This is a genomic window from Bacillus sp. MT94 (assembly GCF_058792475.1).
In genome coordinates this window covers 374609-432279 of the sequence record NZ_JBXAEZ010000004.1, presented here as the reverse complement: position 1 = coordinate 432279, position 57671 = coordinate 374609, and the positions used below count along the sequence as shown (strand labels likewise).

The 57671-nt window shown below is 38.3% G+C and carries 61 protein-coding genes (2 of these 61 running past the window's edge); 54 read left to right on the top strand and 7 right to left on the bottom strand.

All coding sequences use genetic code 11. The annotated features are described in order from the left end of the window. The 3 genes from AC1Q51_RS17390 to cls form a co-directional block, all read right to left on the bottom strand. On the bottom strand, window positions 1-841 hold the beginning of the coding sequence (locus AC1Q51_RS17390; protein WP_090978291.1) for a DUF4084 domain-containing protein. It extends 1838 nt beyond the left edge of the window; 841 of the gene's 2679 nt are visible here — the first part of the coding sequence; the start codon lies at window positions 839-841; the stop codon falls past the left edge of the window. Window positions 842-964: 123 nt separating this feature from the next. Beyond that, window positions 965-1918, bottom strand: a complete 954-nt coding sequence (gene uvsE, locus AC1Q51_RS17385; RefSeq protein ID WP_100910598.1) for a UV DNA damage repair endonuclease UvsE — start codon at window positions 1916-1918, stop codon at window positions 965-967. 32 nt (window positions 1919-1950) lie between these two features. Then, a complete protein-coding gene (gene cls, locus AC1Q51_RS17380; protein WP_492331619.1) occupies window positions 1951-3144 on the bottom strand; it encodes a cardiolipin synthase in 1194 nt (397 codons plus the stop codon). A 448-nt stretch (window positions 3145-3592) separates the two neighbouring features. Here cls and AC1Q51_RS17375 point away from each other — a divergent pair, with 448 nt between their 5' ends. From AC1Q51_RS17375 to pyrG, 8 genes are all read left to right on the top strand, one after another. After that, window positions 3593-5704: a (Fe-S)-binding protein gene (locus AC1Q51_RS17375; RefSeq protein ID WP_001086772.1), complete on the top strand. Its 2112-nt coding sequence runs from the start codon at window positions 3593-3595 to the stop codon at window positions 5702-5704. Between the two features lie 9 nt (window positions 5705-5713). Beyond that, window positions 5714-6997: an acetyl-CoA C-acetyltransferase gene (locus AC1Q51_RS17370; RefSeq protein WP_110496632.1), complete on the top strand. Its 1284-nt coding sequence runs from the start codon at window positions 5714-5716 to the stop codon at window positions 6995-6997. Between the two features lie 49 nt (window positions 6998-7046). Beyond that, window positions 7047-7898, top strand: coding sequence for a 3-hydroxybutyryl-CoA dehydrogenase (locus AC1Q51_RS17365; protein ID WP_097924462.1), 852 nt, complete (start codon window positions 7047-7049; stop codon window positions 7896-7898). Between the two features lie 73 nt (window positions 7899-7971). Continuing rightward, window positions 7972-9102 (top strand): acyl-CoA dehydrogenase, encoded by a 1131-nt coding sequence (locus tag AC1Q51_RS17360; protein WP_090978285.1) that lies wholly within the window; start codon window positions 7972-7974, stop codon window positions 9100-9102. 21 nt (window positions 9103-9123) lie between these two features. After that, complete coding sequence (gene acdA, locus AC1Q51_RS17355; RefSeq protein ID WP_000545543.1) at window positions 9124-10263, top strand: acyl-CoA dehydrogenase AcdA; 1140 nt, start codon at window positions 9124-9126, stop codon at window positions 10261-10263. Between the two features lie 66 nt (window positions 10264-10329). Next, window positions 10330-10959: a TetR/AcrR family transcriptional regulator gene (locus tag AC1Q51_RS17350; RefSeq protein ID WP_000238599.1), complete on the top strand. Its 630-nt coding sequence runs from the start codon at window positions 10330-10332 to the stop codon at window positions 10957-10959. Window positions 10960-11115: 156 nt separating this feature from the next. Next, on the top strand, window positions 11116-11652 hold the full coding sequence (gene rpoE, locus AC1Q51_RS17345) for a DNA-directed RNA polymerase subunit delta (protein WP_069356559.1): 537 nt from the start codon (window positions 11116-11118) through the stop codon (window positions 11650-11652). Window positions 11653-11909: 257 nt separating this feature from the next. Next, window positions 11910-13517, top strand: a complete 1608-nt coding sequence (gene pyrG / locus AC1Q51_RS17340) for a CTP synthase (RefSeq protein ID WP_000170461.1) — start codon at window positions 11910-11912, stop codon at window positions 13515-13517. A gap of 31 nt (window positions 13518-13548) precedes the next feature. Here the strand turns inward: pyrG and AC1Q51_RS17335 are convergent, their stop codons facing one another. Next, window positions 13549-14073, bottom strand: a complete 525-nt coding sequence (locus AC1Q51_RS17335; RefSeq protein ID WP_098329417.1) for a DUF2529 domain-containing protein — start codon at window positions 14071-14073, stop codon at window positions 13549-13551. A 201-nt stretch (window positions 14074-14274) separates the two neighbouring features. On the opposite strand from AC1Q51_RS17335, the gene spo0F reads away from it, so the two are divergent. The 14 genes from spo0F to AC1Q51_RS17265 all read left to right on the top strand — a co-directional run bounded on the left by spo0F (window position 14275) and on the right by AC1Q51_RS17265 (window position 27375). Continuing rightward, the gene (gene spo0F, locus AC1Q51_RS17330) at window positions 14275-14643 is read left to right on the top strand and encodes a sporulation initiation phosphotransferase Spo0F (protein ID WP_000398594.1); all 369 of its coding nucleotides are present in this window, start codon (window positions 14275-14277) and stop codon (window positions 14641-14643) included. 210 nt (window positions 14644-14853) lie between these two features. Continuing rightward, a complete protein-coding gene (locus AC1Q51_RS17325; RefSeq protein ID WP_001131856.1) occupies window positions 14854-15711 on the top strand; it encodes a class II fructose-bisphosphate aldolase in 858 nt (285 codons plus the stop codon). 332 nt (window positions 15712-16043) lie between these two features. Then, entirely contained in the window at window positions 16044-17333 is a 1290-nt protein-coding gene (murA, locus tag AC1Q51_RS17320; RefSeq protein WP_000413248.1) for a UDP-N-acetylglucosamine 1-carboxyvinyltransferase, read from the top strand. 116 nt (window positions 17334-17449) lie between these two features. Continuing rightward, window positions 17450-18415 (top strand): class II fructose-bisphosphatase, encoded by a 966-nt coding sequence (gene glpX, locus AC1Q51_RS17315; protein ID WP_000442336.1) that lies wholly within the window; start codon window positions 17450-17452, stop codon window positions 18413-18415. Between the two features lie 394 nt (window positions 18416-18809). Next, window positions 18810-20081: a transcription termination factor Rho gene (gene rho / locus AC1Q51_RS17310; RefSeq protein ID WP_001053903.1), complete on the top strand. Its 1272-nt coding sequence runs from the start codon at window positions 18810-18812 to the stop codon at window positions 20079-20081. A gap of 399 nt (window positions 20082-20480) precedes the next feature. Further along, window positions 20481-20726 (top strand): type B 50S ribosomal protein L31, encoded by a 246-nt coding sequence (locus tag AC1Q51_RS17305; protein WP_000643435.1) that lies wholly within the window; start codon window positions 20481-20483, stop codon window positions 20724-20726. A gap of 108 nt (window positions 20727-20834) precedes the next feature. After that, window positions 20835-21422: a thymidine kinase gene (locus AC1Q51_RS17300; RefSeq protein ID WP_000280851.1), complete on the top strand. Its 588-nt coding sequence runs from the start codon at window positions 20835-20837 to the stop codon at window positions 21420-21422. A gap of 266 nt (window positions 21423-21688) precedes the next feature. Then, window positions 21689-22756, top strand: coding sequence for a peptide chain release factor 1 (prfA, locus tag AC1Q51_RS17295; protein ID WP_000887066.1), 1068 nt, complete (start codon window positions 21689-21691; stop codon window positions 22754-22756). Next, window positions 22756-23607 (top strand): peptide chain release factor N(5)-glutamine methyltransferase, encoded by an 852-nt coding sequence (gene prmC / locus AC1Q51_RS17290; protein WP_001267022.1) that lies wholly within the window; start codon window positions 22756-22758, stop codon window positions 23605-23607. Before prfA ends, prmC begins: the two co-directional genes overlap by 1 nt. A gap of 112 nt (window positions 23608-23719) precedes the next feature. After that, window positions 23720-24583 (top strand): stage II sporulation protein R, encoded by an 864-nt coding sequence (gene spoIIR, locus AC1Q51_RS17285; RefSeq protein ID WP_000745068.1) that lies wholly within the window; start codon window positions 23720-23722, stop codon window positions 24581-24583. A gap of 49 nt (window positions 24584-24632) precedes the next feature. After that, window positions 24633-25091, top strand: coding sequence for a GNAT family N-acetyltransferase (locus tag AC1Q51_RS17280; protein WP_000758437.1), 459 nt, complete (start codon window positions 24633-24635; stop codon window positions 25089-25091). 108 nt (window positions 25092-25199) lie between these two features. Next, window positions 25200-26240, top strand: coding sequence for an L-threonylcarbamoyladenylate synthase (locus AC1Q51_RS17275; protein ID WP_000557351.1), 1041 nt, complete (start codon window positions 25200-25202; stop codon window positions 26238-26240). A gap of 77 nt (window positions 26241-26317) precedes the next feature. Continuing rightward, window positions 26318-26866: a manganese efflux pump MntP gene (locus AC1Q51_RS17270; RefSeq protein ID WP_000142475.1), complete on the top strand. Its 549-nt coding sequence runs from the start codon at window positions 26318-26320 to the stop codon at window positions 26864-26866. Window positions 26867-27096: 230 nt separating this feature from the next. Continuing rightward, window positions 27097-27375 (top strand): DUF3935 domain-containing protein, encoded by a 279-nt coding sequence (locus tag AC1Q51_RS17265; RefSeq protein ID WP_023523563.1) that lies wholly within the window; start codon window positions 27097-27099, stop codon window positions 27373-27375. A 201-nt stretch (window positions 27376-27576) separates the two neighbouring features. Here AC1Q51_RS17265 and AC1Q51_RS17260 read toward each other — a convergent pair whose 3' ends face one another. Both AC1Q51_RS17260 and AC1Q51_RS17255 read right to left on the bottom strand, forming a co-directional pair. Next, window positions 27577-28188, bottom strand: a complete 612-nt coding sequence (locus AC1Q51_RS17260) for a flavin reductase family protein (RefSeq protein ID WP_000949046.1) — start codon at window positions 28186-28188, stop codon at window positions 27577-27579. Between the two features lie 158 nt (window positions 28189-28346). Beyond that, the gene (locus AC1Q51_RS17255; RefSeq protein ID WP_000968616.1) at window positions 28347-28733 is read right to left on the bottom strand and encodes a DoxX family protein; all 387 of its coding nucleotides are present in this window, start codon (window positions 28731-28733) and stop codon (window positions 28347-28349) included. Window positions 28734-29120: 387 nt separating this feature from the next. Here AC1Q51_RS17255 and AC1Q51_RS17250 point away from each other — a divergent pair, with 387 nt between their 5' ends. The 19 genes from AC1Q51_RS17250 to AC1Q51_RS17160 all read left to right on the top strand — a co-directional run bounded on the left by AC1Q51_RS17250 (window position 29121) and on the right by AC1Q51_RS17160 (window position 43487). Continuing rightward, the gene (locus tag AC1Q51_RS17250; RefSeq protein ID WP_492331618.1) at window positions 29121-29618 is read left to right on the top strand and encodes a PTS sugar transporter subunit IIA; all 498 of its coding nucleotides are present in this window, start codon (window positions 29121-29123) and stop codon (window positions 29616-29618) included. Window positions 29619-29860: 242 nt separating this feature from the next. Further along, a complete protein-coding gene (locus AC1Q51_RS17245) occupies window positions 29861-30301 on the top strand; it encodes a low molecular weight protein arginine phosphatase (RefSeq protein WP_000832375.1) in 441 nt (146 codons plus the stop codon). Between the two features lie 96 nt (window positions 30302-30397). After that, window positions 30398-30841, top strand: a complete 444-nt coding sequence (gene rpiB, locus AC1Q51_RS17240; RefSeq protein ID WP_000869539.1) for a ribose 5-phosphate isomerase B — start codon at window positions 30398-30400, stop codon at window positions 30839-30841. A 66-nt stretch (window positions 30842-30907) separates the two neighbouring features. Continuing rightward, window positions 30908-31480, top strand: a complete 573-nt coding sequence (locus AC1Q51_RS17235) for a TIGR01440 family protein (RefSeq protein ID WP_000136377.1) — start codon at window positions 30908-30910, stop codon at window positions 31478-31480. A gap of 253 nt (window positions 31481-31733) precedes the next feature. Beyond that, window positions 31734-32975 carry a serine hydroxymethyltransferase gene (gene glyA / locus AC1Q51_RS17230; RefSeq protein WP_000349806.1) on the top strand — a complete coding sequence of 414 codons (1242 nt, stop codon included), beginning with the start codon at window positions 31734-31736 and terminating at the stop codon, window positions 32973-32975. Between the two features lie 272 nt (window positions 32976-33247). Continuing rightward, complete coding sequence (gene upp, locus AC1Q51_RS17225; RefSeq protein WP_000517539.1) at window positions 33248-33877, top strand: uracil phosphoribosyltransferase; 630 nt, start codon at window positions 33248-33250, stop codon at window positions 33875-33877. Between the two features lie 387 nt (window positions 33878-34264). Further along, complete coding sequence (locus tag AC1Q51_RS17220) at window positions 34265-34378, top strand: DUF4024 domain-containing protein (RefSeq protein ID WP_000232962.1); 114 nt, start codon at window positions 34265-34267, stop codon at window positions 34376-34378. A 26-nt stretch (window positions 34379-34404) separates the two neighbouring features. Then, the gene (locus AC1Q51_RS17215) at window positions 34405-34629 is read left to right on the top strand and encodes an AtpZ/AtpI family protein (RefSeq protein ID WP_001171223.1); all 225 of its coding nucleotides are present in this window, start codon (window positions 34405-34407) and stop codon (window positions 34627-34629) included. After that, entirely contained in the window at window positions 34629-35021 is a 393-nt protein-coding gene (locus AC1Q51_RS17210; RefSeq protein ID WP_000567600.1) for an ATP synthase subunit I, read from the top strand. The genes AC1Q51_RS17215 and AC1Q51_RS17210 overlap by 1 nt, the downstream gene beginning before the upstream one ends. 7 nt (window positions 35022-35028) lie before the next feature. Continuing rightward, on the top strand, window positions 35029-35748 hold the full coding sequence (gene atpB, locus AC1Q51_RS17205) for a F0F1 ATP synthase subunit A (RefSeq protein ID WP_000399870.1): 720 nt from the start codon (window positions 35029-35031) through the stop codon (window positions 35746-35748). Between the two features lie 56 nt (window positions 35749-35804). Then, window positions 35805-36023, top strand: a complete 219-nt coding sequence (gene atpE / locus AC1Q51_RS17200) for a F0F1 ATP synthase subunit C (protein WP_000052064.1) — start codon at window positions 35805-35807, stop codon at window positions 36021-36023. 129 nt (window positions 36024-36152) lie between these two features. After that, the gene (gene atpF / locus AC1Q51_RS17195; RefSeq protein WP_001142615.1) at window positions 36153-36659 is read left to right on the top strand and encodes a F0F1 ATP synthase subunit B; all 507 of its coding nucleotides are present in this window, start codon (window positions 36153-36155) and stop codon (window positions 36657-36659) included. After that, a complete protein-coding gene (gene atpH, locus AC1Q51_RS17190) occupies window positions 36656-37198 on the top strand; it encodes a F0F1 ATP synthase subunit delta (protein WP_000064682.1) in 543 nt (180 codons plus the stop codon). Before atpF ends, atpH begins: the two co-directional genes overlap by 4 nt. Window positions 37199-37209: 11 nt before the next feature. Beyond that, the gene (gene atpA, locus AC1Q51_RS17185) at window positions 37210-38718 is read left to right on the top strand and encodes a F0F1 ATP synthase subunit alpha (RefSeq protein ID WP_000027521.1); all 1509 of its coding nucleotides are present in this window, start codon (window positions 37210-37212) and stop codon (window positions 38716-38718) included. A 266-nt stretch (window positions 38719-38984) separates the two neighbouring features. Further along, entirely contained in the window at window positions 38985-39845 is an 861-nt protein-coding gene (atpG, locus tag AC1Q51_RS17180; RefSeq protein WP_000157703.1) for a F0F1 ATP synthase subunit gamma, read from the top strand. Between the two features lie 194 nt (window positions 39846-40039). After that, entirely contained in the window at window positions 40040-41446 is a 1407-nt protein-coding gene (gene atpD, locus AC1Q51_RS17175; protein WP_001032596.1) for a F0F1 ATP synthase subunit beta, read from the top strand. A gap of 20 nt (window positions 41447-41466) precedes the next feature. Then, on the top strand, window positions 41467-41868 hold the full coding sequence (gene atpC, locus AC1Q51_RS17170; protein WP_000847215.1) for a F0F1 ATP synthase subunit epsilon: 402 nt from the start codon (window positions 41467-41469) through the stop codon (window positions 41866-41868). A 139-nt stretch (window positions 41869-42007) separates the two neighbouring features. Further along, the gene (locus AC1Q51_RS17165) at window positions 42008-42793 is read left to right on the top strand and encodes a DUF975 family protein (protein WP_098235716.1); all 786 of its coding nucleotides are present in this window, start codon (window positions 42008-42010) and stop codon (window positions 42791-42793) included. 49 nt (window positions 42794-42842) lie between these two features. Continuing rightward, entirely contained in the window at window positions 42843-43487 is a 645-nt protein-coding gene (locus tag AC1Q51_RS17160; RefSeq protein WP_023523558.1) for a DUF975 family protein, read from the top strand. A 23-nt stretch (window positions 43488-43510) separates the two neighbouring features. Here AC1Q51_RS17160 and AC1Q51_RS17155 read toward each other — a convergent pair whose 3' ends face one another. After that, on the bottom strand, window positions 43511-46240 hold the full coding sequence (locus tag AC1Q51_RS17155) for a putative bifunctional diguanylate cyclase/phosphodiesterase (RefSeq protein WP_098235715.1): 2730 nt from the start codon (window positions 46238-46240) through the stop codon (window positions 43511-43513). Window positions 46241-46494: 254 nt separating this feature from the next. Between AC1Q51_RS17155 and nuoA the strand changes: the two genes are divergently transcribed. From nuoA to AC1Q51_RS17090, 13 genes are all read left to right on the top strand, one after another. Further along, window positions 46495-46863 carry an NADH-quinone oxidoreductase subunit NuoA gene (gene nuoA, locus AC1Q51_RS17150; RefSeq protein WP_000179273.1) on the top strand — a complete coding sequence of 123 codons (369 nt, stop codon included), beginning with the start codon at window positions 46495-46497 and terminating at the stop codon, window positions 46861-46863. Next, window positions 46854-47372, top strand: a complete 519-nt coding sequence (gene nuoB / locus AC1Q51_RS17145; protein ID WP_000236331.1) for an NADH-quinone oxidoreductase subunit NuoB — start codon at window positions 46854-46856, stop codon at window positions 47370-47372. Before nuoA ends, nuoB begins: the two co-directional genes overlap by 10 nt. Further along, the gene (locus AC1Q51_RS17140) at window positions 47369-48724 is read left to right on the top strand and encodes an NADH-quinone oxidoreductase subunit C (protein WP_492331617.1); all 1356 of its coding nucleotides are present in this window, start codon (window positions 47369-47371) and stop codon (window positions 48722-48724) included. Before nuoB ends, AC1Q51_RS17140 begins: the two co-directional genes overlap by 4 nt. 2 nt (window positions 48725-48726) lie before the next feature. Next, window positions 48727-49827, top strand: coding sequence for an NADH-quinone oxidoreductase subunit NuoD (gene nuoD / locus AC1Q51_RS17135; protein ID WP_492331616.1), 1101 nt, complete (start codon window positions 48727-48729; stop codon window positions 49825-49827). Then, complete coding sequence (gene nuoH, locus AC1Q51_RS17130) at window positions 49827-50828, top strand: NADH-quinone oxidoreductase subunit NuoH (protein WP_000573426.1); 1002 nt, start codon at window positions 49827-49829, stop codon at window positions 50826-50828. The genes nuoD and nuoH overlap by 1 nt, the downstream gene beginning before the upstream one ends. Window positions 50829-50853: 25 nt before the next feature. Then, window positions 50854-51273, top strand: a complete 420-nt coding sequence (gene nuoI / locus AC1Q51_RS17125; RefSeq protein WP_000677191.1) for an NADH-quinone oxidoreductase subunit NuoI — start codon at window positions 50854-50856, stop codon at window positions 51271-51273. Next, window positions 51270-51794, top strand: a complete 525-nt coding sequence (locus AC1Q51_RS17120; RefSeq protein WP_001012812.1) for an NADH-quinone oxidoreductase subunit J — start codon at window positions 51270-51272, stop codon at window positions 51792-51794. The genes nuoI and AC1Q51_RS17120 overlap by 4 nt, the downstream gene beginning before the upstream one ends. After that, the gene (gene nuoK, locus AC1Q51_RS17115; RefSeq protein WP_000100079.1) at window positions 51787-52101 is read left to right on the top strand and encodes an NADH-quinone oxidoreductase subunit NuoK; all 315 of its coding nucleotides are present in this window, start codon (window positions 51787-51789) and stop codon (window positions 52099-52101) included. The genes AC1Q51_RS17120 and nuoK overlap by 8 nt, the downstream gene beginning before the upstream one ends. A gap of 30 nt (window positions 52102-52131) precedes the next feature. Then, window positions 52132-53994 (top strand): NADH-quinone oxidoreductase subunit L, encoded by a 1863-nt coding sequence (gene nuoL / locus AC1Q51_RS17110; protein WP_090978526.1) that lies wholly within the window; start codon window positions 52132-52134, stop codon window positions 53992-53994. Next, window positions 53991-55493 carry an NADH-quinone oxidoreductase subunit M gene (locus AC1Q51_RS17105; protein WP_098235713.1) on the top strand — a complete coding sequence of 501 codons (1503 nt, stop codon included), beginning with the start codon at window positions 53991-53993 and terminating at the stop codon, window positions 55491-55493. Before nuoL ends, AC1Q51_RS17105 begins: the two co-directional genes overlap by 4 nt. 7 nt (window positions 55494-55500) lie before the next feature. Next, window positions 55501-57015 (top strand): NADH-quinone oxidoreductase subunit NuoN, encoded by a 1515-nt coding sequence (gene nuoN / locus AC1Q51_RS17100; protein WP_340137504.1) that lies wholly within the window; start codon window positions 55501-55503, stop codon window positions 57013-57015. A gap of 202 nt (window positions 57016-57217) precedes the next feature. Beyond that, the gene (locus AC1Q51_RS17095; protein ID WP_000057889.1) at window positions 57218-57454 is read left to right on the top strand and encodes a DUF1146 family protein; all 237 of its coding nucleotides are present in this window, start codon (window positions 57218-57220) and stop codon (window positions 57452-57454) included. A gap of 51 nt (window positions 57455-57505) precedes the next feature. Beyond that, window positions 57506-57671 carry the 5' portion of a YwmB family TATA-box binding protein gene (locus AC1Q51_RS17090; RefSeq protein ID WP_000767913.1) on the top strand. Its footprint extends 539 nt past the window's final position, so the window shows 166 of its 705 coding nt (coding positions 1-166); its start codon is at window positions 57506-57508; its stop codon lies off the right edge, out of view.

Sequence of the window (57671 nt, the reverse complement as noted above, 5' to 3'; positions counted from 1 at the left end):
TGATAATAAAAGAAAAAGTAATAATTATACTAAAATAAGGTAGTATAAAACGTACATAATCGAATCGATAATATTTTGCTTTCGTTTCATGCTGCATTGGTTTATCTAAAATATATAGTATGGAAGAAAGTCCAATTAATAAAATAGAAGCAGTGTGTATTAAATAATTAATTTCAGCAGAAGTTTTCATCCCAAAATTCAATTGAAATAGATGAATATAACCGTATACGAGTATAATAGTGAAACCAATAATTAATGCGATTCTACTAGAAGAATATTGTTCTCTTCTATATAGGCTAATAACGGCGTAAATTACTAATGATTGTGCAATGAAATACCCAATTAAAATCCAAGTATCCTTTGTTAACATGCGGAAACTTGAAAGATCTAAGATAAAAGTTAAGGTGAAATAAATGTTCATAATAATAATAAAGATGCTATCGAATGAAAATTGCGAAAGCCCCTTAATAGAGTAATTCTTTATAAACTTTATAGCAAATCCAACAAAGAGCAAAATATATTGTATGATAAAAAAAGGCAATGCTTTATATGAAAATATAGATTGATCATGTATGGAAAGTGAACTAAGAAATAGGGTTATCTCCATAACTAATCCACATAGGCAAGTACATAGTAATAAAATCCAAAATAGTTTATCACTGCGTTTCATTTTCTTAATAGCTTTATATAAACAGTGGCAAGAAAAAAGTGCAGCGAAACAGAATAAGAAAAGAATCCCAATTTCCTTTATATGCGACTCATTTGGAATAAAGAGTATCCAAAGAGCAAATATAGATATGTATATTATGACAAATTGTACATACTTTTTTTGACTAATCATATTATGACTCCGTTTCAATAAAGTTGAATCTCGGGGGAATGCTAATTTAAATAATAGCATATAAAATAGGATGTTTTTTACTATAAAAATTACTTTTTTGAAAAAATGGTGCAAAGTTACAATTTACCACTGTAACTTTGCACCACTTATTCTTTTAATTCCTCTTATAGCAGAAAGTTCATCTATTAATTGGAATAGTGCTAAGTCTTTTTGTTTACTTTCAATCATAATATCGAAATTATGATTGTTTTTTTTTGCAACGTGTAAGAAGGGTTTGATAAACTCTAAATCGATATATTCAGCATGAGCCCTAAATTCTTTTTCCGATCTCGGAGAGGAAATGTGAACTTTAGGAGAGATATTTGTATGTGACCAAGTTTCAAAAATTGCAGGAAGCAACTCTTCTAGTGGTTCCTCGCAAAGATTGGCCATATGATGATGATAATCAAATACAAATGGGATATTTTCTTTTTGGCAAATTGATAAAGTTTCAGAAGTTGTATATGTTTTATCATCGTTTTCAAGAGTCATTTGTTTTTTTATATGTGCAGGAAGTTTTTTTATGTTTTCATGGAAGCGCTCAATTGCCTTTTCTTTATTTCCATAGGCTCCACCTACATGAATATTAATGTAAGAGGAATCTGCAATGCCTATAGCATCTAATACTTTATAATGATAAGTCATATCCGTAATAGCGTTAGTAGTAATATGTGGCTTGTCGCTTGTAAATAGCGTAAATTGATTTGGATGAAAACTTATTCGTAAATTGTGTTCTTTAATTAAAGCTCCTATTTTACGCCAAAGTGGTGTGAATACCCCAATATAGTCAAACTCGACTTCGGGATGTGTTGCAAGTGGGACGATTGAAGACGATAGGCGATATAGTGGGATTTCATGCGCTATATTGTAATGTAGGATACGTATTGTGTGCTCTAAATTTTGCCTTATAACATGGTACAGTTTGTCTTCTCGCTCTTGCTTGCTGAGTTTCTTAAAGCTTGTAAACGTCATTGTTTTGGCAGGAGAACAGTCCCAGAGTGCCATTGCATGTGAGACATATCCAAACCGCATAATCATATAAGATACACCTCTTTTATTCATTGTCTTTCCTATAAAAAGAAAGCAAGCATTGTTCCAATCCATTCCTTTCCTCTATCGATAAGAGAAGTTGGGTTTACATCGCTATAGGAAAGTATGGATGCATTCTTTAGGTCTTTATGGAATTTATTTTTTACTGTTTGAACGAAATGTTTACTATATAACAGGCAGTTTATTTCATGGTTAATATATAAACTTCTCATATCAAAGTTTGCTGTTCCGATATCACAAATATCATCATCCACTATAATAATTTTGGCGTGAAAAAAACCTTGTTGAAATGCATAAATATTGCAACCAGCCTGTATTAATTTTCGGCAGTACGGGAATTTTGCTTCTCGAACGAGAGGGTGATCAGCTTTTTCTGGAACAAGAATTGTGATTTGAACCCCTCTTTCTCTTGCTTTTAATAAGGCATTCATAATTTTTTTTCCAGGAATGAAATATGGTGTACCGATACAGATTTCTTTTTTTGCTCCGTTAATTAAATGTAAAAAAGTATGCTGTAAATAAGCACCATCAGTCGGAATAAATTGATGCAGTATGGTACCTGGGTTTTGTTTTGGAAAATAAAGAGAAGCATCCAATAAATTCTGTTTCGTATCATCAAACCAGTCATGCAAAAATTGCTTTTGTAAATCTTGAACCCCTTCTCCTGTAAGACGTAAATGATAGTCTCGCCATAATCCTAAATATTCATTATGCCCCAGATACTCTTCGCCGATATTAAATCCCCCGATATAGCCAGTTTTCCCATCAATCACTGTAATTTTTCTATGGTTTCTTTGATTAGCAGAAAAGAAAGGCAGAGGAAATTTTACCTTATGACAAAATGAAAAAGATACACCGTGTTTTCGCAGGGAGCGAATAGCTTCGTTTGATAAATAATGGCTGCCAAATCGATCAAGTAAAAGTCGTACTTCAATTCCTTCCTGAGCCTTATCAATCAACAACTTTAAAAATTCGCGACTGATTTTATCATTTTTTACAATGAAAAATAAAATATGAATATGGTGCTGTGCTTGTTTTATATCAGTAAATAAAGCGTCATATAAATCTTTCCCGTATGTATAAAGGTGAAAATCACTTTGACGTAAAGGGAAAGTGCGAGAGCTTACCCGTTTTAAATGAAGAAATCTCCCGTATGAAAGATCAATTATAATCCAAAGAGCAACGGATATTAACAAAAGAGATAAGTAGAGCATCAGTGAATTCCCTCCTTCGCATTCTTTTCACCTTCAGTGTGTTACAAATGATACGGGTAGCACGGCTGTTATTATAAATTTCATCAGATGATAGTATGTTGCACTGATTAAAGTTTCACTTTACCCCGCTTTAACGGGCAGTAAGCTTCTCACCTCAAAAACTGATGAATAAGTAGAAGTTAGTTTGGAAATCAACTGCCCGTAAAATCCCGATTGGTTCAACTAATAATCAGTGGGGGATGAACCACCCCTACTGATTAAAGTTTCACTTTATAGTTTCACCGAAATAAACAGCTTTATGAAAAAATGTGTTGTTCTATAACAAAAAACTGTTGACTGAATGCTCACTCATTATATAATGGGGATAGGGGATATAATTCAGAAAATTATATATTTTTGAAGATTCAAAAAAAGAAAGAGGGCTTACAAAGAGAGGGGTAGCATAAAAATGAATAGCTTACTGATCATTAATTGGCTGGCTGCCATTGCTGTTATTGCTTATGCAGGATATTTGTTTGTATATCTTATACGGACGAGAATGGCCTACATACAATTAGGAAAAAAAATTGAATTTGACCGTCGTTTTAAAGAGCGTTGGGATCTCCTTAAGGTCAATGTTTTCGGTCAGAAAAAGCTGCTGAAAGATAAGAAAAGCGGCATCATTCACGTTATGTTCTTTTACGGATTTATTCTTGTCCAATTTGGAGCAATTGACTTCGTTTGGAAAGGACTCGCACCAGGATCACATCTTCCACTTGGACCACTATACCCTGCATTTACATTCTTCCAGGAAATTGTCACACTTGTTATTTTAATTGCAGTATTTTGGGCTTTTCATAGACGTTATGTAGAAAAGCTTGTTCGTTTAAAACGTAACTTCAAATCAGGTCTTGTTCTTATCTTTATCGGTGGCTTAATGATTTCTGTGCTACTTGGTAACGGTATGGGACTTATATGGCATGGCGAGGAGCTTTCATGGAGTGAACCAATCGCTTCTGCAATCGCTTACGTTTTTAGCGGGATAAATGAAACCGTAGCCATTTCAGTGTTCTATTTTTCTTGGTGGGTGCATTTACTAATTTTGTTAACGTTTTTAGTCTATGTTCCACAATCAAAACATGCGCATTTAATTGCGGGACCAGCTAATGTATTCTTCGGTCGTCTTTCAAACCCAGGGAAGCTTGAAAAGATTGATTTTGAAGATGAAACGCAAGAAACATTTGGTGTTGGTAAAATTGAAGACTTTAGACAAAATCAACTTATTGACTTATACGCTTGTGTAGAGTGTGGTCGTTGTACAAATATGTGTCCGGCAACAGGAACAGGAAAAATGTTATCGCCGATGGACTTAATTTTAAAACTTCGTGATCATTTAACTGATAAAGGAGCTGCGGTAACATCAAAAGCACCGTGGGTTCCAGTAGTTGCCTTTAATAATACACAAGGAAATCAGTTAGCGATGATGGCAGCTGGAAAAGGACAACAAGAATCAGCGGCTACAACTCTCGCTTACGATCCGAGTTTAATCGGAGATGTTATTACAGAAGAAGAGATTTGGGCATGTACAACGTGTCGTAACTGTGAAGATCAATGTCCAGTTATGAATGAGCATGTTGACAAAATTATTGATTTACGTCGATATCTCGTTTTAACAGAAGGAAAAATGGACGCGGAAGCACAACGCGCGATGACAAATATCGAGCGTCAAGGGAATCCGTGGGGTCTGAACCGTAAAGAGCGTGAAACATGGCGCCAAGGTGATGACGAAGTAACAGTTCCAACTGTAAAAGAAAAATCAAAAGCTGGGGAGGAATTCGAGTATTTATTCTGGGTTGGTTCAATGGGATCATACGACAATCGTAGTCAGAAGATTGCGATATCGTTTGCGAAGTTAATGAACGAAGCAGGCATTTCATTCGCAATTCTCGGTAATAAAGAAAAGAATTCTGGAGATACACCACGCCGCCTTGGAAATGAATTTGTATTCCAAGAGATGGCGACAAAGAATATCGAAGAATTTGAAAAGGCAGGAGTGAAGAAAATCGTTACGATTGATCCTCATGCTTATAACACATTTAAAAATGAGTATCCGGACTTTGGCTTGCAAGCAGAAGTCTATCATCATACAGAATTGTTAGCTCAGTGGGTGAAAGAAGGACGCTTAAAGCCTGTTCACGCTATTGAAGAAACAGTTACGTACCATGATTCCTGTTATTTAGGAAGATACAACGAAGTGTACGAAGCGCCACGTGATATTTTGAAAGCGATTCCTGGAGTGAATCTTGTAGAAATGGCACGTAACCGTGAAACTGGAATGTGCTGTGGCGCAGGTGGTGGCTTAATGTGGATGGAAGAAACAACAGGTTCTCGTATTAACGTTGCTCGTACAGAACAAGCATTAGCTGTACAGCCATCCATTATCGGTACAGGTTGTCCATATTGCTTAACGATGATCAGTGATGGAACGAAAGCGAAAGAGGTAGAAGAGAAAGTTCAAACTCTTGATGTGACAGAGATTTTAGAACGATCTGTTATCGGACAGAAAAAAGAAGCGATGTAGTTTATAAGAATGTATACAACTTTAGAAAGAGGTGCAATGATTGCACCTCTTCTCAACGTAGGGATACCGAGCGAGCGCTCAGTGTTAAAAAAAGAAATGGGGGAAAGAAACATGAGTAAAACAGTTATTTTAAGTGCTGCAAGAACACCAGTTGGAAAATTTGGAGGATCTTTAAAAGATGTAAAAGCGACGGAACTTGGAGGAATTGCAATTAAAGCAGCGCTTGAAAGAGCAAATGTTGCGGCTAGTGATGTTGAAGAAGTTATATTTGGAACGGTTATTCAGGGGGGGCAGGGGCAAATTCCATCGCGTCAAGCTGCAAGGGCTGCTGGAATCCCTTGGGAAGTGCAGACGGAAACAGTGAATAAAGTTTGTGCATCAGGACTTCGTGCGGTTACGTTAGCGGATCAAATTATTCGTACTGGCGATCAATCACTGATTGTAGCTGGCGGTATGGAGTCGATGAGTAACACTCCTTACATTTTACGCGGAGCAAGATGGGGATACAGAATGGGCAACAACGAAGTTATTGATTTAAACGTTGCTGACGGTTTAACATGCGCATTTTCAGGTACACACATGGGTGTTTATGGCGGAGAAGTTGCGAAGGAAGATGGAATTTCTCGCGAAGCGCAAGATGAATGGGCATATCGTAGCCATCAGCGTGCGGTTTCAGCGCATAAAGAAGGACGTTTTGAAGAGGAAATCGTACCAGTAACGATCCCGCAAAGAAAAGGTGATCCTATTGTTGTTGCAAAGGATGAGGCGCCACGTGAAGATACAACGATTGAAAAGTTAGCAAAGTTAAAACCTGTATTTGATAAGACAGCGGCAGTGACAGCTGGTAATGCGCCAGGACTAAACGATGGTGGTGCCGCACTTGTGTTAATGAGCGAAGACAGAGCGAAGCAAGAAGGAAGAAAGCCATTAGCGACAATTTTGGCGCATACAGCAATTGCAGTGGAATCTAAAGATTTCCCAAGAACGCCAGGTTATGCAATTAACGCATTGCTTGAAAAAACAGGCAAGACAATTGAAGACATCGATTTATTCGAGATTAATGAAGCATTTGCAGCGGTAGCAATTGCAAGTACAGAAATCGCAGGAATTGATCCAGAAAAATTGAATGTAAATGGCGGCGCGGTAGCGATGGGCCATCCAATTGGAGCAAGCGGAGCGCGCATTATCGTTACGCTAATCCATGCACTTAAGCAGCGCGGCGGCGGAATTGGAATTGCATCGATTTGTAGCGGTGGCGGTCAAGGGGACGCAGTGATGATTGAAGTTCACTAATTAAAGTTCGAGGGTATAAAATTTATTAACAATTAAGGGGGAAGAAAAAATGGGTGTACAAAACATTGTTGTAATTGGTGCAGGGCAAATGGGATCAGGAATTGCACAAGTATGTGCAATGGCAGGATATGACGTGAAGGTACAAGATTTAAAACAAGAGCAATTAGATAGAGGATTGGCTATCATTACGAAAAACTTAGCGCGCCAAGTAGAAAAAGGACGCATGAAGGAAGAAGAGAAGGAAGCGACATTAAATCGTCTTACAGTAACGCTTGATTTAGATTGTGTGAAAGAAGCGGATCTTATTATTGAAGCAGCTGTTGAGAAAATGGATATTAAAAAGAAAATCTTTGCGAATCTAGATGAAATTGCTCCAGAACACGCAATTTTAGCGACAAATACGTCATCTCTGCCAATTACAGAAATTGCAGCGGTAACGAAGCGTCCGGAAAAAGTAATCGGCATGCACTTTATGAATCCAGTTCCAGTTATGAAGCTTGTTGAGATTATTCGTGGTTTGGCTACAGATGATGCAGTATATAAAGCAATTGAAGATATTACGAAAAAAATTGGGAAAGTGCCAGTTGAAGTAAATGATTTCCCAGGTTTTGTATCAAACCGCATTTTGCTACCGATGATTAACGAAGCAATTTATACGTTATACGAAGGTGTAGCGACGAAAGAAGCAATTGATGAGGTCATGAAGCTTGGTATGAACCATCCGATGGGGCCTTTGACACTCGCTGATTTTATCGGTTTAGATACGTGTTTATACATTATGGAAGTGTTGCATGAAGGATTAGGAGATAGTAAATATCGCCCATGTCCGTTATTACGTAAGTATGTAAATGCAGGATGGTTAGGGCGTAAAACAGGTCGTGGATTCTACGTTTACGAATAAATGCCCCTTTTGTTACAAAATAGTGGTCTTACCAAATTATTTAAAGGATATATAGCAAATGGAGGCGGAATATATGAACTTTCGTTTTAATGAAGAGCAGCAAATGATGAGGAAAATGGTTCGGGATTTTGCACAGAAGGAAATTGCTCCCTTTGTTCCTAGTATGGAACAAGGGGTGTTCCCGAAAGAGATTTTGCAAAAGATGGGTGAGCTTGGATTAATGGGTATTCCAGCGCCTGCAAAATACGGCGGGGCAGAAATGGATTTTATTTCTTATATTCTAGCCATTGAGGAAATCTCAAAGGTAAGTGCAACAGTTGGTGTAATTTTAGCTGTACATACGTCAGTTGGAATGAATCCGATTTTATATTTCGGAACAGAAGAACAGAAGAAAAAATATGTTTCTAAACTTGCAACCGGGGAATATTTAGGCGCATTTGCTTTAACAGAGCCAAATGCAGGATCAGATGCAGGGAGTTTGAAATCAAGAGCTGTCAAAAAAGGCAATCATTATATTATTAATGGATCGAAAGTGTTTATTACAAATGGTGGTGAAGCAAGTACATACATTGTATTCGCTTCTACAAATCCAGAGGCAGGGAAAAGTGGTATTTCTGCATTTATAGTAGAGAAAGATACACCTGGTTTAATCATCGGAAAAGATGAACATAAGATGGGGCTCCTCGGTTCTCGTACAGTACAACTTACTTTTGAAGATATGAAAGTGCCAGCGGAGAATTTACTTGGGGAAGAAGGACAAGGATTCAAGGTGGCGATGGCGAATTTAGATGTTGGGCGAATTGGAATCGGTGCACAGGCGTTAGGAATTGCTGAAGCGGCGCTTGCATGTGCGATTGATTATGCAAAAGAACGAGAACAATTTGGGAAACCAATTGCGGCGCAGCAAGGGATTGGCTTCAAGCTTGCAGATATGGCAACAAGTGTCGAAGCAGCAAGGTTACTCGTATATAGAGCGGCGTCTCTTAGGGCACAAGGATTACCATGCGGTAAAGAAGCATCTATTGCGAAATTATTTGCTTCTAAGACAGCGGTTGAAGTCGCGATTGAGGCGGTGCAAGTATTTGGTGGTTACGGTTATACGAAAGAATATCCAGTAGAACGATTTTTCCGTGATGCGAAGATCACGCAAATATATGAAGGAACAAGTGAAATACAGAAACTTGTTATTAGCCGTGCTTTATAAAAGGGCGAGGGGGAGACGGAGATGCATTTTAAACTATCAGAAGAACATGAAATGATAAGAAAAATGGTTCGAGATTTTGCTAAAAATGAAGTAGCACCAACAGCAGCTGAGCGTGATGAGGAAGAGCGATTTGATCGAGAGTTATTTGATCAAATGGCAGAGCTTGGTTTAACCGGTATTCCATGGCCCGAAGAGTACGGCGGAATTGGAAGCGATTACTTAGCGTATGTAATTGCGATTGAAGAATTATCTCGAGTTTGTGCTTCAACAGGTGTAACACTATCTGCGCATACTTCACTTGCGGGATGGCCAATTTTTAAATTTGGGACAGAAGAACAAAAGCAAAAGTTTTTACGACCGATGGCTGAAGGGAAGAAAATTGGTGCATACGGCTTAACGGAGCCAGGATCTGGATCGGATGCTGGTGGAATGAAGACAATCGCAAAAAGAGATGGCGACCATTATATTTTAAATGGATCAAAAATTTTCATTACAAATGGCGGTATTGCTGATATTTATGTTGTTTTTGCGCTAACTGATCCTGAATCGAAGCAGCGCGGTACGAGTGCATTTATTGTAGAAAGTGATACACCGGGATTTTCAGTTGGGAAGAAGGAGAGCAAGCTAGGGATTCGCTCTTCACCAACGACTGAAATTATGTTTGAAGATTGCCGTATTCCGGTAGAGAATCTACTTGGAGAAGAGGGGCAAGGATTTAAAGTTGCGATGCAAACATTAGATGGAGGTCGTAACGGTATTGCGGCGCAAGCTGTTGGTATTGCACAAGGGGCTTTAGATGCTTCTGTAGAATATGCAAGGGAGCGCCATCAATTTGGAAAACCAATTGCGGCGCAGCAAGGGATTGGCTTTAAACTTGCGGATATGGCAACAGATGTAGAAGCGGCACGCCTTTTAACATATCAAGCGGCTTGGCTTGAATCAGAAGGGCTTCCGTATGGAAAAGAATCAGCGATGTCAAAAGTATTTGCAGGGGATACAGCGATGAAGGTGACGACTGAAGCGGTGCAAGTATTTGGTGGTTACGGTTATACGAAAGATTATCCAGTAGAGCGTTATATGCGAGATGCAAAGATTACACAAATATACGAAGGAACACAAGAGATTCAGAGGCTTGTAATTTCTCGTATGTTAACGAAGTAGGGACGAAAGCGTAGGTATTTTCCTACGCTTTTTCCTTCCAAAAAATAATAGAGAGAGGTGAAGGGAATGGTTAAACATAATGTACATGCATCGGTGAAAGATGAAAAATTAGTTGCGTTAAGACGTGAACAAATGATTAAAGGTGCGGTGCAACTGTTTAAACAAAAAGGATTTCCCCGTACAACAACGAGAGAAATTGCAAAAGCGGCTGGATTTAGTATAGGGACACTTTATGAGTACATTCGTACAAAAGATGATGTGTTGTATTTAGTTTGTGATAGTATATATGAACATGTAAAAGAACGATTAGAGGAAGTAGTGTGTACAGAAAAAGGGAGTATAGAAAGTTTAAAGATAGCAATAACGAATTACTTTAAAGTGATGGACGAATTGCAGGAAGAAGTATTGATAATGTATCAAGAGGTACGCTTTTTACCAAAAGAATCACTTCCGTATGTATTAGAAAAGGAGTTTCAAATGGTAGGAATGTTCGAGAATATTTTAGAACAGTGTACGGAAAATGGAACATTTACATTAAATAAAAAAGAAATACAGCTTCTTGCCCATAATATTTTTATACAAGGACAGATGTGGGGATTTAGACGCTGGGCGCTGCAAAAACTGTATACGCTCGAAGAATATACAGAAATGCAAATTAGGTATGTATTGCAAGGGGCCCATATGCTTCCGAAATAAGGGACAGACAAATTATTAATTTTATTACCATATAAAAGTTTCCCGTTTTTTTTTGTAGCATATTTGTGCGACTTTTGTTTATAATGAATAGTATGGATTTTTTTAAGCAGGCCGTTATATATAAGGTTATATTTGATGAAAGGAAGTGCCGCATAAGTGGATTTTAAGCAATATTCACCAGAAGAGCTAAAAGAATGTTCAATGATTGAAGTTGTACATAGCGTTTTAGGGGATAAAAAACAAGCAACGACATTCAACGAGTTGGTTCAAGAAATCGCTCAAGTGCTGGGACTATCTCAAGAGCAAGTTAATGCGAAACTCGCACAATTTTATACAGACTTAAACATCGATGGACGTTTCATTAATTTAGGAGAAAATCGTTGGGGACTACGCAGCTGGTACCCATATGAGCAAATTGATGAAGAAATCTTACCGCAGCCAAAACCGAAGAAGAAACGTAAAGTTGAGGAAGACGGTTTTGACGACTACATTGAAGAAGATGAAGATGACTTTGACGATGCAGACGGAAATGCAGACGACGAAGATGATGTAGAAGATTTGGACAAGGTTCTTGAAGATGAAGACGGAGATGACGACGATCTTGATGATTTAGAAGAAGATGAAGACGACGACTTCGCTGAAGAAGAACTTGAGTATGATGAAACTGAAGAAGAAGAAGAGGAAGAACTGTAGTTCTTGACTTTTCATTATCGTCCATGTAGAATCATTTTTGGGCTCTTTAAAAAAGGACGATAATACTTTTAAAGTGTAAATATAAAAGAAAATTGCTCCCTACTTATTACTTTATGTGATGAGGGGAGCAATTTTCTTTTTTGTTTTTTGTTTAGAAAATAAAAAGAGTCTAACAATAAGATGGATACAGTGTTATCTACATACGTTGCGCTTTGCAACGGTGATTATATAACAGCAAAATAGAAGGGAGCTTTTTCATGACTAAGTATATTTTTGTAACAGGCGGTGTAGTATCGTCTTTAGGAAAAGGTATTACAGCAGCATCTCTTGGAAGACTTTTAAAAAATCGTGGTTTAAACGTAACGATTCAAAAGTTTGATCCATACATTAACGTAGACCCAGGGACTATGAGCCCATATCAACACGGTGAGGTATTCGTAACAGATGATGGCGCAGAAACTGACTTAGACCTTGGTCACTATGAGCGTTTTATCGACATTAACTTAAACAAATACAGCAACGTAACAACAGGTAAAATTTACTCTTCAGTTCTTCAAAAAGAGCGTCGCGGTGAATATTTAGGAGGAACGGTTCAAGTTATTCCTCACATCACTAACGAAATTAAAGAACGCGTATATCGTTCTGGTCGTGAAACAAATGCGGATGTTGTTATTACAGAAATCGGTGGAACTGTTGGTGACATCGAGTCTCTACCATTCTTAGAAGCAATCCGTCAAATTAAGAGCGACATCGGTCGTGACAATGTAATGTACATTCACTGTACGTTAATCCCGTACTTAAAAGCAGCGGGTGAAATGAAAACAAAACCAACGCAACATAGTGTTAAAGAACTTCGTAGCTTAGGTATTCAACCAAACATTATCGTTGTTCGTACAGAAATGCCTGTTTCTCAAGATATGAAAGACAAGCTTGCATTATTCTGTGATATCGATACAAAAGCAGTTATCGAAGCTCGCGATGCAGATACTTTATATGCGGTTCCATTATCTCTTCAAGAACAAAACATGGACCAAATCGTTTGTGATCACTTAAAATTAGACAATCCAGCTGCAGATATGACAGAGTGGACTGCGCTAGTTAACAAAGTACGTAATCTTTCTAAGAAAACAAAAATCGCTCTTGTTGGTAAATATGTAGAACTTCAAGATGCATATATTTCTGTTGTAGAAGCACTTCGTCATGCTGGTTACTCATTCGACACAGATGTAGAAGTAAAATGGGTAAATGCTGAGCACGTAACAGCAGAAAATGTACAAGAATTAGTAGGAGACACAGATGGTATCCTTGTACCAGGTGGCTTCGGCGATCGTGGTGTAGAAGGTAAAATCGTTGCGATTCAATATGCTCGTGAAAACAAAGTTCCATTCTTAGGAATTTGCTTAGGTATGCAACTTGCATCAATCGAATTCGCACGTAATGTATTAGGTTTAGAAGGTGCTAACTCTTCTGAGATCAATCCTGATACGCCATATGCAATCATTGACTTATTACCAGAACAAAAAGATGTAGAGGACTTAGGTGGTACACTTCGTCTTGGTCTATACCCATGTAAGCTTGCTGAAGAAACAAATGCTTACAATGCTTATAATGAGCCGGTTGTGTATGAGCGTCATCGTCATCGTTATGAGTTCAACAATCAGTTCCGTCCGGATATGGAAAAAGAAGGATTTGTATTCTCTGGTACAAGCCCAGACGGCCGTCTAGTTGAAATCATTGAATTAAAAGACCACCCTTGGTTCGTGGCAGCACAGTTCCACCCAGAACTTGTTTCTCGTCCAAACCGTCCACAACCATTGTTCCATGACTTCGTAAGAGCTTCTATTACGAATAAAGAGAGCAAGTAATAAAAAAAGCGCCTGAAATAAGGCGCTTTTTTTAATATTCATTTAACATTTCATCAATTGTAAATTTGATTCCGTGATAAGCAAATAAAGCTACTATTAAGCTTGGGAACCCGTAGCGATTACCTTCATCGTCTGGAATAAGACCTTTTAACAGTTTTGTATCAATATGTACGTCTGTATATTGTTCCAGTGATTCCGTACCTTCTTGAAGAGCAGAAATGCCGACAATAGAGTGTCCCTCTTCTTGTAGTTTTTTTGCAATTTCTACAACCGCTTCATCTGTTGAAAAACGGCTAATAAGAAGTACACGATCCGCAGAGGTTACGTCTGCTTCTTTACCATTTTCAAATAAGCGTTTTGCTTGCTTCATTGGTTCAGCACCGAATAGTGCTTCGGCAACAACGCCCTCCATTTCATTTGTACCATATAAATAAATGAAACCATCGCCAACTAGTGCTTGAGCAAGTAAACGAGCGCTATCTTCTATATTCATTTCTTCTTTTTGAGAAATTTTGGAGAAATAACCACTTAATTGAGTTGAAAAAATTTTTAACATAATATTACTCCCTTCGTACGTGCTTGCCGGCTTTCATTATAGTTTATTTTTTTAGAAAGGTGAAATCGTAGGGTAGCATAACAAAATAGGAAACGGTAAAATAAGAAAGAATAGGAAGGAATTTGCCAAAGAATAGCGAAAATAAATCGTTAAGATATAAGAAGCTTTAAATCTTGTACTTACACAGAAAGGTTGGGAATTATGGAAGGTAAAATTTTAATTGTTGATGATCAATATGGGATTCGTGTGTTATTACATGAAGTGTTCCAAAAAGAAGGTTATCAGACATTCCAAGCAGCGAATGGATTTCAAGCTTTAGATATCGTGAAAAAAGATAATCCAGATTTAGTAGTGTTAGATATGAAAATTCCAGGCATGGATGGTATAGAGATTTTAAAGCATGTAAAAGAAATTGATGAGAGTATTAAAGTCATTTTAATGACTGCTTATGGAGAGCTTGATATGATCCAAGAAGCAAAAGATTTAGGAGCTTTAATGCATTTTGCTAAACCATTTGATATTGATGAAATTCGTCAAGCTGTGAGAAATGAGCTCGCTGTAGAGGCGTAAAAATGAATTTTTTATAAAAAATATGGAAAAAAGCGTTTACATGGACTATTGTGCAGGTGAATACGGTTGAGTTTTTGAGTACAAGTTGTTATCCTATTGAGTGTAGAAAAAAGTCCGGTATGTAGATATACATATTTTACCTTATTCTGGTCATACTACCAGCGATAAGAACTTATCGGATACAAAAAACGTTTTTTAGGAGGATTCACCATGCCTTTAGTTTCTATGAAAGAAATGCTAAACAAAGCACTAGAAGGAAAATACGCAGTTGGTCAATTCAACATGAACAACTTAGAGTGGACTCAAGCTATCTTAGCTGCTGCGGAAGAAGAAAAATCTCCTGTAATCCTAGGTGTATCTGAGGGTGCAGCTCGTCATATGACTGGTTTCAAAACAGTTGTAGCTATGGTTAAAGCTTTAATCGAAGAAATGAACATCACTGTTCCTGTAGCGATTCACCTTGACCATGGTTCAAGCTTCGAAAAATGTAAAGAAGCAATCGATGCAGGTTTCACATCTGTAATGATCGACGCTTCTCACCACCCATTCGAAGAAAACGTTGAAACTACTAAACAAGTAGTAGAATACGCACACGCTCGTAACGTATCTGTTGAAGCTGAGCTTGGAACAGTTGGCGGACAAGAAGACGACGTAATCGCTGAAGGCGTAATTTACGCTGACCCAGCAGAGTGTAAGCACCTTGTTGAAGCAACAGGTATCGATTGCCTAGCTCCAGCTTTAGGTTCTGTACACGGTCCTTACAAAGGTGAGCCTAACTTAGGATTCGCTGAAATGGAACAAGTTCGTGACTTCACTGGCGTACCTTTAGTATTACACGGTGGTACTGGTATCCCAACTGCTGATATCGTAAAAGCTATCTCTTTAGGTACTTCAAAAATCAACGTAAACACTGAGAACCAAATCGAGTTTACAAAAGCTGTTCGTGAAGTATTAAACAAAGACCAAGAAGTTTACGATCCTCGTAAATTTATTGGACCTGGCCGCGACGCTATTAAAGCAACTGTTGCTGGTAAAATGCGTGAGTTCGGTTCTAACGGTAAAGCGTAAGAATAAAATTCCGTTTTGGAAACCGTCTAGTCTTTTAGACGGTTTCCTTTCGTTGTATAATGAAAGCGTGAACAAGTCGAAAGATTTTATCATTTTTGGTTTTTAAATAGAAAATAATGTGCATAGTCCTATTAATAAATGTGATAACGTATCTAAATTGATAAAGTGAATTCGATGAATAGTTGATCTTTATCTATTCGTGCTACAGGAGAAATGGAGATAATGGTTTCCTATTTATTGAGTTTTGGGATGGAAAGAGTAATTGAGATTCTTAAGGGGAGCTTTCTATGAAAAGATAGAAAGTAAATACATTCACAAGAAGGGAGCTCAATATGGAAAAATTGCTAATTGAAGGCGGAAGAGCTTTAAATGGAACAATTCGAGTAAGCGGTGCAAAGAACAGTGCCGTTGCATTAATTCCAGCGACAATTTTAGCAGATACTCCAGTAACTATTGGTGGTGTCCCTAATATTTCGGACGTGAAAATGTTAGGCGACTTACTAGAGGAAATTGGAGGGAAAGTAACTTATGGACAGGAGGAAGAGATGGTAGTCGATCCTTCTAACATGGTTGCAATGCCTTTGCCAAATGGAAAAGTGAAAAAATTGCGCGCTTCTTATTATTTAATGGGTGCGATGCTTGGCCGTTTTAAAAAAGCTGTTATTGGGCTTCCGGGTGGATGTCACTTAGGACCGAGGCCGATTGATCAGCATATTAAAGGGTTTGAAGCGCTAGGTGCACATGTTACAAATGAACAAGGTGCTATCTATTTAAGAGCAGATGAACTACATGGAGCACGTATTTATTTAGATGTTGTTAGTGTGGGGGCTACGATTAATATTATGCTAGCAGCTGTACGAGCAAAAGGTAGAACTGTTATTGAAAATGCAGCGAAAGAGCCCGAGATTATTGATGTAGCTACATTGTTAACAAGCATGGGAGCACGTATTAAAGGTGCCGGTACAGATGTAATCCGAATAGATGGTGTGGACTCTTTACATGGTTGTCACCATACTATCATCCCAGATCGTATTGAAGCTGGTACGTATATGATTCTAGGAGCTGCATCAGGAGGAGAAGTAACGGTTGATAACGTTATTCCTCAGCATTTAGAATCAGTTACTGCAAAGCTAAGAGAAGCTGGTGTTCAAGTTGAAACGAATGATGATCAAATTACAGTGAACGGTAATAGAAAGTTAAAAGTAGTTGATATCAAAACGCTTGTATATCCAGGTTTTCCAACAGATTTACAACAGCCGTTTACGACGCTTTTAACAAAAGCACACGGGACGGGAGTTGTAACAGATACAATTTACGGTGCCCGTTTCAAACACATTGATGAATTACGTCGTATGAATGCTCAAATTAAAGTAGAAGGTCGTTCGGCAATTGTAACTGGTCCTGTGTTACTGCAAGGTGCAAAAGTGAAGGCGAGTGATTTACGAGCGGGAGCAGCACTTGTTATTGCAGGGTTAATGGCAGATGGAATTACAGAAGTAACAGGACTTGAGCATATTGATCGAGGTTATGAGAATATAGTGGACAAGCTTAAAGGGCTTGGAGCAAACATTTGGCGAGAACAAATGACAAAACAAGAAATTGAAGAGATGAAGAACGCATAAGTGATACTTCCGTAAGGGGGAAGCGAAGCATCACTACTTGCGGAAGTACACTTTATAGAAAAACACGGTTCACAAAATACGGCAGAAATATAAAGACTTAAAGGAGAGGGATTATTGTGGAAAGAAGTTTATCTATGGAGTTAGTACGTGTAACAGAGGCTGCAGCATTATCATCAGCGCGTTGGATGGGGCGCGGGAAAAAAGATGAGGCAGACGGTGCAGCAACATCAGCTATGCGTGATGTATTTGATACAATTCCGATGAAAGGTACAGTTGTCATTGGTGAAGGTGAGATGGATGAAGCACCAATGCTATATATCGGAGAGAAATTAGGTACAGGATATGGACCACGTGTAGACGTTGCGGTTGATCCTTTAGAAGGGACAAACATCGTAGCAGCTGGTGGCTGGAATGCTCTTGCTGTTATTGCAATTGCAGATCACGGTAATTTGTTACATGCTCCTGACATGTACATGGATAAAATCGCGGTTGGCCCAGAAGCAGTTGGGGCAGTCGACATTGATGCGCCTATTATTGATAACTTACGTGCAGTTGCGAAAGCGAAAAATAAAGACATTGAAGATGTTGTAGCAACAGTTTTAAACCGTCCACGTCACCAAGCAATTATCGAAGAAATTCGTAAGGCTGGTGCTCGTATTAAATTAATTAACGATGGAGATGTAGCTGGAGCAATTAATACAGCGTTTGACCGTACAGGTGTAGATATTCTATTTGGATCTGGTGGAGCACCTGAAGGTGTATTAGCAGCAGTTGCTTTAAAATGTTTAGGTGGAGAAATTCACGGAAAACTATTGCCACAAAACGAAGCTGAATTAGCACGTTGTAAAAAAATGGGCATAGAAGACATTAATCGTATCCTTCGTATGGAGGACTTAGTAAAAGGTGACGATGCAATCTTTGCAGCAACAGGTGTAACAGATGGTGAACTATTACGTGGTGTTCAATTTAAAGGTAGCGTAGGAACAACACAATCTCTTGTTATGCGTGCAAAATCAGGCACAGTTCGCTTCGTAGATGGTCGTCATAGCTTAAATAAAAAACCGAACTTGGTTATTAAATAAAAAGCGTAAGCAGCTTGTTCAGAATGGGAGGGGGATGGAGCTTCTGACGTAGAGGCGCTTTTTGCCTCGCAGAAAGAAGTGAAGCCACCGACCATTCTAGCTGCTGAAGCTGGATTAAGTAAAAAGCGTAAGCGGCTCGCTCAGAAAGGTTAAAATGGTCGATCTTTTTAACTATCGGAGCCGGAACTAAATTAAATAAGAAGCGAAGACAAATTTTCTTGTCTTCGCTTCTTGTATTTGTGTTCCAACGTATTGATTAAAACTAGATAAAAGGGTTACAATAGTGAATATTACCCTACTTGAACTTATTGCCTTTCATTATTAATTATTTGCCTTCCGTATTTTTTCCCTTTACCCATGAAAAAAGAGAATAACGTTAAAGTGTGGTGTCTGAATGAATTTGTCAATTGCAGCATTAGAAAACATGAAATTAAAAGAGTTATACGAGCTTGCGAAAGAATTTAAGATTTCGTATTATAGCAAGTTAACGAAAAAAGAGTTAATCTTTTCTATTTTGAAAGCTCGAGCAGAAAAAGAAGGTTTCTTTTTCATGGAAGGCGTATTAGAAATTATTCAATCAGAAGGATTTGGATTCCTACGTCCTATCAACTATTCTCCAAGCTCAGAAGATATTTATATCTCAGCTTCGCAAATTCGTCGTTTCGATTTACGTAATGGAGACAAAGTTTCTGGTAAAGTACGACCTCCGAAAGAAAATGAACGCTATTTTGGGTTATTACAAGTTGAAGCTGTAAACGGAGATGATCCAGATTCAGCAAAAGAGCGTGTGCATTTCCCTGCATTAACACCATTATACCCAGATCGCCAAATGAAATTGGAAACGGAACCGAAAAAGTTACCGACACGTATCATGGATTTAATCGCACCAGTTGGATTTGGACAACGTGGTTTAATTGTTGCGCCTCCAAAGGCTGGTAAAACAAGTCTATTAAAAGAAATTGCACACAGTGTTACAACAAATCATCCAGAAGCAGAATTAATTGTGCTTTTAATTGATGAGCGTCCAGAGGAAGTAACAGACATTGAACGTTCTGTTAAGGGCGACGTTGTAAGTTCTACTTTTGATGAAGTACCAGAAAATCATATTAAAGTAGCTGAACTTGTGTTAGAACGTGCAATGCGTCTTGTAGAGCACAAAAAAGATGTTATCATTTTAATGGATAGTATTACCCGTTTAGCGCGAGCTTACAACCTCGTTATTCCGCCAAGTGGTAGAACATTATCGGGTGGTATCGACCCAGCGGCTTTCCATAGACCGAAGCGTTTCTTTGGAGCTGCACGTAATATTGAAGAAGGCGGTAGCTTAACGATTTTAGCAACAGCCCTTGTTGATACAGGATCTCGTATGGACGATGTTATTTACGAGGAATTTAAAGGAACTGGAAATATGGAACTCCACTTAGATCGTTCGTTAGCTGAACGTCGTATCTTCCCAGCGATTGATATTCGTCGTTCTGGTACACGTAAAGAAGATCTATTAATTCCAAAAGAGCATTTAGACAAGTTATGGGGCATTCGTAAAACAATGCGTGATACACCAGACTTTGTTGAAAGTTTCTTACGTAAGCTTCGTCAAACGAAGACAAACGAAGAATTTTTACAAAACATTGTTGCAGACTCGAAAAGATATGTAACAACTAAGTAAAGGGAAAAGATTGGGACTCGCTTATTTTATAGTAAGCGAGTTTTTTATGCCTTTTAGGTGATATTAAAGAGAGAAATAAGTGGGAGAACCTTAGCTGGTCAGAGCAGAACGAACCACCTCCACTTTAAGATGATATCTAGCTCCAGCGGCTAGAATGGTAGGTGGCTTCGCGTCTTCCTACGAGGTAAAAAGCACCTTTTGTGCGAGAGAACCTTAGCCAGTCAGAGCTAAACGAGCCGTCTACACTTTAAATTTCAAAAGACAAAAACAGGTAGTTGCAAAATGAAGTTAGCCTTGTTATAATTTCATCATATGTGTTTCATCAATATAGTTGTGTATGCAGCTGAAGATGAAAAACTCTGTTTCGAAAATGATTCAGGGCGGAAGGAGATGAAAAGAATGAAAGCAGGAATTCACCCAGATTACAAGAAAGTTGTATTCATGGACACAAACACAGGCTTCAAATTCTTAAGCGGGTCTACTAAAGGCTCTAGCGAAACTGTTGAGTGGGAAGATGGTAACACTTATCCATTACTAAAAGTTGAGATCAGTTCTGATTCTCACCCATTCTACACTGGACGTCAGAAGTTTGCTACTGCAGACGGACGCGTTGATCGCTTCAATAAGAAATACGGTATCAAGTAATAAAAACATAAAACAGGCAAGTGTATGTATTCGCTTGTCTGTTTTTTTTGTGAAAATATTATACCTTTACCCTACTTTTAACTAAAAAGTAGATGAAAGGAGAGCTTCATGTACTTAATAAATCAAAATGGCTGGATTGAAGTGATTTGCGGTAGTATGTTTTCTGGTAAATCAGAAGAGTTAATCCGCCGTGTGCGCCGTACGCAATTTGCGAAACAACATGCAATTGTATTTAAACCATGTATTGATAATCGCTATAGTGAAGAAGACGTTGTATCACATAACGGATTAAAGGTAAAAGCAGTTCCTGTTTCAGCTTCAAAAGATATATTTGAACATATCACTGAAGATATGGATGTAATTGCAATCGATGAGGTACAATTCTTTGATGGGGACATTGTGGAAGTGGTGCAAGTATTGGCAAATCGTGGCTATCGTGTCATTGTAGCTGGTTTAGACCAAGATTTCCGTGGTCTACCATTTGGACAAGTTCCTCAGCTGATGGCGATTGCTGAACATGTAACAAAGCTACAAGCAGTATGTTCTGCATGTGGATCTCCGGCAAGTCGTACACAACGATTAATTGATGGAGAACCAGCGGCATTTGATGATCCGATTATTTTAGTTGGGGCTTCAGAATCGTATGAGCCACGCTGTCGTCATTGTCATGCAGTTCCTACAAACAAAGATAAGTAAAACTCGCTGCGCAAGGCGGGTTTTTTTCAGAATAGAGAGTGTGGTTGGTGTGAGCCGCTTACGCTTTTAAATATATCTAGTTCTGGTGGCTAGCTCTTCGCATCTAAGAACCTTCCGCCCAAAAGGTAAAAAGCACCTTTAGGTCGAAAGAACCTTAGCTGGTCAGAGCTGAAAGAGCCACCGCCACTTTTAAATATAATTTGCGTTTTTTTGAGTAAGTACCATATACTATTTGTATTAGATACTAGGATGTAGAGGTGAATGATGTGTTAGATCGTTTGCAAGCTGTAGAAAATCGTTATGAGAAGTTAAATGAATTGTTAAGTGACCCAGAGGTTATTAGCGATACAAATAAACTTCGTGAATATTCAAAGGAACAGTCTGATATACAGGAAACGGTAGAGGTGTATCGTGAGTATAAGGATGTTCGTGAGCAATTAAAAGATGCGAAAGCAATGTTAGAAGAGAAGTTAGACGCAGAAATGCGTGACATGGTAAAAGAAGAGGTTTCTGAGTTAGAATCACAAGAAAAAACGTTATCAGAACGTCTGAAAATTTTACTAGTTCCAAAGGACCCTAATGATGATAAGAACGTTATCGTTGAGGTTCGTGGGGCTGCTGGTGGCGACGAGGCCGCTTTATTTGCTGGTGACTTATACCGCATGTATAGCCGTTATGCTGAGGTTCAAGGTTGGAAAACAGAAATTATCGAGGCTAGCTATACAGAGTTAGGTGGATATAAAGAGATTATCTTTATGATTAACGGTAAAGGTGCTTTCGCGAAGCTGAAATTCGAGAATGGTGCTCACCGTGTACAACGTGTTCCTGAAACGGAATCTGGTGGACGTATTCATACATCTACAGCAACTGTAGCTGTATTACCAGAGGCAGAAGAAGTAGAAATCGACATTCACGAGAAAGATGTTCGTGTTGATACATTCGCTTCTAGTGGTCCTGGTGGACAAAGTGTTAATACAACGATGTCAGCGGTACGTTTAACGCATTTACCGACTGGTGTAGTTGTATCTTGTCAGGATGAGAAATCACAAATTAAGAATAAAGAAAAAGCGATGAAAGTATTACGCGCACGTGTTTATGATAAGTTTAGACAAGAAGCACAAGCTGAATATGATCAAAACCGTAAACAAGCTGTTGGTACGGGTGATCGTTCAGAGCGTATTCGTACGTATAACTTCCCGCAAAACCGTGTTACAGACCATCGAATCGGTTTAACGATTCAAAAGCTAGATCAAATCTTACAAGGTAAGTTAGATGATTTCATCAATGCCTTAGTGATGGAAGATCAGGCTCAAAGGATGGAGGCAGCTGAGTAATGCGTGTCTATGAAGCCCTGAAATGGGCTTCTTCTTTTTTACAGGAAAATGGACGAGATGAAAATGCGGGAGAAATTGTCCTTTGTCATGTATTAAAGATGAACAGAACAGGATTACTTATGAATATGCGTGAAGAAATAAATGAGGAACAAGAGGCAAGCTTTACGGAGTTTATCCACAAGCATGTAGAAGGTATTCCTATTCAATATATGATTGGTTATGAAATGTTTTATGGCCGGTCGTTCTTTGTGAATGAAGAAGTATTAATACCAAGACCGGAAACAGAAGAGCTTATAGTAGGAGTATTAGAAAGAATTGAGCGCCATTTTGGCGACAAGGAACTACATGTAGCAGATATAGGCACAGGTAGTGGAGCGATTTCTATTACGCTTGCTTTAGAAAATAAAAATCTCCACGTGTATACAGTAGATATTGCACAAGAGTCGATTGAAGTTGCAAAAGAAAATGCAAAAGCTTTAGGTGCAGAAGTAACGTTCTATCACGGTGATTTATTGTCACCATTTGATAAAACGGGTCAAAAGCTAGATGTTGTTGTTTCAAATCCTCCATATATACCGGAAGAGGATTGGCGTGGTCTTTCTCCTGTTGTGAAAGAGCATGAGCCGAAGAGAGCGCTTGTTGGTGGAGAAGACGGATTAGATTTTTATCGCCGTTTTATGGAAGAATTGCCGAATGTGTTGCAGGAGAAAGCAATTGTAGCGTTTGAAATTGGAGTAGGACAAGGTGAGGATGTAAAAAGATTGTTACAACAAGCTTTTCCACATGCCCATGTTGAGGTTGTTTTTGATATTAACGGAAAAGACCGTATGGTATTTGCAGAGATGGAGTAAGGTTCACACCTTACTCCATTTTTTTGTGGGAAAATTCATATAGATTTTGAATTTAATAGTTTAGAAATATGAAAGTCTGTCCACACTGTTTGTAGAGGGGACGGTGGAGGAAATGAAAAAACAAGTTATTGCTTATCTTCTTATACTATTAATTGGTGCACAGTTACTTGTGCAGTTTGGATATATGAAAGCTGATGCAAAAGGGCCTTCAGTTATTCCGAAAGAGGCCGTTCGATTACGCATTTTAGCAAATAGTGATTCAGATAAAGATCAGGCATTAAAGCGTAAAGTGCGTGATGAAGTAAAAGCACAAATTGATGGATGGGTAGCGGATTTAACTTCATTTGAAGAGGCGCGCAAAGTAATTCAAAGTCATATTCCAGAAATCGAGAAAACGGTGGAAAATACGTTAAAAAGAGAAGGAAGTAAAGAATCATTTCAAGTGAAATTTAGTAAGAATGTAAAGTTTCCTACAAAGGTATATGGGAATTTTATTTATCCAGCAGGAGAATATGAAGCGGTATTGATTACAATTGGAGAAGGTGAAGGGGCGAACTGGTGGTGTGTATTATTTCCACCAATGTGTTTCTTAGATTTTTCGAGTGGGACAGCTGTAAGAAAAGAAGAGCACGTTGTGAAGGCGGAATCTCCTGAAGAGGAGCAGGTGAAACAACTAGATGAGGAAGTAGTAAATACAGAAGAGAAGAAAGTGGATAAGGTAAAAGAAACGAAAGTTGTAAAACAGGAAGTAGTAAAAAAAGTAACATCTTCTGAAAAGAAAGTAGTAAAAAATGAAACAAAAGTCGAAGAGCAGCCTGTAAGCAAAGAAGAAACAAAAACTGTGGAAAAAGTGGAGAAACCTGTGGAGAAAAAACAAGAAAAGCAAAATGAGTATGTAAAAGTAGAAGAGGAAGAAGAAAAGCCAGAAGTTAAATTGTTTATTGTAGAAGCTTTTACATCTTTATTCTCTAAATAGTACTATTAATAAATCCCTCCTCATATATAAAAATGAGGAGGGATTTATTATGAAGAAAGTGTATTTTGCTACGAAGGCAGATGTGGAAAGATTACATTCTTTTTTCGGACAAGCTAATAAAAAAGATGATAAAATAAATGAGTTGTACGCACAATTTATGATTTTGGAAGAGGCGGAAGAAATACGAGCTGTAATTGGTTATGAACAAAGTGGGGAAGATGTACTTATTCGTTCTTGTTTATTCACACCTCATGTGGATAAACAGACTTTCTTATATTTTTTTGAAATGTTTTTGCAGTATATGAAAGAAAAAAGTGTTCAACAATTGTACTTACTAACAAACCATCCACAATCTGTACCAATCTTTCAGTTCTTTGACTTTTTTACTATAGAAAAGGATGAGGTTCCAGAGGGAATTCAACAGTTAGAACATTTTTGTAAAAATATAAAAGAGCAGAATGCAATAATACTAAATTGTCAGCTATTCACAAAGTTATCCACGGATTAATTAGGTTTATCCACATTTTGTGGATAAACCTTGTTTGTCTTTTGGATAAATCTCATAGTAAACTAAAAATAGACAAGTATTTAAGGGTAGAAAAGGACGTGGAAAAAAATGCATACAAATATGTGGGTTGTGGATAATGTTGTGGAAAGAAAAAAATATTATCCACAGTTACAAGAAGCAGCAAAATTATTAAGAGAAAATGAGGCGGTTGCTTTCCCTACGGAAACAGTATATGGGTTAGGTGCAAACGCGATGGATGATGAAGCAATCGCAAAAATTTTCGAAGCGAAAGGAAGACCGAGTGATAATCCACTCATTGTCCACATAGGTACAAAATCTCAGTTAGATGGCATTGTGAAAGAAATTCCACCAGTTGCAGAGAAGTTAATGGCGCATTTTTGGCCAGGGCCATTAACAATTATTTTGCCGAGAAAAGAAGGGATTTCAGAGAAGGTGACCGCAGGACTTAATACGGTTGGAGTAAGAATGCCTGATCATCCAATTGCACTTGCTCTTATTGAAGAGGCGAATGTACCTGTTGCGGCACCAAGTGCGAATCGTTCAGGGCGTCCAAGTCCAACATTAGCTTCTCACGTATATGAAGATTTGAATGGGAAGATTGCAGGTATTGTTGATGGTGGTGCAACTGGAGTAGGCGTTGAATCAACTGTAATTGATTGTACAAGCGCGGTTCCAACAATATTACGTCCAGGTGGGATTACGAAAGAACAATTAGAAGCAGTGATAGGTACCGTTTCTTTAGATCCAGCTTTAAAGGATGAGAAGGAAAAACCGAAATCACCTGGAATGAAATACACACATTATGCGCCGAAAGCACCACTTAGTATTGTTGAGGGCTCACGTGAGTTTATTCAGCATCTTGTAGATGAGAAAAAGGAAGAAGGATTTAAAGTAGGCGTATTAACGACGGAAGAGTATCAGCATGTATATAGCGCAGATGTTATATTATCTTGTGGTGTTCGAAGTGACTTAGCTAGCGTTGCGACTAAATTATATGATGTACTTAGAACATTTGATGCAAGTGAAGTGGATGTTATTTTTAGTGAGTCGTTCCCTAATGAAGGAATAGGAAATGCTATTATGAATCGTTTAACAAAAGCGGCAGGACATCATATTATTATTGAATGATAAGGTACGATTAGCAAACAGAATATTTCTCCTTGGATAAGCATATTGTGAAGTAGCACGTCCAAGGAGGGGCATGAATGACGTTTGAACAGCTAATACCTTTAATAATTATGGCATTCGCCTTAGGGATGGATGCGTTCTCGGTGAGTCTTGGTATGGGGATGATGCCCCTAAAGTTAAGACAAATCCTGTATATTGGTATGACGATAGGGATATTTCATATTATTATGCCGTTTATAGGAATGGTACTAGGTCGTTTTTTATCAGAGAAATATGGAGATATTGCACATTTTGCGGGTGCTATTTTATTAATCGGACTAGGTTTTTATATCGTATATTCGACCATTTTACAAAATGAAGAGACTAGAACTGCCCCTATTGGAATTAGCTTATTCGTATTTGCATTTGGCGTTAGTATAGATAGTTTCTCAGTAGGGCTTAGTCTTGGTATTTATGGGGCACAAACAATCATTACAATATTACTTTTTGGATTTGTTAGCATGTTATTAGCGTGGATTGGTTTATTAATTGGGAGACATGCGAAAGATATGCTCGGTACATATGGTGAGATAGTAGGTGGTATCATTTTGGTTGGATTTGGATTATATATCCTTTTTCCTATATAATTTTATGTGGGAGGGAATTATGAACAAGCTATTGGAATGGTATGTTAAGTTTTTAACCTTCTTTCCTCGATGGCTAAGAATACTTATAATTTGGGGTATTATTTTGCAAATTTCGATGTTAGGTTGTATTAAGTTAATTCGTGAATGGTGAGATGGTTCCTTTCTGTGAATATTTTGTTGGTACTATATTTATTGCACTAAAAATTACAGATATAGAAAGGATGAGATGAATGACGAGATTGAAGCAAGTTTTTGGTGTTATTATTAGTTTTTTTGTTTTTTGGTTTAGTATGCTCGGTGTACAAATGTTTGCTGAGTTTTTAGATATTGAGTCATTGAAATTTGTTGCGGGAAAGACTGAGGCGGCACGTGCCTTTTACTCTCCGTACCCGTTTTTAATTGTTTTTCTTATTACACTGCTTTCCCTATACTTCTTCGTAATTAAGCTAGGGAAACCGAAAAAAGAAAAACTGCCTACTTTAGAGGAAAAGAAGGAAGAATTACAATGATAAAAATCCCCTGCTAAAAAGCAGGGGGTTTTTATGTTTAAGTGATGGCAGGAATCGATTCTGAGCGAGCCGCTTCCGCTTTTAGATATTATCCAGTTCCAGCGGCTAGAATGGTCGGTGGCTTCGCGTCTTCCTGCGAGGCAAAAAGCGCCTCTACGTCAGAAGCTCCATCCCCCTCCCATGAGCGAGCCGCTTTCGCTTTTAAACTGGCCTAACTAATTCAAATTGTTCTCCTAATTTTGCATAGTTGTGTCCTGCTAGGCGGCTTATTGGTTTGAGTCCTTCTGCGTGAATGCGCCCTTTTTCATATAGATGTTCGGCAACGTGGAAACGAACGACGCGTCCAATTAGTAGATCACAAGCTGGTGAGTCTTCTGTTCCACCAAGTGGAATTGCACGTTCTAATACGCATTCCATTCGAATATTTGCTTCTTTTACACCTGGAACGGAGATGACTTCACTTTCAATTGGTGTTAGTTTTGCTAGTTCAATTTCACTTTCATTTGGCGGGAGATTAGCTGCTGTTTCATTAATTGCTGCTACATATGATTCGTCAGAAATATGTACGACAAATTCACCTTTTTCAATTGCGTTTCGGGAAGTGTCCTTTCTTTCTCCGGCTTTTCGTTGTACAGATACTGAGATAAGTGGTGGATTAGCAGCGACAATATTAAAATAACTATATGGTGCGCCGTTTAATACACCGTCTTTTGTTAAAGAAGTAACGAATGCGACAGGGCGAGGGATGATACTTCCAGTAAGTAATTTGTAATTATCTTTTTCAGTTTGTTCATTTGGATTAATGGATAACATGCTTGTAATCCCCTTTCTAAATATGAATACTTATTGTTTGTTTACAAGATAACGATGAGAAAATCCTGCTGGAAATAATATTTTGTTTCATAAAAAGAACTTACTTCAATTGTAATGAAGTAAGTTCTTTTTCAAGAATCTCAAATCTGAGATAAAAATTAAAGTAAAACGTATGCGCCAGGTCCGATTAAAGCTACACCAACAGCAACAGCGATTAACATTAAGTTATATTCATATCCATTTTGTGTTACCCAGTAACCATTTTTTCCGTGAACAGTGAAGATAGCCATTAACATTGTTCCAACGATAAATAATGAACCAACTACAATGAAAATACCTGATGCGAATAAGAAACCACCTAGTAATTCAGTTGCGCCAGCCATAAATGCCATAAATACACCAGGGCGTAAACCGATTGACTCCATCCAGCCACCTGTTCCTTTTAAACCGTAACCGCCGAACCAACCAAATAATTTTTGAGCGCCATGACCCATGAATGTAATTCCTATAATAAGACGAATAATAAGTAGACCGAAATCCATCATTTTTAAAAACCTCCTAAAAGTTATTAACTTACCTTACGTAAGTAATAATAAAATAGTTACTTACTTTAGTCAAGTGGATTTTGAAAAAAGTTTGAATTAAATTTTACAAATTAACAACAAAAAATAAAATGTGGTAAAGACCTCTAGACAAGTTGGGCAAAAAAAGAGAAAATATAAATAGAAGTTAACTTCTTATTGTTATTCAGACAATCAGAATTGACTGGAATTTTGTGAAGCGCTACAATAAGAGTCTATTAGTAATGACGTAATTTATTTCGAAAGCGTTTTTACAGTATAATATTCGAAGTATGAAGTCTTACATGTATCCCGATCTTTACTAGGGATTGCCCTATAAACTTTTAGGTAAATTATAAGGAGGACTATCCTATGTTTAAAAAATTATTCGGTCTTGGTTCAAAAACAAATGAAGAAACAATCGTAGCTCCATTAACTGGAGCAGTGAAAAATATTGAAGAAGTACCAGATCCAGTATTCGCTGGTCGTATGATGGGTGACGGTGTTGCAATCGATCCTACTGAAGGTGTAGTTGTATCTCCAGTTGATGGTGAAATCGTACAATTATTCCACACAAAACATGCTATCGGAATTAAAGCGAAAAATGGCACAGAAATTTTAATCCACGTTGGATTAGAAACTGTAAAAATGGAAGGCGAAGGTTTCGAAGCTCACGTTTCTGAAGGCCAAGCTGTAAAAGCTGGAGATAAATTAATCTCATTCGACTTAGAATTAATCCGTGAAAAAGCGAAAAGCACAATTACTCCAATCGTTATTACAAACACAGATGCAGCTGAGTCTATTAACACAACTGTAGGCGTAACAGCTACAAAAGGTTCAACAGAAGTAATGAAAGTTACAATGAAATAATTGCTGTATAAGAGGAATCCGTTTCGTATGAAATGGATTCCTTATTTTTGTTGCATATTCAGTAGGTATGTTAAAATACTCTGGGCACTTGGAAATAGGGTTTCACATATATGTGGATAAGGCGCATTTTTCTTAGAAAAAATATAAGAGAAATGCGCCTTTTGTATATTCACATTTCTTTTGTTCTATTCTAATGTAAGTTATGATGAGTGGTAAGAAATCGAATATAGGGGTGGGTTTGGATGAAACGAGTATTATTTGTTTGTACTGGCAATACATGTCGTAGTCCAATGGCTGAGGCGTTGCTTCGTCATCACGGAGGAGATAGGTTTGAAGTACAATCTGCCGGTGTTTTCGCCTATCCTGGGAGCGATGCATCGGTACATGCGAAGGAAGCTTTAGCTGAAAAAGGGATTTCAATTGACCATACCGCGCAGCAAGTAAACGAAACTTTGCTTGATTGGGCTGATATTGTCGTAACGATGACAGAAAATCATAAACAAATTGTACTTGGGCATTATCCGAGTGTTGAAAAGAAATTGAATACGTTATATGGATTAACTGAAGGTATAGGCAAGGACATTTCAGATCCATTTGGAGGCTCGCTTTCTATTTATAAAGAAACGTTAGATGAGATGGAAAAACTTGTACAAACTTTACTGAAAAAACATTCGGTAGGTTGATGTTTCGTGTATAATACGATATTGGAGATCACTTCGTCCTATTGAGGTAGCGAGTGTGAAATGAAGATAATTGATTGAAACTTTGGAGGGGTAAAAATGAAAGTAGTAATAGCATCTGATCACGGCGGTATGAATATCCGCAAAGAACTTGTAAATTTATTAGAAGAGTTAAATATTGAATATGTTGATTTAGGTTGTGAATGTGAAGCTGGTTCTGTTGATTACCCTGACTTTGCGTTTCCAGCAGCTGAAATGGTAGCGAATGGTGAAGTGGATCGTGGTATTTTAGTTTGTGGGACAGGCATTGGTATGTCAATCGCAGCAAACAAAGTAAATGGTATCCGTTGTGCGTTAGTGCATGATACTTTCAGCGCGAAAGCAACGAGAGAGCATAATGACACTAACATGCTAGCAATGGGCGAGCGTGTAATTGGTGCTGGTCTAGCGCGTGATATCGCGAAAATCTGGTTAACAACTGACTATGAAGGTGGTCGTCACGAAAACCGCGTAGGAAAAATTAAAACATACGAAACAAAGTAATACATTCTAACTATCAGTAGTGTGAAATATAATTTGGTGAACCAACCTGTGAAAGGAAGAGGCGTAATGACAGAAATCGTAAAGGTAAGAGAACAGCTACAAATGTCGCTTTCTGATTTCCAAGAACAAGCTTCATTACAAAGCGGTCAAATTTTTGTAGTGGGTTGTAGCACGAGTGAAGTGCTAGGCGAAAGAATTGGAACATCAGGAACGATGGAAGTAGCAGAGGCGATTTTTTCTGAGTTAAAACAATTTCAAGAGCAAACAGGTATTGAATTAGCGTTTCAATGTTGTGAGCATTTAAACCGTGCTTTAGTGGTTGAGAGAGAAGTAGCGATAAAATATCAATTTGAAATTGTAACAGTTACGCCTGTTAGATCAGCAGGTGGTGCATTGGGGACATATGCGTATCACAATTTGAAAGATCCGGTAGTAGTTGAGTTTATTAAAGCAGATGCAGGAATGGATATTGGTGATACGTTTATTGGTATGCATTTAAAACATGTAGCTGTTCCGGTTCGTACAAGTGTGAAGGCAATTGGAAGTGCACATGTAACGATGGCCAAAACACGTGGAAAACTAATAGGTGGAGCACGTGCTGTTTACGCGGTGGCGGAAGAGACTACCACTTGCAGTTAAATATGAGAAATTAGGAAGTCATATAGTAGCTGTTTATCATAAGATAAAAGGTATGTTGTCTGACTTTATAGTAGAAGAAAGAAAAGACCGATTTTCGGTCTTTTTTTTCTTTTATGATATAGAAAGTCATGTTAGAATGTAGTTGAAAACATGAAGGTTCGAAAGAATTACAACCTGAATTTTCGTTTTTTCTGAATAAATAAGAAAAAACTGTTGGGAATTGATGTAATTCGTTCAGAAAAGGGGGATTTTGGTGGATCATTTAAAACGTCAAGATGAAAAGGTATTTGCTGCAATTGAGGCAGAACTAGGAAGACAGCGTTCGAAGATTGAGTTAATTGCTTCGGAAAACTTCGTAAGTGAAGCAGTAATGGAGGCGCAAGGTTCTGTTTTAACGAATAAGTATGCTGAAGGATATCCTGGAAAACGTTATTATGGTGGCTGTGAACACGTAGACGTAGTAGAAGATATCGCACGTGATCGCGTGAAAGAAATTTTCGGCGCAGAGCACGTAAATGTTCAACCACACTCTGGTGCACAAGCGAACATGGCAGTATACTTCACGATTTTAGAGCAAGGCGATACAGTACTTGGTATGAATTTATCTCATGGTGGTCACTTAACACACGGAAGCCCTGTTAACTTCAGTGGAGTACAATATAATTTCGTAGAATATGGCGTGGATGCTGACTCTCACCGTATTAATTACGATGATGTATTAGCAAAAGCGAAAGAACATAAACCAAAATTAATCGTTGCAGGTGCAAGTGCATACCCTCGTGTTATCGATTTCAAGCGATTCCGTGAGATTGCAGATGAAGTGGGCGCTTATTTAATGGTTGATATGGCACATATCGCTGGTTTAGTAGCTGCTGGTTTACATCCGAATCCAGTACCACATGCACATTTCGTTACAACGACAACACATAAAACGTTACGTGGCCCGCGTGGTGGTATGATTTTATGTGAAGAGCAATTTGCAAAACAAATTGATAAATCAATCTTCCCTGGTATTCAAGGTGGTCCACTTATGCACGTAATCGCTGCAAAAGCTGTTGCGTTTGGTGAAGCACTTCAAGATGATTTCAAAACATATGCACAAAATATCATTAACAATGCGAATCGCTTAGCTGAAGGTCTTCAAAAAGAAGGACTTACACTTGTTTCTGGCGGAACAGACAATCACTTAATCTTGATTGATGTTCGTAACTTAGAAATCACAGGTAAAGTAGCAGAGCACGTATTAGATGAAGTTGGTATTACAGTGAACAAAAATACAATTCCATTTGAAACAGCAAGCCCATTTGTAACAAGTGGTGTACGTATCGGTACAGCAGCTGTAACATCTCGTGGTTTCGGTTTAGAAGAAATGGATGAAATTGCGTCACTTATTGCTTATACATTAAAAAATCATGAAAATGAAGCTGCATTAGAAGAAGTACGTAAGCGTGTAGAAGCGTTAACTAGCAAATTCCCAATGTATCCAAATCTATAATAGATTGAAGAAGACTGCCGAGACTTAATTGTTTTGGCGGTCTTTTTTGTGGACATATATTATTTTTAAAGTATGTATACAAATGATGAATAAATTTTGGCGATATAATGAAGGATACAGCTCCCATAATTGGTAAAGATACTAGATAGATTCATCGTAAAATCATGATTTTGCCAAATTTGCCCTTGAATATTAGTAGCGTTTTCTTTACAATCGTAAATAGTGTAAAAAAGCGTGCAAACGCATGAATATCATCTAAAGGAGAGATTCACATGGGAAAACTGTATGTATTTGATCACCCGTTAATTCAACATAAGATTACATATATTCGCGATAAGAATACAGGTACGAAAGATTTTCGTGAATTAGTGGACGAAGTAGCAAGCTTAATGGCTTTCGAAATTACTCGCGACCTTCCGCTTAAGGACATCGAAATTGAAACGCCTGTAAGCAAAGCGACAACAAAAGTGATCGCTGGTAAAAAACTTGGTTTAATTCCGATTTTACGTGCAGGTTTAGGAATGGTTGATGGAATTCTGAAATTAATTCCAGCAGCAAAAGTAGGACACGTTGGTTTATACCGTGACCCTAAAACATTGCAACCGGTAGAATACTATGTGAAACTTCCAACGGATGTAGAAGAGCGCGACTTTATCGTACTAGATCCGATGCTAGCAACAGGTGGTTCTGCGGCTGAAGCGATTAACTCTCTGAAAAAGCGCGGTGCGAAACAAATTAAATTAATGTGTATCGTTGCAGCTCCAGAAGGGGTAAAAGTAGTACAAGAAGAACATCCTGATGTTGATATTTATGTAGCAGCATTAGATGAGAAATTAAATGACCACGGATATGTAGTACCAGGTCTTGGTGATGCTGGTGACCGTTTATTCGGAACGAAGTAAGACAACTGACGAGCAGGGGAGATTCCCCTGCTCGTTTTTTTTTTTTTTTTTTGCTGCAAGCAAGTAGGGGAGGGGGAGGATAAATATACATCGTATATACAACATAAGTTGCATACACATCACATATAATATAGAAGTCTTACGTCTGAGGAACACTATATTATGGAAGGAAAGCGTTATATCTCGAAAATATAATAGTGACAAACTTGTGAACATTTCCTTCTATTATAAAGAGAAAACTGTTAGAAATTGCATATATGTAACCAGTATTTAGAAGGGGAACGTTTTCATTTTTGGGAGGAAATGCCTAATACTCAAATTTTTAGATTTTTTACGATTTCTCGTTGACACTGTTAATACCCTATTGTATGCTAACAACGGGGATAGATGGTAGGGCTTTCAGTGACAAAATTACATCTATTCCGTGACGAAAATGTAAACTTTTTGTTTTGTATAGGATTTATGCAAAAAAATGAGTTATTATTAACACATCGTGAATGAGGGTTACATATTGGAGGGATGAATCCTTGCAAAAAAACGATCGCAGCCATATAAAAGCATATGCTTTAATGTCAGGAATTCTTGCTCAGTTAGTCGGTTCTATACTTGTTGGAATCTTTGGTGGGCAGTGGATTGATAATAAGGTTGGAACGTTTCCATTGTTTCTTATTATAGGGTTATTACTCGGGTTAGGAACAGGGGTATACGCAATGATTCGACTCATTCGACATTACTATTCGGGAGAGCAATGATGATAGACGTACATGGACTTGTCCAAAGACAAAAGAAATATATGTACTACTTGCTTGCGCTTCTAGTGCTAGGATGGGGATTTACCTCTTACAAGGATGTATTTCTTGGGCTGATTATCGGAACGATTTTCAGTTTTCTTAGTTTGCGCATCATTGCACGTAGAACAGACAAGCTGTTAGATCGCGTAACAAATGGAGAAAACGTGAAGTTTAAGGCGACAGCTGTAAGTACATATTCAAGATTCGCCACGATTGGGTTATTAATTTTATTTGCAGCCAAATATCAAGAGTTAATTGCGATGTGGGGCTTAGGTGTAGGATTGCTGACAGGATACCTTGTCATGATCATAGATTTTCTTTATTTAGAGTATAAGAGCAGGGAAGAGAGGTGAATTACTAGTGGAACACGGTAAATTAGTTGAATTTCTAGGTTTAACGTTCGATTTGTCATCAGTTATGATGGTTACTGTAGCAGCAGTTATTGTTTTCTTAATCGCTGTTATCGGAACTCGCAGCTTAGCCCTTCGCCCAACCGGGATGCAAAACTTCATGGAATGGGTGTTTGACTTCGTGAAAGGGATTATCAATAGTACGATGGACTGGAAAACAGGTGGACGTTTCTTAACGCTTGGCGTTACGCTTATCATGTTTATCATCGTATCGAACTTCCTTGGTTTACCATTCATGTATTCAGCAACTGAAGCTGGCGAACATATTGCATGGTGGAGGTCACCAACGTCTGATCCAGCAGTTACATTAACATTAGCCGTGATGGTAGTTACCCTCACCCATTATTATGGAATTAAGATGAAGGGTACGAAAGAGTATGTTAAAGGTTATTTCCAACCTATGAAATTCTTATTCCCATTAAAGGTTATTGAGGAGTTTGCTAACACATTAACGTTAGGTCTTCGTTTATTCGGTAACATTTATGCAGGTGAGATCTTATTAGGATTACTTGCTAAGTTAGGCGGGGCATCATTCCTTGGAGCATTAGGTGCGCTTGTACCAATGTTAGCATGGATGGGATTCAGTGTATTCGTTGGATCAATCCAAGCATTTATTTTCGTTATGTTAACGATGGTTTATATGGCTCATAAAGTAAGTCATGACCATTAATATAATTTAAGTAAGAAAAAATTTATTTTTTTATAATACAAAGGAGGACAAATTAAATGAGTTTAGGTGTAATCGCAGCTGCAATTGCAATTGGTTTATCAGCATTAGGTGCAGGTATTGGTAACGGTCTTATCGTATCACGTACAATCGAAGGTGTTGCTCGTCAACCAGAATTAAAAGGCGCACTTCAAACAATTATGTTCATCGGGGTTGCTTTAGTTGAGGCACTTCCAATCATCGGTGTAGTTATTGCATTCATCGTAATGAACAAATAAGGGAGACTCCCCTTACATAGATGGCGAAGAGTGTTTTTCCGAACTTTCTTCGCCATTGCTTTATGAACGAAACGTATGTCTTTTTTTTTCATATGATCAATTTAGATATTTTGAAGGGAGTGAATCCTTGTGCCAACTTTATTATTAGGAGCTGCCATTCCATTTGGAACGATTGCTTATACATTGTTCATTTTCTTAATTCTATTAGTAATGCTACGCAAATTTGCGTGGGGTCCTTTAATGGGAATTATGAAAGAACGTGAAGAGCATGTTACTAATGAAATCGACGCTGCAGAAAGAAGTAACGCTGAAGCGAAGAAGTTAGTAGAAGAACAACGTGAAATGTTAAAACAATCACGTGTTGAAGCACAAGAGTTAATCGAAAGAGCGAAAAAACAAGCTGTAGATCAAAAGGATGTTATTGTTGCTGCTGCGAAAGAAGAAGCAGAATCAATTAAAGCATCTGCTGTACAAGAAATTCAACGCGAAAAAGAGCAAGCGATTGCTGCTTTACAAGAACAAGTCGCTTCTTTATCTGTTCAAATTGCTTCTAAAGTAATTGAAAAAGAATTAAAAGAAGAAGATCAAGTTAAGTTAATTCGCGATTATATTAAAGAAGTAGGAGAAGCGCGATGAGCAATGGGATTGTAGCAAAACGTTATGCTGTCGCTCTTTTTAAAATTGCAAAAGAAAAACACGTATTAGAAATGTTTGAAGAAGAATTACGCCTTGTACAAAACGTTTATGTAAAGAACGGAGAACTACATAGCTTTTTAACGCAACCGAACATTTCAAAAGAGCAGAAGAAAACGTTTCTTGCAAACGTATTCGGATCTGTTTCTGAATCAATTTTAAATACGTTATATATTTTAATTGATAACAAGCGTATTGATATCTTACCTGAAATTGCAGATGAATATGTTGTTCTTGCTAATGAAGAACGTAACGTAGCGGATGCAACTGTATATTCTATTCGCCTTCTATCTGAAGAAGAGAAGCTTAACATTGCAGAAGCATTTGCAAAGAGAACGGGAAAAGATGCAATTCGCGTGAAAAATGTTGTAGATGAAGATTTACTAGGCGGAATTAAAGTACGCATTGGAAATCGCATTTATGACGGAAGTTTACAAGGAAAATTAGCACGTATTCAGCGTGAATTAATGAAGAATAGATAGGGGTGAAGCACATGAGCATCAGAGCTGAAGAAATTAGCGCACTGATAAAGCAACAAATCGAGAACTATCAGTCTGAAATCGAAGTTAGTGATGTTGGTACAGTTATCCAAGTTGGTGACGGTATTGCGCGTGCTCATGGTCTTGATAACGTTATGGCTGGTGAGCTTGTAGAGTTCTCTAACGGCGTTATGGGACTAGCACAAAACTTAGAGGAAAACAACGTAGGTATTATCATTTTAGGACCTTACACAGAAATCCGTGAAGGTGACGAAGTTCGTCGTACTGGTCGCATCATGCAAGTACCAGTAGGAAAAGAACTAATTGGTCGTGTTGTAAACCCATTAGGTCAACCAGTTGATGGTTTAGGCCCAATCAATACAACAAACACTCGTCCAATCGAAAGTCCAGCACCAGGTGTAATGGATCGTAAATCTGTTCATGAGCCACTTCAAACAGGTATTAAAGCGATCGACGCTCTTGTACCAATTGGCCGTGGTCAACGTGAGTTAATCATCGGTGACCGTCAAACTGGTAAAACAGCAGTTGCACTTGATACAATCATTAACCAAAAAGATGAAGATATGATTTGTATCTATGTAGCTATCGGACAAAAAGAATCAACTGTACGTAACGTAGTAGAAACACTACGTAAGCACGGTGCATTAGAGTACACAATCGTTGTAACTGCATCTGCTTCTCAACCAGCTCCATTATTATACTTAGCTCCTTATGCTGGTGTAACAATGGGTGAAGAGTTCATGTACAATGGTAAACACGTATTAGTAGTATATGATGACTTATCAAAACAAGCAGCGGCTTACCGTGAGCTGTCATTACTATTACGTCGTCCTCCAGGTCGTGAAGCTTATCCAGGGGATGTATTCTACTTACATTCTCGCTTATTAGAGCGTGCAGCAAAATTAAGTGATGCAAGAGGCGGCGGTTCTTTAACTGCACTACCTTTCATCGAAACACAAGCAGGGGACGTATCAGCATACATCCCAACAAACGTAATTTCTATTACGGATGGACAAATCTTCTTACAATCTGACCTATTCTTCTCTGGCGTACGTCCAGCGATCGATGCGGGTACTTCTGTATCTCGTGTAGGTGGATCTGCTCAGATTAAAGCAATGAGTAAAGTATCAGGTACACTTCGTCTTGACCTTGCATCTTACCGTGAGTTAGAAGCGTTCGCTCAGTTCGGTTCTGACCTTGATAAAGCAACTCAAGCGAAATTAAACCGTGGTGCTCGTACTGTTGAGGTATTAAAACAAGGATTACACAAACCGTTACGTGTAGAGAAACAAGTTATCATTCTTTACGCTTTAACACGTGGATTCCTAGATGATATCCCAGTAGTAGATATCACTCGTTTCGAAGAAGAATTCCATGCTTGGTTAGATTCTAATGCGACTGACTTATTAGAAGAAATCCGCACAACTAAGAAACTTGCGGATGACGACAAATTTGCAGCAGCAATTAATGGATTTAAAAAAGTATTCGTAGCTTCTGAATAATAATAAAAGTGAAGCCGACTGTTCAGCCCCATCGGCTAAGAGGCGGAACTAGATTAATAAAAGCGGAAGCGGCTCGTACAAGCCGCCGACGCTAGATAATATATAAGGCATCTCAGACTCTGAGATTGCTGACGGTTATGTAAAGGAAAAGAGTAGGTGCACCTATTCTTTTCCTTCAATCATGAGCAAGAATATCTTGCAACGTAGATTAGGAAGAGGATTCTTACTAATCGTGCCAACTTCCGGAAAAAAGGTGGTGAAAACCTGTGGCATCTTTACGCGATATAAAAGCGAAGATTACCTCGACAAAGAAAACGAGTCAAATTACGAAGGCGATGGAGATGGTATCTGCATCTAAGTTAAACCGTGCAGAGCAAAATGCTAAATCTTTCGTTCCGTATATGGAAAAGATTCAAGAAGTAGTAGCGAGCATTGCGCAAGGAAGTAAAGGAATTAATCATCCAATGCTAAATGCGCGTCCTGTAAAGCGTACAGGATACATCGTTATTACATCTGATCGCGGACTAGCAGGTGGTTATAACAGTAACGTATTACGTACAGTAAGTAACGTAATTCGTGAACGTCATAATATGGATTCAAATCAATATTCAATTATTGTACTTGGACGACTAGGACGTGATTATTTAAAACGTCGCGGCTTTAACATCATTGATGAAGTAGTTGGATTATCTGACCACCCATCATTTACTGATATTAAAGATCTTGCTTCTCGAGCAATTGCGATGTTCGCAGATGGTGCTTATGATGAGCTGTATATTTACTACAACCATTACGTAAGTAAAATTTCACAAGAAGTAACGGAAAATAAAATTTTACCGCTTACTGATGTGGCGTCTGACAAACCGACGACAGCTTATGAATTTGAACCTTCTGAAGAAGAAATTTTAAAAGTATTATTGCCACAATACGCAGAAAGCTTAGTGTACGGTGCATTACTAGATGGTAAAGCAAGTGAGCACGCAGCGCGTATGACAGCAATGAAGAGTGCTACAGACAACGCAATGGAAGTTATCGATTCACTTACACTTTCATTCAACCGTGCGCGTCAGGCAGCGATTACGCAAGAAATTACGGAAATCGTTGGTGGAGCAGCAGCGTTAGAATAGTAATAAAAAGTGGAAGCGGCTCGTCCAGAACAGGAAGGCGCGAAATGACCGACTGTTCTAGCCGCTGGAACTAGATTCAATAAAAAGCGGAAGCGGCTCTTTCAAAAGAGTCGCGTAAGCTAAACTAATAAAAAATTAAAAGCCGACTTCGCTTAGAGAGCTGGCTAATTAAAAGAAAGCTAGGAGGGAACCCGATGAATAAAGGGCGCGTTACGCAAATCATGGGTCCGGTTGTAGACGTTAAGTTTGATGGCGGAAAGCTACCAGAAATCTACAACGCCCTTACGGTAAAACAAAGCAACGAAAACGGAAGCATGAACTTAACATTTGAAGTTGCACTTCATTTAGGTGATGATACAGTTCGTACAGTTGCGATGTCTTCCACAGATGGACTTGTTCGTGGCACAGAAGTAGAAGATACTGGTAAAGCAATCTCTGTACCAGTTGGTGATGCAACACTTGGTCGTGTATTCAACGTATTAGGTGATGCAATTGACTTAGATGGTGAACTTCCTGCGGATGTACACCGTGATCCAATTCACCGTCAAGCACCTGCATTCGAAGAATTATCTACTAAAGTAGAAATTCTTGAAACTGGTATTAAAGTAGTAGACTTACTTGCTCCTTACATTAAGGGTGGTAAGATCGGCCTATTCGGTGGTGCCGGCGTAGGTAAAACAGTATTAATTCAGGAATTAATTAACAACATCGCACAAGAGCACGGTGGTATCTCTGTATTCGCTGGTGTAGGTGAGCGTACTCGTGAGGGTAATGACTTATACCATGAAATGAGCGATTCTGGCGTAATCAAGAAAACTGCGATGGTATTCGGACAAATGAATGAGCCACCTGGAGCACGTCAACGTGTTGCATTAACAGGTTTAACAATGGCTGAGCATTTCCGTGATGAGCAAGGACAAGACGTACTTCTGTTCATCGATAACATCTTCCGTTTCACGCAAGCTGGTTCTGAAGTATCTGCCCTTCTTGGTCGTATGCCATCTGCGGTAGGTTACCAACCAACACTTGCAACAGAAATGGGTCAATTACAAGAGCGTATTACATCTACAAATAAAGGGTCTATCACGTCTATCCAAGCGGTATATGTACCAGCCGATGACTATACTGACCCAGCACCAGCTACAACATTCGCTCACTTAGATGCAACAACAAACTTAGAGCGTCGTTTAACACAAATGGGTATTTACCCAGCCGTAGATCCATTAGCATCTACATCTCGTGCACTTTCTCCAGAAATCGTAGGAGAAGAGCATTATGAAGTAGCACGTCAAGTGCAGCAAACTTTACAACGTTACAAAGAACTTCAAGATATCATCGCTATCTTAGGTATGGATGAGTTATCTGAAGAAGATAAGTTAGTTGTACATCGTGCTCGTCGTATTCAATTCTTCTTATCTCAAAACTTCCACGTAGCTGAGCAGTTTACAGGTCAAAAAGGTTCTTATGTACCTGTAAAAAATACAGTTAGTGGTTTCAAAGAAATTCTAGAAGGAAAATATGATGACCTTCCAGAAGATGCATTCCGCCTTGTTGGTAGCATTGAAGAAGTTATTGAGAACGCGAAGAAAATGATGGCGTAAGGCCTTAGGAGGGACGAAGTATGAAGACATTTCCAGTCAGTATTGTAACTCCTGATGGACCGGTTTACGAAAAAGAAGTAGAAATGGTAAGTGTAAAAGCAGAGAGTGGGGAAATGGGGATCTTACCAGGTCACATTCCAACTGTTGCACCATTAAAAATTAGTGCAGTTCGTCTGAAAAATGGTGGACACACTGATTATGTAGCAGTAAGTGGTGGCTTTATCGAAGTTCGTCCAGATAAAGTAACTGTATTATCATCATCTGCTGAAGAAGCAAACCATATCGATATCCATCGTGCAAATGAAGCGAAGCGTCGCGCTGAGCAACGTATGCAAGACAAACAAGCACATGTTGACTTTAGACGTGCAGAAATGGCATTACAACGTGCTGTGAACCGTTTAAATGTTTCTGATATGAAGTAAAAAAATCCGTAAGGGCCTTGCCTTTACGGATTTTTTTTTGTGTATTTTATGGATAATTTTACAAAACTGGTATAATTATATTGATGCTTGTATAAGTAGAAGTGTACAATAATTTATATTTTATGAAGGGGATGAATCAATGATCGGTGAAATGAAACGAGAAGCATTGTACTCTTTAAAGGGGAAATGGGGACTAGGTGTTGGATCAACGATTTTATATTTTATTTTAAGTTATGTCGTTTCGATGGCTGCAATGCTTATATTATTAATTCCAGGAATTATTATATTTTTCTTAGTTGTTAGCTTAGCTGGGTCAGTTGAGGCGGAAACGATGTCAATTGGAGCAGCTATTACATTTGGGATTTTCTATTGCATAATGATTATTTTGAGTAATGCATCTTATGGTATTACCTCATACGGTTACACGAATGTGTTTCTACAAATTAGTAAACGAGAAGATGCTAAAGTAGATTACTTGTTTGAAGGATTCCGTGGTTTTAAAAGAATGATGAAAACAATGTGGGCAATGCTTGCGATTTTGTTATATACAGGTACATGGATTCCGATGTTGTTAACAGGTTTATTCATATTCTTAGGTGAAGAAGGAAATCTGTCGTTTACAATAGCTTTCTTCGTACTATTAGCAATTTCAATTGTTGGTATGATTGTGATGTATTTTTCTTATGCACTGACGTACTATGTGATGATTGAAAATCCAGAATATGGTGTTTCGCAGGCGATGAAGGAAAGTAAGAATCTTATGAGGGGTCATAAGTTAGATTTGTTTCTTTTATGGCTGAGCTTCATAGGTTGGGTTGTTTTAGCGCTTCTTACTTTTGGAATAGGATTTCTTTGGCTTAGTCCGTATATGAGTACAACGACAGCACACTTTTATCGCTACATTTCAAAAGGTGAATTTCAATAGGAACATGCTATACTAATAGAATTATTGTGTATAGGAGGCGAGGCTACGCATGATTAGTGATCTAAAAGGAGAAGCACTAGATTCATTAGAAGGGAAATGGGGATTAGCTGTTGGGGCTACACTGCTCATTTCAATTCTTATCACGGCTTTTAGTTTTAGTGTTGATTGGGGATTTTCTTTAATTTTCGGTTGGCAAAAAACAAATGGTTCACTTTCAACGAATATTCTTACATTTTTTGTTACTGGGCCGTTAACTTTAGGTGGATATTACCTTGGTTTAAATATCCTTCGTGAAAATCAAGCTAGTATCGGTAATGTATTCATTTGGTTTTCAGAGGGAAAGAGATTTCTAAAATCATTTTTATTATATTTATTAGTAAATCTTTATCTTTTCTTATGGACGTTATTGTTCATTATTCCAGGTATTATTAAATCATTTTCTTATGCGATGACATACTTTATTATAAACGATCATCCTGAATATTCACTGAACCAAGCTATTACAGAAAGTCGTCGTATGATGGATGGACATAAGATGGAGTATTTTATTTTATGTTTAAGTTTTATCGGTTGGTTTATATTAAGTTGTATTACGTTAGGGATTGGATTCTTATGGTTAATTCCATATTTCTACACAACATCTGCGGCTTTTTACGAAGAGATCGCAGAAGAATATTATGAGAAAAATATTTAGCACTATAAAACCCCCAGTATGAATTATTTGTTCATACTGGGGTTTTTTTGTAGAAACTTTATAAATTGATTGCTAGTAAGTGGTTTACTGAAATAGTAACCTTGCATATATTTACATTTATGTTTTTGCAGAAACTTAAGCTGTTTTTCGGTTTCAATTCCTTCGGCAACGACTGAAAGATTTAAAGTATTTGCGAGGGAAAGGATTGTAGAAACGATGGCTCGTTCTTCAGGACGATGATCAGCTAATTGTGTAAATTCTCTCGGTACTTTTAATGTGTCGATTGGAAAAATTGATAAATAAGCAAGAGAAGAATACCCAGTACCGAAGTCATCAATGGAAGTTTGGATACCGTATTCTTTTAATTGCTTCAGTCTTAATAACGTTTCTTTCTCGTCAATCATTGCAATTCTTTCTGTTAACTCAAGGGTTACATATTTTGGGTCGACTTGCACGTCGTTTAATATTTGTGAAATGTTTTCGATTAATTGATCTTGCCGGAACTCTTTTGCAGATAAATTAACACTTATTTTTAAATTTTGGTAGCCAAAGGTATGCCATATTTTTAATTGGAGACAAGCTTCTTGTAATACCCAATGTCCAAGTGGGACTACTTGTGGCGTCTCTTCTACAATTGGAATAAACTCACATGGTGAAATGTCACCTAATAGCGGGTGTTTCCACCGTATTAAAGCTTCAGCACCGATAATTTTATTTGTTGTCGTATCAATTTGTGGTTGATAAACGAGATAAAATTCTTTGTTTACTAAAGCGATTGGCAAATCTTTTTCAATTCGAGCTTTTCGCTCCATTTTTTTATATAGTTCTTTCGTGTAAAGAGAGCTACCGTTTTTTCCTTTATTCTTTGCTTCGTACATGGCCATATCAGCATGCTGCAAAATGGATAGTGGATCTTCACCTGCTTCAGGATATATTGCAATTCCGATACTCGGTGAGATTTGTAAATGTTGATTTTCGATTTCAAATGGCTCATTCATGGCCGCTACAATCATATCAGCTATTTTTTGGACATCTGGCTTTTTTTTGTAATTCTCGATAAGGATTGTGAACTCATCTCCAGCTAGCCGCGCGAGTTTCATATTTGATGTTGATATTCTTTCGAGCCTTTTTGCTACTGCGATAAGCAATAGGTCTCCTACTCGATGACCGAGGGTATCATTAATAACTTTAAAACGGTCTAGGTCGAGAAACATAACAGCAAAAGACTTTTTCGATACTTTTGCTCGTGCAATTGCCTGTTCTAAATGTTTATGAAATGCACGACGATTTGCAAGCTCTGTTAAAGTATCATGGTATGCTAGGAAATTAATTTGTTCTTGTTGTTGTTTGCTTTCCGTAATATCTTTAATCATTAAATAAACCCCAGAAATTTTCTCTTTTAAAAAGATCGGTACGGCGGTAACGTGCAAGTAGTAAATATCTCTGTTTTTATGGTACGCCCGTATTTCTAAAGAGATAGAATATCCCTTTTTTACACGATGAAAGGCGTTAATCATTTCTTCTAAATCTTCTTCGTATATGAGTGAATAGTAAGGCTGATTTAATAATTCATTCGTTTGATAACCAAGTAAAGTAGTACCAGCGTTATTTACTTTGAGAAAATTACCGTACAAATCTAATGTGAAGATTGGATCTGGATGATGCTCGTATAAAGATTTAAACATTTGTTGATTATGATAGAGTTCATTTTTCTGTTCTACTAAATCTTCTGTACGTAGTTCAATTTGTTTCTCGAGTTCTGAGTTGAATTGCATTTGAGCTAGCAATAATATTTTATTTTGTTTTCGAACTAAACTATGACGTATGAGAACGAAAGAGAAAGTTATTATAAGTCCGATTACTATAATAGGTGCAAAAACGTATTCGACTAATATAAAAACAATAAGCATTACTACCGAAATATACGGTAATGATAATCGGATTGCTTCACCAATTTTAAGTGTTAGTAGTACTTGTTCTTGTTTTTCAGGTTCTTTTGTATGGAGAATACAGGCAATTGCTACTAGTACTAAGGTTACTTGATAGAAAGGAGTAACTGTAAACATAGAATACTCTGGTATGAAGTATTTTATATAAGCATAAATCGCATCGGTAGTAGCATATAAAATTAAAGCACTGCCAAGAAGCGCACCAACCTTTTTAGGTAATAAGGATAGTGGTTTGAATAAAAGATTGATTCCTATTAAGAGAAAGAGTAAATCAGCCATTGGATAGGTAAGTTGAACAAATATGTCGATATAGGATGTTGTAAAGATGTGAATGGTTCGTTCAATAAGTAAGTAGTAACTTAAAGTAAATTGGGCTGTAACGATAATACAAATATCACATAGCATAAAAAGTTTTTCTAATAAATCTCGGTTGTAAATGATTTCGTATAGAAAGGCAAATGCAAAACTAACTAAAAAAAGTAAGTAAAAAAAATCAGACGGATCAACGAACGTATAGAAGTCCTTTACAATTAAACGCTGATAGGCAACGACTATATCACCGATAAAATAAGAGAGAGCTCCAACAGATAATATGATCCAAAATAAACGAGGTAGCCCTTCTTTCGTGTTTGAAAAGTAAAGAATATAACTACAAGCGATAATATCAATTAATAGGGTACTCGTTCCGATTAATAGCTGAAAAGGAAATGAGTATTCATATAGAAAAGGCATCGCTACGTAGTGAAGCGTTATGGACAGCAATACAATGCTTATAAGAATACTTACATGTGTTTGTTTTTTCATTTATATCACCTACGGTTCCTTGAAAAGCATATATAAGTTTTATATTTATTTTGCACAATTATAGCAAGTTGTAAAGATAGATTTTAATAATTCTTGTTTCTGTCTCCCAACATATCGACATAGGAATTTGAAGTTTGCTATAATGATTAGAATAGTTGCATTATTTAGAAAAATTTAAAAATAATAATTACTGCAACTAGGACATATTGTTTACTATGTGAACTTGTTCTTAATTTAGGGGGGAGGGTTTCACAATGGCAAGTGTATATGAAAATAGTTATATGATCGTTTTGATTTTCTTGCTATTAGGTATATTGCTGCCGGTAGTGGCTCTTACATTAGGAAGGATGCTGCGCCCAAATAAACCAAGTGCAGCAAAGGCGACGACGTATGAGAGTGGAATTGAGCCTTTTCACGATGCAAATATTAGGTTTCATGCTCGTTATTATATTTTCGCTTTATTGTTTGTGATCTTTGATGTAGAAACTTTATTTTTATATCCTTGGGCTGTTGCGTATGACAAGCTAGGTTTATTTGCATTAATTGAGATGCTCATCTTTGTTGTAATGTTGCTAGTTGGATTAGCGTATGCTTGGAAAAAGAAGGTGTTACAATGGTTATAAATTTTGAGGAATTACATCCAAATGAGCGAGCAGAATTAGAACGAAATATCTTTTTTTCTACATTGGAACAGTTGAAAGGATGGGCGAGGAGCAATTCTTTATGGCCGATGACATTCGGACTGGCGTGCTGTGCAATTGAAATGATGGGAGTAGGCTCATCACATTATGATTTAGATCGATTTGGGTCATTTTTTCGAACTTCACCAAGGCAATCGGACGTCATGATTGTATCGGGAACAGTAACGAAGAAGATGGCTCCTATTGTTCGGCGTTTATATGATCAAATGCCTGAACCGAAATGGGTTATTGCGATGGGATCTTGTGCGACAGCAGGTGGTCCGTATGTAAATTCATATGCTGTTGTGAAAGGTGTAGACCAAATCGTACCAGTTGATGTGTATATTCCTGGTTGTCCCCCAAATCCGGCTGCTTTAATTTATGGAATTAATAAATTAAAAGAAAAAATTCGTTACGAAGCAAAGACCGGGAAGCAGGTGACGAATAAATGAGTAATCCAAACAAAGATTTAGAGGATCTGAAAAAAGAAGCAGCTAGGCGTGCAAAAGAAGAAGCGAGAAAACGCCTTGTAGCGAAACACGGGGCGGAAATAAGTGAGCTTGAGGCAGAAGATCGAGAAAAAGAGAAAGCGCTACCAAAAAATGATGATATTACTATAGAAGAAGCAAAACGACGTGCAGCAGCGGCAGCAAAAGCAAAAGCGGCAGCGTTAGCGAAGCAGAAAAGAGAAGGAACAGAAGAAGTAACGGAAGAAGAAAAAGCGAAAGCGAAGGCGAAGGCAGCAGCAGCTGCAAAAGCAAAAGCGGCGGCGTTAGCAAAGCAAAAAAGAGAAGGAACAGAAGAAGTAACGGAAGAAGAAAAAGCGAAAGCGAAGGCGAAGGCAGCAGCGGCAGCAAAAGCAAAAGCGGCGGCGTTAGCGAAGCAAAAAAGAGAGGGAACAGAAGAAGTAACGGAAGAAGAAAAAGCGAAGGCGAAGGCGGCAGCAGCTGCAAAAGCAAAAGCGGCGGCGTTAGCGAAGCAAAAAAGAGAAGGAACAGAAGAAGTAATGGAAGAAGAAAAAGCGAAGGCGAAGGCAGCAGCAGCTGCAAAAGCAAAAGCGGCGGCGTTAGCGAAACAGAAAAGAGAAGGGACAGAAGAAGTAACGGAAGAAGAAAAAGCGAAAGCGAAGGCGAAGGCGGTGGCGGCGGCCAAGGCAAAAGCGGCAGCACTAGCGAAGCAGAAAGCCTCGCAAGGTGATGGGGATTCGGGAGATGAAAAGGCAAAGGCAATTGCAGCGGCAAAAGCGAAAGCAGCAGCGGTTGCAAGAGCGAAGACAAAGGGAGCTGAAGGTAAGGAAGAGGATGAGCCGAAGCAGGAAGAACCGTCAGTAAATCAGCCGTATTTAAATCAGTATGTTGAGGCTATTAGGGAGAAGGTAGGAGAGGGTGCATTAGTAGATTCCTACATTAATAAACTGTCAAAGGATGTGCCAACTCTTGTGGTGGATCCTGCAAAATATTATGAAGTGATGGAGTCACTGCGATTCCATGAGGGACTTGCTTTTGATTATATGTCAGAGTTACATGCGACGGATTTTGTGACGCATATGGAAGTATATGTTCATTTGTTTTCATATGGTAAGAAACAATCGGTAGCGGTGAAGGTAAAGCTAGACCGGGAAGCGCCGCAAGTTGAATCTGTGACAGCGCTTTGGAAAGGGGCTGACTGGCCGGAGCGAGAAGCGTACGATTTGCTCGGTATTGTATTTAAAGGGCATCCGAATTTAACGCGTATTTTAATGCCAGATGATTGGGTAGGATATCCACTTAGAAAAGACTATGAACCGTATGATGTGGAGGTGTAGCTATGATCCGCACGGAAGAGATGCTTTTGAATGTAGGACCTCAGCATCCGAGTACACATGGTGTGTTCAGGCTCGTAATTAAGATTGACGGGGAAATTATTAAAGAAGCTACACCGGTTATTGGGTATTTGCATCGCGGGACGGAAAAGATCGCTGAGAGCTTACAGTATACGCAAATTATCCCTTATACAGATCGAATGGACTATTTATCAGCCATGACGAATAATTACGTCATTTGCCATGCTGTAGAGACGATGATGGGGCTTGAAATTCCAGAGCGTGCCGAATACTTGCGAGTACTTGCGATGGAGCTAGGAAGAATTGCAAGCCATCTCGTTTGGTGGGGGACGAATCTTCTTGATATAGGAGCGGTCAGCCCGTTTCTGTACGCGTTTCGTGAACGAGAGATGATTATAAATTTATTAAATGAATTATGCGGGGCACGGCTTACTTTTAACTATATGAGAGTTGGTGGTGTGAAGTGGGATGCGCCAGATGGTTGGATTGAAAAGGTGGAAGAGTTTGTTCCGTATATGAGAGAGCAATTGGCAGGTTATCATGATCTTGTTAGCGGTAATGAGATTTTCTTAAATCGTGTGAAAGGCGTTGGTATATATAGCGCGGAAGAAGCGATTTCGTATTCTTTAAGCGGAGCAAATTTGCGGTGCACTGGAGTAAACTGGGATCTTCGCAAAGATGAGCCATATTCGATTTATGATCGTTTTTATTTTGATATTCCTGTTGGAAGTGTGGGAGATGCTTGGGATCGCTACGTTTGCCGAATGCAAGAAATCGAGGAGTCTTTAAAGATTGTTGAGCAAGCGGTTCAACAGTTCCCGAAAGATGGAGCTGTGCTGGCAAAAGTACCGAAAATTATTAAGGCACCTAAGGGAGAAGCATTCGTACGTATAGAATCGCCGCGCGGAGAGATTGGTTGTTATATCGCAAGTGATGGAAAGAAAGAGCCGTACCGTTTGAAGTTTCGTAGACCATCTTTTTATAACTTGCAAATTTTACCGAAGTTATTAAAAGGTGAAAACATCGCTAATTTAATTACGATTTTAGGTGGAGTTGATATTGTACTTGGGGAGGTTGATGGCTAATGATTGAGACGCTCTTACAATCACCTTCAAGCTGGACGAATTTCTTCATTTTTTTCGGATTAGCGGTGCTTCTACTATTTGCAGTCCTTGGCTTCGTTACATATGGAATTTTGGCAGAACGGAAAGTGATGGGGTTTATGCAAGGGCGGATTGGACCAAACCAGGTTGGAGGCCGATTCGGTTTACTGCAAACGGTAGCTGATGTTTTAAAACTATTATTGAAAGAAGATAGTATTCCGAAAGCAGCAGATAAACCGCTGTTTATATTAGCGCCTGTCATTGCATTTGCACCAGCATTTATGGTGCTTGCAGTTATCCCGTTCACTGATAAATTTCAATTTGCAGATATTGGAGTCGGGCTACTTTATTATATTGCTGTTTCCGGTATTACGACGATAGGTGTTGTAACTGGGGGATGGGCATCGAATAATAAATATTCCCTTTTAGGAGGGATGCGTGCGGCGGCGCAAATGATTTCTTATGAGATTCCGCTCGTAATGAGTGTAATTGGTATCGTTTTGTTAGCTGGTAGCCTGAATTTAAATGAGATTGTAGCGGCGCAGGAGAAGGTTTGGTACATTTTCGTACAGCCAATTGGCTTCGTCGTTTTCTTAATCGCAGCAGTTGCAGAGTTAAATAGGACGCCATTTGATTTGCCAGAAGCGGAGTCAGAACTTGTTTCTGGATACCATACGGAATACTCAGGTTTTCGCTGGGCGTTTTTCATGCTTTCAGAGTACGTATATTTCTTCGGGATGGCATCGTTAATTACAGTGCTCTTTTTAGGAGGATGGAATCCAGTCATGTTTCTTGGATTTATCCCAGGTGCCGTATGGTTTGCTTTGAAATTTAGCAGTGTAGTCTTTCTATTAATTTGGTTCCGCGTCACGTTCCCACGTATAAGAGGTGACCAGTTAATGGAGTTTGGATGGAAAGTATTATTGCCGATTGCACTTGCAAATATTTTCTTAACGGCATTGATTAAGGAGTTATTCTTCTAATCTATGAGGGGGGTGCCAGTAAGAGATGAAAGGACTATTTAAAGGATTAAAATATACATTAAGTAATTTGAGCAAGAAGAAGGTAACGTATGATTATCCAAATCAGCCGTTGCCGTTGCCAGACCGTTTTCGGGGGATTCAAAAATTTTATCCGGAGAAATGTATTGTTTGTAATCAATGCTCTAACATTTGTCCGACAGACTGTATTCAGTTAACAGGAAAGAAACATCCAGATCCTACGAAAAAAGGAAAAATTATCGACACGTATGATATTAATTTTGAAATTTGTATTCTTTGTGATTTATGTACAGAAGTTTGCCCGACAGAGGCAATTGTCATGACAAATAACTTTGAACTCGCGGAATATTCACGTGATGACTTATTTAAAAATTTGCAGTGGCTTGACGAAAACGACGAAAACGTCAGGAAGGAGAATAAGGCATGAATGGCGAGTTTGTAGCATTCTTTATACTATCCTTGTCTGCAATTATCGGCGGTGTTCTTATGTTGAACTTAACGAAAGTTATGCACATGATGCTAGCTCTCGTTCTGACATTTCTCAGCATTGCAGGTTTGTATTTTCTTTTATCAGCTGAATTTATAGGCGTTGCACAAATTTTACTTTACTCTGGTGCAATCACAATTATTATGATTTTCGGCATTATGTTAACAAAACATAACGCGGAAAATGAATCGCGTCTTACTCTTCGAAAATGGATTATCTTCTTTGCAGTTGTAGCATTTGGAGCGGTTATGTATTTCGCTGTTAATAATGTTGATTTTGCAAATGAAAGCACACAAGGAAGTTTACCTCTCCATGAAAACAACACACTTCAAATCGGTACGCTTCTCTATTCAAAATATATTATTCCATTTGAACTAACTTCAGTTATTTTACTTGTAGCACTCGTTGGCGCGATTATACTTGCGAAAAAGGACGAGAAAGAGGAGGATTCCAATGAGTAGCGTTCCGGCTTCTGCATATTTAACACTTGCGATTATTTTGTTTTGCATCGGTCTATTTGGAGCTTTAACAAAGCGGAATACAGTAATCGTATTAGTTTGTATCGAATTAATGCTGAATGCTGCCAATTTAAACTTAGTGGCGTTTAGTAAATTAGGCCTATTTCCGAATTTAACAGGTCAAATTTTCTCACTGTTTACGATGGCTGTAGCGGCAGCAGAAGCGGCGGTAGGACTCGCTATTTTAATTGCTTTGTATCGTAATCGTACGACAGTTCAGGTAGATGAAATGGATACGCTCAAAGGATAGCATTGTGACCGAAAAAGGGGGAAGGAAACAATGATCGATTATGCATGGCTCATACCGCTTTTCCCACTCGTTTCGTTTTTGTTACTTATTATATTCGGGAAGAAAATTAGAGAAGGAAGCAGCGTACTTAGTATTTTTTTCGTCTTTCTCTCCTTTATACTTGCGGTACTTGTGTTAATAGAAAGGTTTTCAGAAGCAAGCGTGAAGCATAAGTGGGTGTGGCTTAGAGCTGGAGATGTGGATATATCATTCGGCTTTGAGGTGACTGCATTAGGAGCTTTAATGTTATTTATCGTTACGCTTGTGAGTCTGCTTGTACATGTGTATTCGAAAGGTTATATGAAAGGTGATGAACGATTACCAACCTTTTACGCATATTTAGGACTCTTTACATTTGCGATGTTAGGGCTTGTTATATCAACGAATTTATTACAGCTTTATATATTTTGGGAATTAGTTGGCCTTGGCTCATTTTTACTTATCGGTTTTTATTTCTTTAAAGAAGAAGCGAAGGCTGCTGCAAAAAAGGCTTTTATTATGACCCGTATTGGGGATATTGGTTTATTTATCGGGATGATTTTAATTTTTTGGTACGCAGGTAGTTTTGAATATGACGCAATATTTAGGGCGATTTATACAGGGGATTTACCTCCTTACATGATTACGATAACAGCGATATTAATTTTTATCGGGGCGATGGGGAAATCTGGTCAGTTCCCGCTTCATACGTGGTTGCCAGATGCAATGGAGGGGCCAACGCCTGTTTCGGCACTTATTCACGCCGCGACGATGGTTGCAGCAGGCGTATATTTAGTAGCGACGATGTTCCCTCTATTTTCAGCAAGTACAGTGGCGATGCAGACCGTGGCAATCGTTGGAGCTTTCACTGCAATCTTTGCGGCCTCTATCGGTCTCGTGCAAACAGATATAAAGAGAGTACTTGCTTATTCTACAGTTAGCCAGCTTGGATATATGATGCTTGCGTTAGGTTCTGCAGGTTATGTAGCCGGTGTCTTCCATTTAACGACACATGCTTTTTTTAAAGCACTACTATTTTTGGCAGCAGGAAGTGTAATTCATGCAGTGCATACGCAAAACATTAATAAAATGGGCGGTTTACAGAAGAAGATGAAAGTAACTGGTACGTTATTTCTAATAGGTACCCTTGCCATTAGCGGTGTTCCGCTCCTTTCCGGTTTTTTCAGCAAAGATGAAATTTTAGCGGCGACTTGGATGAATGGTAATTACGTTTTATTTACTTTAGCAGTAATTGCGGCGTTTTTGACAGCGTTTTATATGTTCCGCTTATACTTTCTTGTCTTTACCGGAGAAACGAAGACGAAGGAAGATGTGCATGAGTCGCCCCGCGTTATGACGTATCCAATGATTGTTCTCGGCGTTCTCGCAGTAGTGGCAGGATATATAAATACACCATGGTTCGGTACGTTTCTCGGAGATTGGTTGACGAAAGATGTAGAGTTCAAGGTTGAAGAAGCGCATGGGCCAGTTTGGATTATGATTGTTGCGACGCTCGTTTCATTTGCGGGAATCGCTCTTGCATATTTTATATATGGCAAGAAATCAATTTCTAGAGATTGGGCTGGGGGTACGGAAACCTCGCTTTATAATCTTTTGAAAGAAAAATATTATGTGGATGAACTATACAACATGACGGTGATCCCTATTACAAAAGGAATCGCTCATGTGCTTCGCTTATTTGAAGTGTATGTAGTCGAGGGAATTGCAGTTTTAATTGGAAGCGTAGTTAAAGGCACAAGTAATCTTGGATCGAAACTTCAAAACGGGAATGTACAAGTGTACGGTACTGTAACGGCTGTTTCGCTCGCTGTACTCGTCATTATTTTGCTCTATACAGGAGGGGATTTACGATGAATGATTTGTTGTTAACGTTCTTCATTTTTTCCCCGCTTTTAGGAATTTTATTGCTTGTATTAACACCGAAAAAGGAATTGCGTACAGTGCGGGCGCTTGGCTTATTTGGGACGGCACTTCCATTTGGAATCGCTATCGTCCTCGCTTGTACATATGCTTCTGGAAAGAGTTTGTCACTATTTGATGAAAAGGTGAAATGGATTAAGTTCGGAGATTTTACAGCGGTGGATAAAAGGTGGTTTTCTATTTATTACGAGCTCGGTATTGATGGTTTGTCGCTTGTTATGATGGTGCTGACGGCTCTTCTAGCGATGCTCGCAGCAATTGCAGCCTTTTCTATTAAAAGAAATTTAAAAGCATTTTATATGCTGTTACTCATGCTAGAAATAGGGATGCTCGGCGTCTTTGCTGCTCAAAATCTAATGTTGTTTTTTATCTTCTTTGAAATTACGTTGCCACCAATGTTCTTATTGATTGGGAAGTGGGGGAAATTATCGAGCGAAAAGGCTGCGTATAGTTATTTGATATATAACGGTATTGGCTCAGCTATTTTGCTCATTGTTTTCTCAATTTTGTTCGCGAAAACAGGTACAACAAATATTGTGGAGCTGAAAGAGATATTAAGAAGTGTAAGTGCAGAAGGAGAACTCGTCATCCCAAGTAGCTTGCAACTTGGTGTATTTATTTCCATAATGATTGCCTTTGCAATTAAACTACCTGTTTTTCCGTTGCACCGCTGGATGGTCAGTGTGCACATAGAAGCGCATCCAGCTGTAGTTATGCTTCATGCTGGTGTTTTGTTAAAGATTGGAGCGTACGGTATTATTCGCTTTGGAAAAGGGCTATTCCCGGAATATTTTCACGATGTTGCAACGCTAATTGCGATATTAGGTGTAATTAATTTATTGTACGGTGCCTTTTTAGCGCTCATCCAAACGGACTTTAGGAAAGTACTGGCTTACTCTAGTATTTCGCATATGGGAATTGTTTTAATGGGGCTCGCGGCACTTAATGCACCGGGTACACAAGGGGCGTTATTCCAGGTTGTATCGCACGGTTTAATTGCAGCCTTGCTGTTTTTCTTACTCGGTGTTATAGAACAACGTTTCGGAACATCAGACATTACAGCGCTTGGTGGACTCGCAAAAAGTGTCCCAGTACTTAGCGGCTTCTTCTTAGCAGGAGGAATGGCATCGCTTGGATTACCAGGGATGTCTGGGTTTGTTAGCGAATTTCTTGCCTTTCTCGGTTTATTTCAAGGAGAGCCCGTCATTGCTGCAGTCGGTGTGATTGGCATCATTTTAACCGCTGTATACGTATTAAGAGCGACACTTCAAGTGACATTTGGAAAGAAAGAGTGGGAAGCAAAATCTGATATACATGGATGGGAGTATGTCCCTGTCTTACTACTTATCTTTTGTATTATTGCAATTGGAGTTATGCCAGAGATACTAGGGGATCCGCTTCAAAATACATTGAAAACATTGGGGGTGAAGTAGGATGGATATGAATACGTTACTTAGCTTATCGTGGCATCTAATGGTGCCAGAATTTATTATTCTCGGCGCCGCCATCCTTCTTTCCATATGTGATTTGTTTTTTAAGCTGAATCATAGATATGTAGCTCTTGGTGCGATCGCTGCCATCGTATTAGCACTTGTGTCATTAATTACGCTATATAGCGAACCAGCTGGAGATATTTTAAACGGATCGTTTGTGTTAGATGGATTTTCAAAAGGGTTTAAAACGTTGTTATTAGGCGCCTCAACTCTCATTTTATGCATCGCAATGAGCGATGATGAGAAGAATCCGATTGAAGATAAGGGCGAATATTATTACTTATTTTTAATGGCACTTCTTGGTGCGATGTTCATGGCTTCTAGTGTTGACTTTATCACCCTTTTCGTTGGTTTAGAGTTACTTTCACTTTCTTCTTATATTTTAGTAGGAATACGAAAAAAGAGCCGTGCATCAAATGAAGCGGCAATGAAATATGTCATTAGCGGAGGAATTGGAACGGCGATCACGCTCTTCGGAATGAGTTATTTATACGGTATTACAGGTTCAACTAACATTGTAGATATGCAAAAGGTACTCACTGGGGAGCTCGCTAGTGGTATTCAGTTATTGCTAGCTCTCGCATTTCTTTTATTGCTAGTCGGTCTCTCGTTTAAAATTGCCACAGTGCCGTTTCATATGTGGGCACCTGATGTGTATGAAGGAGCGACTACACCTGTTACCGCTTTTCTTGGAACGATTTCTAAAATTGCGGGGTTCCTACTCATTATTCGTTTGTTCCTTATGGTTTTTGCAAGTGTATTAATACAAGGAGATATGCAATCTTTATATGGGCATATGAGTATATATATTGCGGTGCTAGCAAGTATTACGATGATTGTTGGGAATGTAGTCGCGTTAAAACAATACAATATAAAACGCTTATTTGCTTATTCAGGTATTGCGCATGCTGGGTATTTGCTCGTTCCACTTGTGGCATTATCACCATTTACGCTGGATAGCATGTGGTTTTATATGTTGGCATACATGCTTATGAATATAGGTGCGTTTGCCATTATCCACGGCTTAATCTTACAAAACGATAAGGAAAATATAACAATTTTCACCGGATTATATAAGAAATCACCATTTGCAGCGATCATGATGACAATCTTTATTTTATCGCTGGCCGGGATACCAGGGACGGCTGGCTTCATTGGAAAGATTAACATCTTTTTAGGCGCGCTTCATGTAGAGCCAGCACATTACGTACTAGCTTCGATTATGATGGGTACGACAGTTGTTTCATTCGTATATTATTTCCGTATTTTACAACAAATGTTTTTCCGCACCGGAGAGACAGAAGAGAGGATACGGTTACCGTTAAATATAAAGGTTGTTATGAGTCTTTGTGCAATTTCGATTGTAATACTAGGGATTATGCCGATGATTGGGTACAATTTCTTTTATGAATATTTTCCATTAATGAAAGATTTCTTCTTCTTAGGGAACGTGGTACAATAGTGAAAATAAAAGGTGTGGAGTCAGTACTCTGCGCTTTTTATTTTGTGTTAACTTGTAATGTAGATATACGTTTTTTGAAAGAAAATCACGATGTAAAATGTAAGATGTCTATGTGCATTTGAAAAAGTGTGGCTCCTACTTATTATGGTATCGTTTTTATATTCTTTCATAAGTAGTAGCTGAGTAAAAAGGGGTCGATTTTTTGGCACAACTTTTAGGGCAACAAGCACTGATTGCCATTGTTTCGCATTTATTGTTTATTACCATTACGTGGTGGGCTTTGCAAGGCATTCACATTGAGCGTTTAATGAAGTCCGGAAAAGTGTTGCAGACGCGAGTATTACTCATCTTAATTACAATTGCAATTGGGACATCTGTAAGTAACTTTTTTCTTGATTATTTAGGCTATTCGAAGAGTTTAACGTATTTAGTAAAGTAAGTGTATAGAACCTCAAATCTCCGTTAACAATGGGGATAGGAGGGGATGAAATTGAAGCTTAAAGCCATTCTTATTGTTGCACTTAGTGTTGTTTTATTTTTGGTTGGATATAGAGAGATGAAACCGATAAGCGATGAACAGAAAATGGAGAGCATGATTAAGGCTTTAGAGAAAAATGATGCTAAAGTAGAAAAATGGTCATGGTTAGCTAGAGAAA

What these genes read in the sequence shown, in the direction of transcription:
- AC1Q51_RS17140 (WP_492331617.1), top strand. Translation starts at nt 47,369, where the DNA reads ATGAGTAATCCAAACAAAGATTTAGAGGATCTGAAAAAAGAAGCAGCT.
- AC1Q51_RS17105 (WP_098235713.1), top strand. Translation starts at nt 53,991, where the DNA reads ATGAATGATTTGTTGTTAACGTTCTTCATTTTTTCCCCGCTTTTAGGA.
- AC1Q51_RS17275 (WP_000557351.1), top strand. Translation starts at nt 25,200, where the DNA reads ATGCATACAAATATGTGGGTTGTGGATAATGTTGTGGAAAGAAAAAAA.
- uvsE (WP_100910598.1), bottom strand. Translation starts at nt 1,918, where the DNA reads ATGATTATGCGGTTTGGATATGTCTCACATGCAATGGCACTCTGGGAC.
- AC1Q51_RS17365 (WP_097924462.1), top strand. Translation starts at nt 7,047, where the DNA reads ATGGGTGTACAAAACATTGTTGTAATTGGTGCAGGGCAAATGGGATCA.
- nuoD (WP_492331616.1), top strand. Translation starts at nt 48,727, where the DNA reads ATGATCCGCACGGAAGAGATGCTTTTGAATGTAGGACCTCAGCATCCG.
- atpE (WP_000052064.1), top strand. Translation starts at nt 35,805, where the DNA reads ATGAGTTTAGGTGTAATCGCAGCTGCAATTGCAATTGGTTTATCAGCA.
- AC1Q51_RS17220 (WP_000232962.1), top strand. Translation starts at nt 34,265, where the DNA reads ATGGTAGGGCTTTCAGTGACAAAATTACATCTATTCCGTGACGAAAAT.
- nuoI (WP_000677191.1), top strand. Translation starts at nt 50,854, where the DNA reads ATGAAAGGACTATTTAAAGGATTAAAATATACATTAAGTAATTTGAGC.
- AC1Q51_RS17235 (WP_000136377.1), top strand. Translation starts at nt 30,908, where the DNA reads ATGACAGAAATCGTAAAGGTAAGAGAACAGCTACAAATGTCGCTTTCT.
- AC1Q51_RS17155 (WP_098235715.1), bottom strand. Translation starts at nt 46,240, where the DNA reads ATGAAAAAACAAACACATGTAAGTATTCTTATAAGCATTGTATTGCTG.
- nuoL (WP_090978526.1), top strand. Translation starts at nt 52,132, where the DNA reads ATGATCGATTATGCATGGCTCATACCGCTTTTCCCACTCGTTTCGTTT.
- atpD (WP_001032596.1), top strand. Translation starts at nt 40,040, where the DNA reads ATGAATAAAGGGCGCGTTACGCAAATCATGGGTCCGGTTGTAGACGTT.
- spoIIR (WP_000745068.1), top strand. Translation starts at nt 23,720, where the DNA reads ATGAAAAAACAAGTTATTGCTTATCTTCTTATACTATTAATTGGTGCA.
- AC1Q51_RS17255 (WP_000968616.1), bottom strand. Translation starts at nt 28,733, where the DNA reads ATGATGGATTTCGGTCTACTTATTATTCGTCTTATTATAGGAATTACA.
- AC1Q51_RS17165 (WP_098235716.1), top strand. Translation starts at nt 42,008, where the DNA reads ATGATCGGTGAAATGAAACGAGAAGCATTGTACTCTTTAAAGGGGAAA.
- AC1Q51_RS17120 (WP_001012812.1), top strand. Translation starts at nt 51,270, where the DNA reads ATGAATGGCGAGTTTGTAGCATTCTTTATACTATCCTTGTCTGCAATT.
- upp (WP_000517539.1), top strand. Translation starts at nt 33,248, where the DNA reads ATGGGAAAACTGTATGTATTTGATCACCCGTTAATTCAACATAAGATT.
- AC1Q51_RS17305 (WP_000643435.1), top strand. Translation starts at nt 20,481, where the DNA reads ATGAAAGCAGGAATTCACCCAGATTACAAGAAAGTTGTATTCATGGAC.
- AC1Q51_RS17370 (WP_110496632.1), top strand. Translation starts at nt 5,714, where the DNA reads ATGTATACAACTTTAGAAAGAGGTGCAATGATTGCACCTCTTCTCAAC.
- AC1Q51_RS17250 (WP_492331618.1), top strand. Translation starts at nt 29,121, where the DNA reads ATGTTTAAAAAATTATTCGGTCTTGGTTCAAAAACAAATGAAGAAACA.
- AC1Q51_RS17375 (WP_001086772.1), top strand. Translation starts at nt 3,593, where the DNA reads ATGAATAGCTTACTGATCATTAATTGGCTGGCTGCCATTGCTGTTATT.
- acdA (WP_000545543.1), top strand. Translation starts at nt 9,124, where the DNA reads ATGCATTTTAAACTATCAGAAGAACATGAAATGATAAGAAAAATGGTT.
- AC1Q51_RS17265 (WP_023523563.1), top strand. Translation starts at nt 27,097, where the DNA reads ATGACGAGATTGAAGCAAGTTTTTGGTGTTATTATTAGTTTTTTTGTT.
- AC1Q51_RS17360 (WP_090978285.1), top strand. Translation starts at nt 7,972, where the DNA reads ATGAACTTTCGTTTTAATGAAGAGCAGCAAATGATGAGGAAAATGGTT.
- spo0F (WP_000398594.1), top strand. Translation starts at nt 14,275, where the DNA reads ATGGAAGGTAAAATTTTAATTGTTGATGATCAATATGGGATTCGTGTG.
- atpC (WP_000847215.1), top strand. Translation starts at nt 41,467, where the DNA reads ATGAAGACATTTCCAGTCAGTATTGTAACTCCTGATGGACCGGTTTAC.
- AC1Q51_RS17270 (WP_000142475.1), top strand. Translation starts at nt 26,318, where the DNA reads ATGACGTTTGAACAGCTAATACCTTTAATAATTATGGCATTCGCCTTA.
- atpA (WP_000027521.1), top strand. Translation starts at nt 37,210, where the DNA reads ATGAGCATCAGAGCTGAAGAAATTAGCGCACTGATAAAGCAACAAATC.
- AC1Q51_RS17245 (WP_000832375.1), top strand. Translation starts at nt 29,861, where the DNA reads ATGAAACGAGTATTATTTGTTTGTACTGGCAATACATGTCGTAGTCCA.
- AC1Q51_RS17350 (WP_000238599.1), top strand. Translation starts at nt 10,330, where the DNA reads ATGGTTAAACATAATGTACATGCATCGGTGAAAGATGAAAAATTAGTT.
- AC1Q51_RS17335 (WP_098329417.1), bottom strand. Translation starts at nt 14,073, where the DNA reads ATGTTAAAAATTTTTTCAACTCAATTAAGTGGTTATTTCTCCAAAATT.
- AC1Q51_RS17280 (WP_000758437.1), top strand. Translation starts at nt 24,633, where the DNA reads ATGAAGAAAGTGTATTTTGCTACGAAGGCAGATGTGGAAAGATTACAT.
- nuoK (WP_000100079.1), top strand. Translation starts at nt 51,787, where the DNA reads ATGAGTAGCGTTCCGGCTTCTGCATATTTAACACTTGCGATTATTTTG.
- nuoN (WP_340137504.1), top strand. Translation starts at nt 55,501, where the DNA reads ATGAATACGTTACTTAGCTTATCGTGGCATCTAATGGTGCCAGAATTT.
- atpH (WP_000064682.1), top strand. Translation starts at nt 36,656, where the DNA reads ATGAGCAATGGGATTGTAGCAAAACGTTATGCTGTCGCTCTTTTTAAA.
- nuoH (WP_000573426.1), top strand. Translation starts at nt 49,827, where the DNA reads ATGATTGAGACGCTCTTACAATCACCTTCAAGCTGGACGAATTTCTTC.
- AC1Q51_RS17160 (WP_023523558.1), top strand. Translation starts at nt 42,843, where the DNA reads ATGATTAGTGATCTAAAAGGAGAAGCACTAGATTCATTAGAAGGGAAA.
- pyrG (WP_000170461.1), top strand. Translation starts at nt 11,910, where the DNA reads ATGACTAAGTATATTTTTGTAACAGGCGGTGTAGTATCGTCTTTAGGA.
- AC1Q51_RS17210 (WP_000567600.1), top strand. Translation starts at nt 34,629, where the DNA reads ATGATAGACGTACATGGACTTGTCCAAAGACAAAAGAAATATATGTAC.
- cls (WP_492331619.1), bottom strand. Translation starts at nt 3,144, where the DNA reads ATGCTCTACTTATCTCTTTTGTTAATATCCGTTGCTCTTTGGATTATA.
- AC1Q51_RS17300 (WP_000280851.1), top strand. Translation starts at nt 20,835, where the DNA reads ATGTACTTAATAAATCAAAATGGCTGGATTGAAGTGATTTGCGGTAGT.
- murA (WP_000413248.1), top strand. Translation starts at nt 16,044, where the DNA reads ATGGAAAAATTGCTAATTGAAGGCGGAAGAGCTTTAAATGGAACAATT.
- AC1Q51_RS17325 (WP_001131856.1), top strand. Translation starts at nt 14,854, where the DNA reads ATGCCTTTAGTTTCTATGAAAGAAATGCTAAACAAAGCACTAGAAGGA.
- AC1Q51_RS17260 (WP_000949046.1), bottom strand. Translation starts at nt 28,188, where the DNA reads ATGTTATCCATTAATCCAAATGAACAAACTGAAAAAGATAATTACAAA.
- nuoB (WP_000236331.1), top strand. Translation starts at nt 46,854, where the DNA reads ATGGTTATAAATTTTGAGGAATTACATCCAAATGAGCGAGCAGAATTA.
- nuoA (WP_000179273.1), top strand. Translation starts at nt 46,495, where the DNA reads ATGGCAAGTGTATATGAAAATAGTTATATGATCGTTTTGATTTTCTTG.
- rho (WP_001053903.1), top strand. Translation starts at nt 18,810, where the DNA reads ATGAATTTGTCAATTGCAGCATTAGAAAACATGAAATTAAAAGAGTTA.
- rpiB (WP_000869539.1), top strand. Translation starts at nt 30,398, where the DNA reads ATGAAAGTAGTAATAGCATCTGATCACGGCGGTATGAATATCCGCAAA.
- prmC (WP_001267022.1), top strand. Translation starts at nt 22,756, where the DNA reads ATGCGTGTCTATGAAGCCCTGAAATGGGCTTCTTCTTTTTTACAGGAA.